Annotated in this window: 53 protein-coding genes, 1 pseudogene and 1 riboswitch (1 of these 55 cut by a window edge); of the genes and pseudogenes, 18 read left to right on the forward strand and 36 right to left on the reverse strand. The window is 67.8% G+C overall.

The features are described 5' to 3' along the window. Positions 1-104, forward strand: a pseudogene (locus JJB11_RS25950) (IS110 family transposase); the annotation flags it as partial. 138 nt (positions 105-242) lie between these two features. Here the strand turns inward: JJB11_RS25950 and JJB11_RS09475 are convergent. The 4 genes from JJB11_RS09475 to JJB11_RS09490 are packed head-to-tail and all read right to left on the reverse strand — an operon-like array spanning position 243 to position 4,259. Continuing rightward, a complete protein-coding gene (locus tag JJB11_RS09475; RefSeq protein WP_201169221.1) occupies positions 243-1,229 on the reverse strand; it encodes a tripartite tricarboxylate transporter substrate binding protein in 987 nt (328 codons plus the stop codon). Positions 1,230-1,269: 40 nt separating this feature from the next. After that, complete coding sequence (locus tag JJB11_RS09480) at positions 1,270-2,301, reverse strand: hydroxyacid dehydrogenase (protein ID WP_201169223.1); 1,032 nt, start codon at positions 2,299-2,301, stop codon at positions 1,270-1,272. Positions 2,302-2,303: 2 nt separating this feature from the next. Then, positions 2,304-2,981, reverse strand: a complete 678-nt coding sequence (locus JJB11_RS09485; protein ID WP_201169225.1) for an RraA family protein — start codon at positions 2,979-2,981, stop codon at positions 2,304-2,306. Positions 2,982-3,026: 45 nt separating this feature from the next. Continuing rightward, entirely contained in the window at positions 3,027-4,259 is a 1,233-nt protein-coding gene (locus tag JJB11_RS09490; RefSeq protein WP_201169227.1) for an alpha-hydroxy acid oxidase, read from the reverse strand. A gap of 87 nt (positions 4,260-4,346) precedes the next feature. Between JJB11_RS09490 and JJB11_RS09495 the strand changes: the two genes are divergently transcribed. Together JJB11_RS09495 and JJB11_RS09500 are read left to right on the forward strand one after the other, a co-directional pair. Continuing rightward, positions 4,347-5,243: a LysR family transcriptional regulator gene (locus JJB11_RS09495; protein WP_201169230.1), complete on the forward strand. Its 897-nt coding sequence runs from the start codon at positions 4,347-4,349 to the stop codon at positions 5,241-5,243. A gap of 59 nt (positions 5,244-5,302) precedes the next feature. Next, positions 5,303-6,199, forward strand: coding sequence for an NAD(P)-dependent oxidoreductase (locus JJB11_RS09500; RefSeq protein WP_201169232.1), 897 nt, complete (start codon positions 5,303-5,305; stop codon positions 6,197-6,199). Between the two features lie 238 nt (positions 6,200-6,437). Here the strand turns inward: JJB11_RS09500 and JJB11_RS09505 are convergent, their stop codons facing one another. Genes JJB11_RS09505 through JJB11_RS09535 form a run of 7 tightly spaced genes read right to left on the reverse strand, consistent with a single transcriptional unit; the run spans position 6,438 to position 15,448 of the window. After that, entirely contained in the window at positions 6,438-7,100 is a 663-nt protein-coding gene (locus JJB11_RS09505; protein WP_201169234.1) for a class II aldolase/adducin family protein, read from the reverse strand. Beyond that, a complete protein-coding gene (gene otnK, locus JJB11_RS09510; RefSeq protein WP_201169244.1) occupies positions 7,097-8,365 on the reverse strand; it encodes a 3-oxo-tetronate kinase in 1,269 nt (422 codons plus the stop codon). The genes JJB11_RS09505 and otnK overlap by 4 nt, the downstream gene beginning before the upstream one ends. Before the next feature lie 19 nt (positions 8,366-8,384). Beyond that, entirely contained in the window at positions 8,385-8,972 is a 588-nt protein-coding gene (locus JJB11_RS09515) for a lipocalin/fatty acid-binding family protein (protein WP_201964736.1), read from the reverse strand. 20 nt (positions 8,973-8,992) lie between these two features. Further along, positions 8,993-11,227 carry a hybrid sensor histidine kinase/response regulator gene (locus JJB11_RS09520; protein ID WP_201169258.1) on the reverse strand — a complete coding sequence of 745 codons (2,235 nt, stop codon included), beginning with the start codon at positions 11,225-11,227 and terminating at the stop codon, positions 8,993-8,995. Continuing rightward, complete coding sequence (locus JJB11_RS09525) at positions 11,224-11,679, reverse strand: GNAT family N-acetyltransferase (RefSeq protein ID WP_201964737.1); 456 nt, start codon at positions 11,677-11,679, stop codon at positions 11,224-11,226. The genes JJB11_RS09520 and JJB11_RS09525 overlap by 4 nt, the downstream gene beginning before the upstream one ends. A 26-nt stretch (positions 11,680-11,705) precedes the next feature. Then, positions 11,706-14,765, reverse strand: coding sequence for an FAD-binding and (Fe-S)-binding domain-containing protein (locus tag JJB11_RS09530; RefSeq protein ID WP_201169269.1), 3,060 nt, complete (start codon positions 14,763-14,765; stop codon positions 11,706-11,708). Beyond that, a complete protein-coding gene (locus tag JJB11_RS09535; protein ID WP_201169272.1) occupies positions 14,762-15,448 on the reverse strand; it encodes a GntR family transcriptional regulator in 687 nt (228 codons plus the stop codon). Before JJB11_RS09535 ends, JJB11_RS09530 begins: the two co-directional genes overlap by 4 nt. 115 nt (positions 15,449-15,563) lie before the next feature. On the opposite strand from JJB11_RS09535, the gene JJB11_RS09540 reads away from it, so the two are divergent. The 6 genes from JJB11_RS09540 (at position 15,564) to JJB11_RS09565 (ending at position 21,087) form a co-directional block, all read left to right on the forward strand. Beyond that, the gene (locus JJB11_RS09540) at positions 15,564-16,793 is read left to right on the forward strand and encodes a pyridoxal-phosphate-dependent aminotransferase family protein (RefSeq protein WP_201170539.1); all 1,230 of its coding nucleotides are present in this window, start codon (positions 15,564-15,566) and stop codon (positions 16,791-16,793) included. A gap of 60 nt (positions 16,794-16,853) precedes the next feature. Continuing rightward, positions 16,854-17,828 (forward strand): Bug family tripartite tricarboxylate transporter substrate binding protein, encoded by a 975-nt coding sequence (locus tag JJB11_RS09545; protein WP_201169275.1) that lies wholly within the window; start codon positions 16,854-16,856, stop codon positions 17,826-17,828. After that, the gene (locus JJB11_RS09550) at positions 17,825-19,036 is read left to right on the forward strand and encodes a CaiB/BaiF CoA transferase family protein (protein ID WP_201169278.1); all 1,212 of its coding nucleotides are present in this window, start codon (positions 17,825-17,827) and stop codon (positions 19,034-19,036) included. Before JJB11_RS09545 ends, JJB11_RS09550 begins: the two co-directional genes overlap by 4 nt. After that, positions 19,033-19,812 (forward strand): enoyl-CoA hydratase/isomerase family protein, encoded by a 780-nt coding sequence (locus JJB11_RS09555; protein ID WP_201169281.1) that lies wholly within the window; start codon positions 19,033-19,035, stop codon positions 19,810-19,812. Before JJB11_RS09550 ends, JJB11_RS09555 begins: the two co-directional genes overlap by 4 nt. 154 nt (positions 19,813-19,966) lie before the next feature. Beyond that, positions 19,967-20,314, forward strand: coding sequence for a hypothetical protein (locus JJB11_RS09560; protein WP_201964739.1), 348 nt, complete (start codon positions 19,967-19,969; stop codon positions 20,312-20,314). Next, positions 20,311-21,087, forward strand: a complete 777-nt coding sequence (locus JJB11_RS09565) for an alpha/beta fold hydrolase (protein ID WP_340643145.1) — start codon at positions 20,311-20,313, stop codon at positions 21,085-21,087. Before JJB11_RS09560 ends, JJB11_RS09565 begins: the two co-directional genes overlap by 4 nt. Positions 21,088-21,205: 118 nt before the next feature. Here JJB11_RS09565 and JJB11_RS09570 read toward each other — a convergent pair whose 3' ends face one another. Together JJB11_RS09570 and JJB11_RS09575 are read right to left on the reverse strand one after the other, a co-directional pair. Then, entirely contained in the window at positions 21,206-21,889 is a 684-nt protein-coding gene (locus tag JJB11_RS09570) for an ArsR/SmtB family transcription factor (RefSeq protein ID WP_201169283.1), read from the reverse strand. A 501-nt stretch (positions 21,890-22,390) separates the two neighbouring features. After that, positions 22,391-23,581 carry an MFS transporter gene (locus JJB11_RS09575; RefSeq protein WP_201169284.1) on the reverse strand — a complete coding sequence of 397 codons (1,191 nt, stop codon included), beginning with the start codon at positions 23,579-23,581 and terminating at the stop codon, positions 22,391-22,393. 214 nt (positions 23,582-23,795) lie between these two features. Here JJB11_RS09575 and JJB11_RS09580 point away from each other — a divergent pair, with 214 nt between their 5' ends. Continuing rightward, positions 23,796-24,815, forward strand: a complete 1,020-nt coding sequence (locus JJB11_RS09580; RefSeq protein WP_201169285.1) for a cytochrome P450 family protein — start codon at positions 23,796-23,798, stop codon at positions 24,813-24,815. Between the two features lie 57 nt (positions 24,816-24,872). Here the strand turns inward: JJB11_RS09580 and JJB11_RS09585 are convergent, their stop codons facing one another. The 17 genes from JJB11_RS09585 to oxc form a co-directional block, all read right to left on the reverse strand. After that, positions 24,873-25,457, reverse strand: coding sequence for a TMEM175 family protein (locus JJB11_RS09585; RefSeq protein ID WP_201169286.1), 585 nt, complete (start codon positions 25,455-25,457; stop codon positions 24,873-24,875). 123 nt (positions 25,458-25,580) lie between these two features. Beyond that, complete coding sequence (locus JJB11_RS09590; protein WP_201169287.1) at positions 25,581-25,973, reverse strand: MAPEG family protein; 393 nt, start codon at positions 25,971-25,973, stop codon at positions 25,581-25,583. A 230-nt stretch (positions 25,974-26,203) separates the two neighbouring features. Further along, on the reverse strand, positions 26,204-26,644 hold the full coding sequence (locus JJB11_RS09595) for a hypothetical protein (protein WP_201169290.1): 441 nt from the start codon (positions 26,642-26,644) through the stop codon (positions 26,204-26,206). 65 nt (positions 26,645-26,709) lie between these two features. Further along, positions 26,710-27,336, reverse strand: coding sequence for a hypothetical protein (locus JJB11_RS09600; protein WP_201169293.1), 627 nt, complete (start codon positions 27,334-27,336; stop codon positions 26,710-26,712). A gap of 337 nt (positions 27,337-27,673) precedes the next feature. After that, complete coding sequence (locus JJB11_RS09605; RefSeq protein WP_201169296.1) at positions 27,674-27,895, reverse strand: hypothetical protein; 222 nt, start codon at positions 27,893-27,895, stop codon at positions 27,674-27,676. Between the two features lie 420 nt (positions 27,896-28,315). Then, the gene (locus JJB11_RS09610; protein ID WP_201169299.1) at positions 28,316-28,804 is read right to left on the reverse strand and encodes a hypothetical protein; all 489 of its coding nucleotides are present in this window, start codon (positions 28,802-28,804) and stop codon (positions 28,316-28,318) included. 70 nt (positions 28,805-28,874) lie between these two features. After that, complete coding sequence (locus JJB11_RS09615; protein ID WP_201169301.1) at positions 28,875-29,552, reverse strand: hypothetical protein; 678 nt, start codon at positions 29,550-29,552, stop codon at positions 28,875-28,877. 131 nt (positions 29,553-29,683) lie between these two features. Next, positions 29,684-30,325, reverse strand: coding sequence for a hypothetical protein (locus JJB11_RS09620; protein WP_201169302.1), 642 nt, complete (start codon positions 30,323-30,325; stop codon positions 29,684-29,686). Positions 30,326-30,462: 137 nt separating this feature from the next. After that, positions 30,463-30,939 (reverse strand): DUF4275 family protein, encoded by a 477-nt coding sequence (locus JJB11_RS09625; protein WP_201169303.1) that lies wholly within the window; start codon positions 30,937-30,939, stop codon positions 30,463-30,465. A 122-nt stretch (positions 30,940-31,061) separates the two neighbouring features. Continuing rightward, positions 31,062-31,778, reverse strand: coding sequence for a hypothetical protein (locus tag JJB11_RS09630; RefSeq protein ID WP_201169304.1), 717 nt, complete (start codon positions 31,776-31,778; stop codon positions 31,062-31,064). Between the two features lie 70 nt (positions 31,779-31,848). After that, positions 31,849-32,256, reverse strand: coding sequence for a hypothetical protein (locus tag JJB11_RS09635; RefSeq protein ID WP_201169305.1), 408 nt, complete (start codon positions 32,254-32,256; stop codon positions 31,849-31,851). A gap of 116 nt (positions 32,257-32,372) precedes the next feature. After that, complete coding sequence (locus JJB11_RS09640) at positions 32,373-32,840, reverse strand: hypothetical protein (RefSeq protein WP_201169307.1); 468 nt, start codon at positions 32,838-32,840, stop codon at positions 32,373-32,375. Positions 32,841-33,322: 482 nt separating this feature from the next. Beyond that, entirely contained in the window at positions 33,323-36,160 is a 2,838-nt protein-coding gene (fdhF, locus tag JJB11_RS09645; protein ID WP_201169309.1) for a formate dehydrogenase subunit alpha, read from the reverse strand. 124 nt (positions 36,161-36,284) lie between these two features. Continuing rightward, the gene (locus tag JJB11_RS09650) at positions 36,285-37,991 is read right to left on the reverse strand and encodes an NAD(P)H-dependent oxidoreductase subunit E (RefSeq protein WP_201169319.1); all 1,707 of its coding nucleotides are present in this window, start codon (positions 37,989-37,991) and stop codon (positions 36,285-36,287) included. A 10-nt stretch (positions 37,992-38,001) separates the two neighbouring features. Next, a complete protein-coding gene (locus JJB11_RS09655; RefSeq protein WP_201169321.1) occupies positions 38,002-40,146 on the reverse strand; it encodes an acetate--CoA ligase family protein in 2,145 nt (714 codons plus the stop codon). Between the two features lie 52 nt (positions 40,147-40,198). Next, positions 40,199-41,446, reverse strand: a complete 1,248-nt coding sequence (frc, locus tag JJB11_RS09660; RefSeq protein ID WP_201169332.1) for a formyl-CoA transferase — start codon at positions 41,444-41,446, stop codon at positions 40,199-40,201. A 32-nt stretch (positions 41,447-41,478) separates the two neighbouring features. Next, positions 41,479-43,209 (reverse strand): oxalyl-CoA decarboxylase, encoded by a 1,731-nt coding sequence (gene oxc, locus JJB11_RS09665; protein WP_201169334.1) that lies wholly within the window; start codon positions 43,207-43,209, stop codon positions 41,479-41,481. A gap of 123 nt (positions 43,210-43,332) precedes the next feature. On the opposite strand from oxc, the gene JJB11_RS09670 reads away from it, so the two are divergent. Next, positions 43,333-43,941: a Crp/Fnr family transcriptional regulator gene (locus tag JJB11_RS09670; protein WP_201169336.1), complete on the forward strand. Its 609-nt coding sequence runs from the start codon at positions 43,333-43,335 to the stop codon at positions 43,939-43,941. An 84-nt stretch (positions 43,942-44,025) separates the two neighbouring features. On the opposite strand, the gene oxlT is transcribed toward JJB11_RS09670, so the two are convergent. Continuing rightward, complete coding sequence (oxlT, locus tag JJB11_RS09675; RefSeq protein WP_201170543.1) at positions 44,026-45,318, reverse strand: oxalate/formate MFS antiporter; 1,293 nt, start codon at positions 45,316-45,318, stop codon at positions 44,026-44,028. 368 nt (positions 45,319-45,686) lie between these two features. On the opposite strand from oxlT, the gene JJB11_RS26340 reads away from it, so the two are divergent. From JJB11_RS26340 to JJB11_RS09685, 3 genes are all read left to right on the forward strand, one after another. After that, on the forward strand, positions 45,687-45,809 hold the full coding sequence (locus tag JJB11_RS26340) for a hypothetical protein (RefSeq protein WP_277988805.1): 123 nt from the start codon (positions 45,687-45,689) through the stop codon (positions 45,807-45,809). A gap of 157 nt (positions 45,810-45,966) precedes the next feature. Continuing rightward, the gene (locus tag JJB11_RS09680) at positions 45,967-46,206 is read left to right on the forward strand and encodes a hypothetical protein (protein ID WP_201169337.1); all 240 of its coding nucleotides are present in this window, start codon (positions 45,967-45,969) and stop codon (positions 46,204-46,206) included. A 125-nt stretch (positions 46,207-46,331) separates the two neighbouring features. Next, positions 46,332-47,990 carry a phospholipase D family protein gene (locus tag JJB11_RS09685; protein WP_201964742.1) on the forward strand — a complete coding sequence of 553 codons (1,659 nt, stop codon included), beginning with the start codon at positions 46,332-46,334 and terminating at the stop codon, positions 47,988-47,990. 181 nt (positions 47,991-48,171) lie between these two features. Here the strand turns inward: JJB11_RS09685 and JJB11_RS09690 are convergent, their stop codons facing one another. Beyond that, on the reverse strand, positions 48,172-48,381 hold the full coding sequence (locus JJB11_RS09690) for a hypothetical protein (protein ID WP_201169341.1): 210 nt from the start codon (positions 48,379-48,381) through the stop codon (positions 48,172-48,174). Positions 48,382-48,488: 107 nt separating this feature from the next. Here JJB11_RS09690 and JJB11_RS09695 point away from each other — a divergent pair, with 107 nt between their 5' ends. Further along, on the forward strand, positions 48,489-49,457 hold the full coding sequence (locus tag JJB11_RS09695; RefSeq protein WP_201169349.1) for a LysR family transcriptional regulator: 969 nt from the start codon (positions 48,489-48,491) through the stop codon (positions 49,455-49,457). Here the strand turns inward: JJB11_RS09695 and JJB11_RS26530 are convergent. The 4 genes from JJB11_RS26530 to zapB all read right to left on the reverse strand — a co-directional run bounded on the left by JJB11_RS26530 (position 49,417) and on the right by zapB (position 52,818). After that, the gene (locus tag JJB11_RS26530) at positions 49,417-50,421 is read right to left on the reverse strand and encodes a methionyl-tRNA formyltransferase (protein ID WP_340643146.1); all 1,005 of its coding nucleotides are present in this window, start codon (positions 50,419-50,421) and stop codon (positions 49,417-49,419) included. The genes JJB11_RS09695 and JJB11_RS26530 overlap by 41 nt on opposite strands. Beyond that, the gene (locus tag JJB11_RS09705) at positions 50,403-51,209 is read right to left on the reverse strand and encodes a sulfite exporter TauE/SafE family protein (RefSeq protein WP_201169350.1); all 807 of its coding nucleotides are present in this window, start codon (positions 51,207-51,209) and stop codon (positions 50,403-50,405) included. The genes JJB11_RS26530 and JJB11_RS09705 overlap by 19 nt, the downstream gene beginning before the upstream one ends. Before the next feature lie 1,067 nt (positions 51,210-52,276). Continuing rightward, positions 52,277-52,609: a cell division protein ZapA gene (locus JJB11_RS09710; protein WP_201169352.1), complete on the reverse strand. Its 333-nt coding sequence runs from the start codon at positions 52,607-52,609 to the stop codon at positions 52,277-52,279. Then, complete coding sequence (gene zapB, locus JJB11_RS09715) at positions 52,606-52,818, reverse strand: cell division protein ZapB (RefSeq protein ID WP_201169354.1); 213 nt, start codon at positions 52,816-52,818, stop codon at positions 52,606-52,608. Before zapB ends, JJB11_RS09710 begins: the two co-directional genes overlap by 4 nt. Positions 52,819-52,851: 33 nt before the next feature. After that, positions 52,852-53,107, forward strand: a riboswitch (cobalamin riboswitch). An 81-nt stretch (positions 53,108-53,188) separates the two neighbouring features. Here zapB and JJB11_RS09720 point away from each other — a divergent pair. The 3 genes in view from JJB11_RS09720 to JJB11_RS09730 are tightly spaced (at most 10 nt apart) and all read left to right on the forward strand, a layout consistent with a single transcriptional unit that may run on beyond the window. Then, positions 53,189-55,111 carry a TonB-dependent receptor domain-containing protein gene (locus tag JJB11_RS09720; protein WP_201964744.1) on the forward strand — a complete coding sequence of 641 codons (1,923 nt, stop codon included), beginning with the start codon at positions 53,189-53,191 and terminating at the stop codon, positions 55,109-55,111. Positions 55,112-55,121: 10 nt separating this feature from the next. Then, a complete protein-coding gene (locus JJB11_RS09725; RefSeq protein WP_201169371.1) occupies positions 55,122-55,931 on the forward strand; it encodes a cobalamin-binding protein in 810 nt (269 codons plus the stop codon). Next, positions 55,924-56,008 carry the beginning of an ABC transporter substrate-binding protein gene (locus tag JJB11_RS09730; RefSeq protein ID WP_201169388.1) on the forward strand. It continues 788 nt past the right edge of the window, so the window shows 85 of its 873 coding nt (coding positions 1-85); its start codon is at positions 55,924-55,926; its stop codon lies beyond the right edge, outside the window. Before JJB11_RS09725 ends, JJB11_RS09730 begins: the two co-directional genes overlap by 8 nt.

Here is a 56,008-nt window from a genome sequence, read left to right on the forward strand (position 1 = left end):
CAAAGAAGCTCGTTCTCGGAGCTCTGATGCGCAAGCTGGTGGCGATCGCCTACGGAGTGTTGAAATCCGGACTTCCATTCAATCCGGCACTCCACTCCGCTTGACGGAGAACACAGTATCTACAGGGAGTCCGTAGGCCGGCGTTCAGCGCAACACGATGCGTAGGCTGGCGGTGAGCGCAGCGAACCCCAGCAGTTCGTCCACGCGATGGGTAGGCTGGCGGTGAGCGCAGCGAACCCCAGCTACTTCGCCCCGTTCTCTCCCCAGGGCATCTCCTTCCACAGCTGCTTGAACGAGGCCTCGGTGGTCTTCAGCTCCGCCTCGTACTTCGCCGGCGGCAGGTAGCGCAGCGGCGCGAACGCCGCCGCGGCTTTCGCCTGGAACTCCGGATCGTTCGCGGCCTTCTGCACCGCGCTGGCCAGCTGCTCCTTCACCGCAGCCGGCAGGCCCTTGGGCGCAGCGATGCCGCGCAGCGAAGCCATCACGATGTCGAAGCCCTGTTCCTTGAACGTGGGCAGGCCGGGCGCGAGGTTGGTGCGCGCCGCGCTCATCTGGCCGAGGTTGTGCATGGGCGAGCCGCCCTTCTCGTACTGCATCGCCTCGCCCACGTTCATGGATGCCATGAAGATCTGCTTGCCCACCACGCCCTGGTGCACTTCGGAGGCGCCCTTGAACGGCACGTGCGTGAGCTGCACGCCGGCGGCGCGCTCGAACAGCATCGCCGCCAGGTGGTCGTCCGAGCCGATGCCGGTGGTGCCGTAGGTCACCTTGCCCGGATTGGCCTTGGCGTACGCGACCAGCTCGCCGAGGTTCCTGATCGGCGTGTCGTTGTGGACGGAGAAGTTGCCCGGGTCGTCGATCACGTTGCCCAGCAGGTCGTAGCCGGTCCAATGGAAATTCGACTTGCGCTCGATCGGGATGGTCAGCACGTTGGGCGTGTTGATGAAGCCGATCGTGTAGCCGTCCGCCGGCGCGTTGGCCAGTTCGGCAAAGCCGATGCCGCCGCCGGCGCCGGACCGGTTCACCACGACGATGGACGCGTTGTTGCCCAGGTACCTGGCGATGTACGGAGCGATCAGTCGCGCGGTGAGGTCGGTGCCGCCGCCGGGCGCGTAGGCCACGATCATGCGGATCGGCTGCTCGGGATACGCAGCTTGCGCCGCGACGGCGACCGCCGTGAGCGCGAGCGCAGGCAGCAAGCGGCGCAGCAGGGTGGGCAGGTACTTCATCGACGTGTCTCCTCTTGGTTTCGGACTCTTGGCGGGGTGCTCAGGGCAGGATGCGCGCGCGCCGCTCCTGGTAGGCGGGCCACACCTCCGGGTTCACCAGGCGCGGCGGCCGGCCGCCGGCCAGCAGCAGTGCGATCTGGTCGGCCGACATCGCGGCGACGTCGCGCCGGCATTCGTGCGTGACGCCCGCGGTATGGAAGGTGGCGTACACGTTCTCCATGGCCAGAAGGGGATGGTCCAGCGGCGGCGGTTCGCGGTCCCACACGTCGACGCCCGCGCCGGCCAGGTGGCCCGAACGCAAGGCCTCGACCAGCGCCTGTTCGTCGTGGATGCCGCCGCGCGCCGTCGTGATGAACAGCGCCCCCTTCTTCATGCGGGCGAAGGCGCGCGCATCGATCATCTTCAGCGTGGTCGCGTCGCGCGGGCAATGGAGGGACACCACGTCCGCTTCGGCCAGCAGCTGGTCCAGCGTGACCGGACGGGCGCCGCGCCGCGTGATCTCCTCGGGTGCGAGATAGGGATCGGCGGCGATCACCTCTAGGCCGAAGGCGCGGGCCAGCGCCGCCACGCGCGTGCCCACGTGGCCGATGCCCACCAGGCCCAGCGTCTGGCCGCGCAGCTCGTGGCCCATGATCTGTTCGCGCGTGAAGCCGGTCTCGCGCCGCATGCGCTTGTCGCATTCGATCATGCGCCGCGACAGCGACAGCATCATCGCGAGCGTGTGTTCCGCGACCGAGGCGGCGTTGCCGCCCGCCTGGTTCACCACCGCGACGCCGGCGGCGGTGCAGGCGGGGACGTCCACGGTGTCGTAGCCTGCGCCGCTGGACGAGACGCACAGCAGTTGCGGGCAGCGTGCCAGCAGCTCGCCGGTGACGAACCATTCGCGCGGCAGTTCATCCTTCGCCGCCGAGACGTGGTACACGTGCGCTGCCGCGAGCAGGTCCCAGGCCACGGCGGGGTTGCCGCGGCTGGGGAACACCGCGAGCGCCACGCCCGCTTCCTGCTGCAGTCGGCGGTCGAAGGCAGGGTCGATCCACAGGTCCGTGCGGACCACGCGTCGCGAGGCAGCCATGGTCAGCGCGGCGTCGGGTCGCAACCCAGCGCCTTCAGGCGCGCATCGACCCACGCGGTGTCGTGCTTGCCGGCGCGGATGTTGGCGATGGTCTTCTGTTCCAGCGCCACCTTGTCGCGCGATGCCGCGAGCACCTGCTCCACATCGTCATAGGGCACGCACAGCAGGCCATCGGCGTCGCCGAGCATCAGGTCGCCCGGCTGGATCACCATGCCGTCGAGGGCGATCGGAACGTTGATCTCGCCGGGGCCGTCCTTGTAGGGACCGCGATGCGTCACGCCGGCCGCGTAGATCGGGAAGCTGCCCGCGGCGATCACGTCGATGTCGCGCACCGCGCCGTTCAGCACGATGCCCGCGATCTTGCGGGTCACCGCGTACGACAGCATCAGCTCGCCGAACAGCGAGTTGGTGAGGTCACCGCCGGCGTCCACCACGATGACGTCGCCGGGCTGCGCCAGGTCCAGCGCCTTGTGGATCATCAGGTTGTCGCCGGGGCGGCACTTGACCGTCAGGGCCGGCCCGCCGAGGCGGCCCCCCTTGTGCATCGGGCGCAGGCGCGGGCCGCCCGCGGTCAGGCGCGTCATGCAATCGCTGACGTTGGCCACGGGAATGTCCGCGAAGGCCTGCACGTAGCGGGCGTCCACCTGGCGGCGGCGCTGGAGGATCTGGAAACCGACCATGTTCTGTGTCCGGGAGTGGGAGGAAGAGGGTGACTGTACGCGGGGCTAGCGGCCGGCCGGGACGAGGTAGCTGGCGTCGAGCTCGTGCAGCTCGGTGACGCCCAGCATCGCCATGTTGCGCGAGACTTCGTCACGCAGCAGCCCGATGCCCTTGCGCACCCCGGCTTCGCCAGCGACCGAAGCGGCGTAGTTGAACGGGCGGCCGATGAAGACGAAGCTCGCGCCGAGCGCCAGTGCCTTGAGCACGTCGGTGCCGCGCCGGAAGCCGCTGTCGATCATCACGGGCGTGCCCCGGCAGACCGCGACGATGCCGGGCAGCACCTTCAGCGGCGGCACAGTGCCATCGAGCTGGCGGCCGCCGTGGTTGGAAACGATGATGCCGTCCGCGCCGACGCCGATGGCCAGGCGCGCATCGCGCACGTCGAGGATGCCCTTGACCACCAGCTGCCCCGGCCACAGGCGGCGCACCATGCGCAGGTGCTCCCACGTGAGATGGCCGCGATCGGAGAAATCGCGCTGCACCGTGGCGGACAGGATGGGCGCGCCGCGGCGTGCGAAGTTGTTCTCGAAGTGCGGCATCCCATGCTGCGCGATCGTGCGCAGGAAGGTGCCGAAGGTCCAGCGCGGATGCGTGAGGCCTTGCCAGGCCAGCGCCAGGCTGGGCCGCAGCGGCGTCGAGAAGCCGGCGCGGATGTTGTTCTCGCGATTGGAGGCGATCGACGAGTCCACCGTGATCACGAGCGTGCGGAAGCCCGCGATCCGCACGCGTGCGATCAGCGCCTGCATCTCGCTCTCCACGCCGGGCAGGTAGGCCTGGAACCAGGCATCGGGATTGGCCTGAACGACCTCCTCCATGCGGATCAGCGATGAGCCGCTCATGATCATCGGCACGTTCTCCGCGCGCGCGGCCTGCGCCAGCACGAGGTCCCCGCGGTACGCCGACAGGGCGCTGATGCCCATGGGCGCGATGCCGAACGGCGCCGACCAGCGCCGGCCCAGCAGCGAGGTCGCCGTCGTGCGGCGGGACATGTCGACCAGCATGCGAGGCAGGAATTCGTACTGCTCGAACGACGCCGCGTTGGCGCGCAGCGAGGCGTTGCGTTCGACCGCGCCGCTGACGTAGGCGAACACGGGCGCGGGCAGGTGGCGGCGCGCGGCGCGCTCGAAGTCGTCGAGCGAGAGCACGTGGCCCAGGCGGGCGGGCAGGCGCAGGGCGGGAACGACCGGGGTGTCGGGGAGCGCGGGAGCCGTCGCTGCGGCGGAGGGTTCGATCTGCATGGGAGCGCGCCAGTGTGGCGCGCCAGCGGCGCGCGCGTCCAATACATAATCGGGCTTCGATTGATGCCGCACGGGCATCGCCAAAGAATGATCGACCTGCGCCAGCTCCGCTACTTCCAGGCCGTGGCCGAAGATCTGCACTTCGGCCGCGCCGCCGCGCGCCTGGCGATCGCACAGCCTGCGCTCTCGCGGCAGATCCAGCAGATCGAACGGGAACTGGGCACGCCGCTGCTGCGGCGCACGCAGCGGCGGGTCGAACTGTTGCCGGCCGGCGCGCTGCTGCTGGAGCGCAGCCGGTCCATCCAGCAGGAACTCGCGCGGACGGTCGCGGACGTGCGCCGGACCGGCGCCGGCGAGCTCGGCAAGCTGACGCTGGGCTTCATCCACTCCTCCACCTACGGGCTGCTGCCCAGCGTGATCCGGCGCTTCCGCCAGCTCTATCCCGGCATCGAGCTGGAACTGCACGAGCTGCCGATCACGACGCAGCACGCGGCGCTGATGCGCGGGACCATCGACCTCGGGCTGCTGCGCGTGCAGGCCGTCCCCGCCGAACTGGAGCAAGTCCCCGTGCTCGCGGATCCCTTCGTGCTGGCGGTCCCGGCGCGCCATCCGCTCGCGGGGCGCGAGCGCGTGCGGCTGAAGCAGGTGGCGGGCGAGCCGTTCGTGCTGTTCAACCAGGCCGAGGCGCCGCTGCTGCACGATCGCGTGCAGGCCTTGTGCGAGCAGGCCGGCTTCCAGCCGCACGTGGTGCAGCGGGCGACCCAGTTGCACACGATGGTGGGCCTGGTCGGTGGCGGCCTCGGCGTCGCCGTGGTGCCGGCCTCGGCGCGCAACCTGCACCCGAAGCAGGTGCGCTTCCTGCAGATCGCCGACAAGGCCGAGCCGCTGCAGATCGCGCTGGCCTGGCGGCGCGCGCACGAGACGCCGGCGATCCGGTCCTTCCGCAAGGTCACGCAGGACGTGGCCGCCGCGCTGACGCCGTGAAGGCATGATGGGCGGTGCCGCGCCTCGACTCGCGCACAACAGCAATGACAGGAGACACCATGACGCAGCCATTCGGCAAGAACGATCCCATCGGCTTCATCGGCCTCGGGGTGATGGGCAAGGGCATGGCCTTGTGCCTGCGCCGCGCAGGCCATGCGCTGCACGTGTTCGCACGCAGCGATGCGCCCGCGCAGGCGCTCGTCGCTGCCGGTGCGCAACGCGCCGCCTCCCCGGCGGAGGTGGGCCGCGCGAGCCGGCTGGTGTTCCTGTGCGTGTCGGACGACGCCGCCGTCGAGGCCGTGCTGTTCGGGCCGCAGGGGCTGGCGCAGGGGTTGGCCGCCGGCAGCATCGTCGTCGACACCAGCACCATTGCCGCGGACGCGGCGCGGCGCTTCGCGCAGCGCCTGCATGCGCAGGGCGTGAGCTATCTCGACGCACCCATCAGCGGCGGCCAGCAAGGCGCCGAGGCAGGCACGCTGGCCTGCATGATCGGCGGTCCCGCCGAAGCGGTGGACGCCTGCCGCGAGGTGATGCAGTCCTTCTGCAAGACGATCACGCACGTCGGCGACGTCGGTGCCGGCCAGACCGTCAAGGCCTGCAACCAGGTGGCGGTGGCCGGCGCGATGCTGGGCGTGGCCGACGCGATCGCGCTCGCACTGGCACAGGGCGTCGATCCGAAGCTGATGCGCGAGGTGGTCCTGGGCGGCACCGGCCGCAGCTTCGCGCTGGAGCGCCATGGCCAGCGCATCATCGATGGCGACTTCCAGCCGGGCTTTCGCGCGCGGTTGATGCGCAAGGACCTGCGCATCGCGCTGGAGACCGCCCGCGCGGGCGGCGCGCAGTTGCAGGGCGCGGCACTCGCCGAGCAGCTCGTGGGCGAGCTGTGCGACAGCGGCCGCGGGGAGCTGGACTGGAACGTGCTGGGAAAGCTGGTGCAGGAGAAGGGCGGGCGGTGAGCGCACCCAGGCTGGCGTGAGCCACCGGGCCACTGTTCTCGTAGGCTGGCGGCGAGCGGCGCAGCCGCGAACCCCAGCGATGAGGAAGCCAGCAAAGCTGGGGTTCGCTGCGCTCACCTGCGGCGGCCGGCGGCCGCCCCAGCCTACATGCTGGCGTGAGCCTCCCAGCCACCGAGCCACTGTTCTCGTAGGCTGGCGGTGAGCGGCGCAGCCGCGAACCCCAGCACGATCCCCAACGCTACCAGCTCGCCCCGAAGCTGCGGCGCAGTTCCTCGATGGCGTCGTCCCCCAGCGGCGCGGGCGGCGCCGGGCTCAGTTGCCACAGCTTCGCGGTCTCTTCCAGCTCCTCCAGCACCGCCATCGCCTGCGCCGGCGAGCCGTGCCACACATTGGGCCCGAGCCGGCTCAGCATGACGGCGCGGATGGGCGTGCCCTGCTGGTGGTAGCGGGCGACCAGGGCCGCGACGAGATCGGCGACCCGCGGATCGCCGGGCCGGTGATAGGGTACGACCGGCACGTGGCCGACCTTCATCACGAAGTAGGGCGTGATCGGCGGCAGCAGCTCCGGTCCCGGGTCGCGCAGCGTGAGCGCCACGCAATGCGTGCTGTGCGTGTGGATCACGCAGGCGACCGGTGCGCCCAGCGCCGCCTGTGCCTCGTAGATGCGCCGGTGCAAGGCGAGCGTCTTGCTCGCCGGCGCGCCCGAGCGCTGCGTGCCTTGCAGGTCCACCCGTGCGAGCTGCGCCGGGTCGAGGAAGCCCAGGCAGGCATCGGTCGGAGTGATCAGGAAACCGTCGTCGAGCCGCACGCTGATGTTGCCCGCGGTGGCGTGCACGTAGCCGCGCTCGAACAGCGAGCGGCCGATGCGGCAGATCTCCTCGCGTGCGGCGTGCTCGTTCATGCGAGCGGGGCGAAGGCCTTGGTGAAGAAATCGGTCGCGCCGAAGTTGCCGGACTTCAGCGCGAGATGCACGCTGCGCCCGCACGCCTCGGCCTGCGCCTCGCACCAGGGCACGCCCGGATCGATCTGCGGGCCGATGCGCATCTGCCGCACGCCCAGTGCCTGCACGGCCGCGCCGGAAGTCTCACCTCCGGCGACGACGAGCCGTCCGACGCCGCGCTCCACCAGCCCGCGCGCGACGGCCGCCAGTGCCTTCTCCACCATCGCTCCGGCTTCGCCGACGCCGAGTCGCTGCTGCACGGCCTGCACCGACTCCGGTGGCGCGCTGGAATACACCAGTACGGGTTGCGCGCCCAGCCGCGGCGTGGCCCAGGCCAGCGCCTCGTTCACGACGTCGCGTCCGCCGGCGATCTGCAGCGGATCCAGCGCGAGCGCCGGCAGGCCGCGGGCGATGAAGTCGGCGACCTGCTGGTTGGTGGCGACCGAGCAGCTGCCCGACACGACGGCGGTCATGCCCTCCGCTGGTGGCAGGGCGGCTGCGCCGGCCGAAGGCGTGAGGCCGTGGTTCTGCGGCAGCCCGATGGCGACGCCGGAGCCTGCGACCACCAGCGGCATGTCCGCGATGGCGCGCCCGAGGTGCATCAGGTCCTCGTTGTCCAGCGCGTCCACGATGGCGAAACGCACGCCCTCGTCCTGCAGCTGGCGGATGCGCGCGTGAATGGGCGCCGCGCCGCCGCGCACGACGCGATGATCGATGAGCGCCACCTTGCCGCGCGCCTGCGCCTGCATGACGCGCACCAGGTTCGCATCGGTCATGGGCGTGAGCGGGTGGTTGCGCATGCCCGAGTCGCTCAGGAGCACGTCGCCCACGAACAGGTGGCCCTTGTACACGGTGCGCGCGTTCTCGGGGAAGGCCGGCGTCACGCAGCAGAAGGAGCAGCCCAGCGCGTCCAGCAGCGCCTCCGCGACCGGCCCGATGTTGCCCTGCGGGGTCGAGTCGAAGGTGGAGCAGACCTTGAAGTAGAACTGGCGCGCGCCCTGCGCCTGCAGCCAGCGCTGCGCGGCGAGCGACTGCGCGGCCGCCTCGGCCGCGGGAATGGTGCGCGACTTGAGCGCCACCACGACGGCGTCGGCGTCGGGCGCCGCACCTTCGGGCACGCCGATGGTCTGCACCACACGCATGCCCGCGCGCACGAGGTTGTTGGCGAGGTCGGTGGCGCCGGTGAAATCATCGGCGATGCAGCCCAGCTTGAGGGTGGAAGTCATCCTGCTCCGTTCACGAACGTCAGTACGGCGGCGCGAAGCCGTTGCGGCCCGCGCTGATGCGCGTGACCGTGGGTTGGCCGGCGATCTCCTGCGCCGTCAGCGAGACGGCGCTGCCCACCGTGAGCAGGCTGCGATCGCCGGGGTGGAAGCTCACGATCGGCGTGCCTGGCGCCACCACGATCAGCTGCTCGCCGCCGGGATAGCGCAGGCGCAGGTGCTCGCCGTCCGGGGTGGCGGCGACGTCAGCGACCGTGGCATTGGTCATCGTGCCTTGTGGCACGAAGTCGAAGGGCCGGTGCCCTTCGCCCGTGCCGCGCATGGACTCGGGGAACAGCGTGACGGCGATCGCCTTCTGCGAGCCATCGGCCTGCGGGATGGCGCCCACCCCCACGAAGCTGCCAGCCTGGATGTCGGCCAGCTGCACCGGATAGACCTCGGTCACGCCGAGGTTGGATGCAATGGCCAGTTCCACGCGGTCGCCATTGCGCTGGCGCAGCACCAGCGTCGTGGGCGACAGCGCCTCCACGGTGCCGCGCAGGCGCACGCCGGCGCGGGCCTGTGCGAGCGCGCTGCTGCCGGCCACGGCCAGCATCACGAAGGCAAGCATTCGACGTCGGTTCGGCATCTTCAGGCTTTCTGTCGTTCCAGTCCCAGTTGCACGGCGTTCAGCAGGGCGTCCGGCGAGGCCGGCTTGACCAGGTGCTGCGCGAAGCCCGCGGACCGCGCTTTCTCCACGTCCGCGGACGTGCCGTAACCCGTGAGCGCGACCATGTGGCAGTGGCTGCAATTGTGGTGCGCACGCACGCGCTGCGCCAGCTCGTAGCCACTCATGCCCGGCAGGCCGATGTCCAGCACCGCCACGTCGGGCCGGAAGGAGTCCAGCAAGGTGAGCGCGACGCCCGGATCGTAGGCCACCTTGACCTCGTAGCCGGAGAGCTCCAGCAGCGCCGCGGCGGTGTCGGCCGCATCGTGGTTGTCGTCCACCAGCAGGATGCGGCCCTTGCCGGCCGGCAAGGCGGCGGACCCGCGCGCCTGCGCGCTGGCCTCGGGCACAGCGATGGTGGGCAGGCGCACGACGAAGCAGCTGCCCCGGCCGGCGCCGCTGCTCGTGGCGGCCACGGTGCCGCCATGCATCTCCACCAGGCTGCGCACGATCGCCAGGCCCAGTCCCAGGCCGCCGCGCGCGCGGTCGCTCTCCTGCGGTGCCTGGTAGAACAGGTCGAAGATGTGCTCCAGCACGTCCGGCGGCATGCCGGTGCCGTCGTCCAGCACCGTGATCTCGGCCTGGTCGCCCTGGGCGCGCAGGCGCAGCGCGATGTGGCCTTCGGTGCCGGTGAACTTGATCGCGTTGCCCAGCAGGTTGTTCAGGACCTGCGCCAGCCGCACTTCGTCGCCCGACACCCACAGGTCCTCGGCATCGGGCGCGACGTCCACGTCCAGGCGGCGCAGTCCCAGCACCGGCTGCAGCGCCTCGGCCGCGTGCCGCACGAGGTTGGCCAGGCGCAGCGGCTGCACGCGCATGGCCAGCCGCTTGCCGGTGATGCGCGAGACGTCCAGCAGGTCGTCGACCAGCCGCTTCATGTGCGCGACCTGCCGCTCCATCACCTCGCGCTCGCCGCGCGTGGCGGGGTCGCCCTTGCGCGCCATGAGGTGCAGCGCGGTGGCCATGGGCGCGAGCGGGTTGCGCAACTCGTGCCCGAGCATGGCCAGGAATTCGTCCTTGCTGCGGCCCGCGTCCTCGGCGCGCCGCAGCGCCTCGGTCACGCGCGCCAGCAGCATCTCGCGTTCGGCTTCGGCCGCGCGCCGTTCGCGCGCGGCGCGTTCGCGGTCGGCCGAGGCGAGCTCCAGCGCTTCGCCCACGCGTTCCAGTTCCGCGATGCCCAGGGTGCCGACGTGCACGTGCTCGCCGTGGCCCAGCGTGCTCGCCGCCGCCTCCAGCCGCTCGATCGGCTCGCTGACGTCGCGCGCGAAGTGCCACGCGACGAAGGCAGCCAGCCCGAGCGATGCCAGCAGTCCCGCCGTGAAGGCTCCGACGACGCCGAGCATGCCCCGTTCGGCATCCTCCACCGACAGGCCGGTGGCGATCACCCACTGTGAATTCGCCAGGCGCACGTAGCCGGTGCGGCTGCGCACGCCTTCGAGCGTGGTCGTGGTGCTCACGCCTTCCGCGTGGCCCTGGCGCAGCACCGACTCCAGCGAAGGCGAGGGCCGGGGCGAGCTGTTCAGCCGCGAGCGCGCCACGCGCTGCAGCTTCTGGTCGAACACGGCCACCACCGAGGTGTTCGGCAGGTGCTGGCGCTCCACCACGGAATTGATGCGTTCCACCGGAACGATCGCGGACAGCACGTACTGCAGCTGCCCGTCGACGGTGACCGGCACGCGCACGGCGAACGCGGGGCCGCGCCGGAAGCTCCCTTCGGCGACCGGTCCCACCGCCGGCTGGCCGGTCACGATCACGCGCTGCAGGCTCTCTGGCTCTACCGCCTGGGGGGCGGCTTCGTGCACATCGAGCGCGGAGCTTTGCAGCACCCGCCCTTTGGCGTCCGCCAGCGTGATGGTGCGCCAGCCTTGCCGCTGCGCGATGCGGGCCGCGAGCGCGTGGAACTCGTCCAGGCGTTGCGGCACGAGCTCGCCGGAAGCCGCCAGGCTCTGCAGGATCCCCGTCGTGGCCTCCAGTTCGGCGTCGACCGCGGTCGCCAGCGCCCGCGACATGGCCAGCGCGGCCTGCTGCGTGTCGTGCTCGCGCTCGCGGGACAGATAGGCGAGCACCATGACGGCCACCAGCGCCAGCGGCAGCAGCCCGCTGGCAGCCAGCAGGAACAGCCGGAAGCGCAGCGTACGGCCTGCGCCCTGGGCTTTCATCGCTGCCGGATGACGTAGCGGACGAAGCCGTCCGCGGTGGCAAAGCGGTCGTAAAGGCGGCGCGCCGTCGCGTTGTCCCCATGCGTGACCCAGTACAGGCGTGCCCAGCCCTCGGCGCGCATCGCATTGCGCAGCCACTCCAGCAGGGCCGAGCCGATGCCGCGCCCGCGCGCCGCGGGCCGCACGAACAGGTCCTCCAGGTAGCACACCGGCTGCGTCTCCCAGGTGTTCTCGTGGACGACGCAATTGGCGAAGCCGTAGACCTGGCCTTCGACCTCGGCGACCACGCACATGATCTGCGAGTCGGGGTCGAGGATGCGCTTCCAGGTGCGGTCGGTGACCTCGGGGCCGACCTGCGCGTGGTAGAAGTCGCAGTAGCCCTTCCAGAGTTCGCGCCAGGCGGCTTCGTCGGAGGGCAGGGCGGCGCGGATCGTGCAGGGCGGGGTCGTCACCCGGTCATTGTGCCGCGCCGCCGGTTTCACAGCTGACGCGCAAGCAACACGGCGGCGTGCACGGCTTGGCGCTGCGCTCCGTCCTGGATCTGGTGCCGGCAGCTGGTGCCGTCGGCAACGACGATGGCGTCGGGCGCGGACCGCACCGCCGGCAGCAGGCTGAGCTCGGCCATCTGCAGGGAGATGGCGTGGTGGCTGGCCTCGTAGCCGAAGCTGCCCGCCATGCCGCAGCAGCTCGACTCGATCAGTTGCGGCTGCGCCCCCGGGATGAGCTTCAGCACCTCCAGCACCGGCGTGACGGCGCCGAAAGCCTTCTGGTGGCAGTGGCCGTGCACCAGCAGCGGGCCAGCCAGCGGCTTCAACCTCTGCTTCAGTGCGTCCAGCCGGCCGGCAGACGCTTCGCGGGCGAGGAACTCCTCCAGCAGCAAGGACTGCTGCGCGAGCACCTGCGCCCGGTCGCCGAAGCCCATCGTGACCAGTTCGTCGCGGAAGGACAGCAGGCAGGACGGCTCGAGGCCGACCACGGGAATGCCGCGCGCGGCGAGCGGATGCAGCGCATCCAGCAGCTCGGCGGCCTTGGCCTTCGCCTGGTCGACCATGCCGCTGGCGAGGTAGGTGCGGCCGCAGCACAGGTGCTTGCCGTCGGCGCCTTCCTTGCTCGCCACGTGCACGGTGTAGCCGGCGGCCTCCAGCACGGTGAGCGCGGCCTGCGCGTTCCCGGACTCGAAGAAGCCGTTGAAGGTGTCGACGAACAGGACCACGGGACGCGCGGCGGCGAGCAACTGCTCGCGCGTCGCGCCGCGTGCGCCGCCGTTGAAGAAGTGGCGGCTGTGCCAGGTGGGCAGGCTGCGCTGCGCGGACAAGCCCAGCAGCTTCTCGCCCAGCATGGCCAGCAGCGGGCTGCGATTGCGCAGGTTCAGCAGGCCGGCGAAGCGGCTGGCCATAGCGGCGTAGTCGGGCAGCTTGGCGATCAGCCGGTCCTGGAGCGACCAGCCGCGGAAGCGCCCGTGTTCGTGGCGCGCCTCGATCTTCATGCGCGCCATGTCCACGCCGGTGGGGCAGTCGCGCTTGCAGCCCTTGCAGCTCACGCAGAGGTCGAACGCCGCGCGCACTTCCTCGCTCGCGAGGCCATCCGCGCCGAGCTGCCCGCTCAGCGCCAGGCGCAGCGTGTTGGCGCGCCCGCGCGTGAGGTGCTGCTCGTCGCGCGTGACGCGGTAGCTGGGACACATGGTGCCGGCGTCGAACTTGCGGCAGTGGCCGTTGTTGTTGCACATCTCCACGGCCTTGGCCAGGCCGCGGGCGGGATCGCCGCCCGTGCCCGGCGCCGTGACGCGCTCGGTCGCCGGGTCGTTCTGCACGTCCCACGCGCTCCAGTCCAGCGCCGGCTGCAGCGGGATCACCCGGTAGCTGGGTGGAAAGCGCATGAGGCGCGTGTCGTCCATGCGCGGCGGATTGACGATGCGCTGCGGCGAGAGCAGGTCCAGCGGATCGAACATGCGCTTGATCTCGCCGAAGGCCGCGTCGATCGCCGGACCGAACTGCCAGCGGATCCACTCGCCGCGGCACAGGCCGTCGCCGTGCTCGCCGCTGTACGCGCCCTTGTACTTGCGCACCAGCGCGGAGGCTTCCTCGGCGATCGCCCGCATCGCGGGCGCGCCATTGCGCCGCATGTCCAGGATGGGCCGCACGTGCAGCGTGCCCACCGATGCGTGCGCGTACCAGGTGCCTTTGGTGCCGTGCTTGCGGAACACCTGCGTGAGCGCGTCGGTGTATTCGGCCAGCGACTCCAGCGGCACGGCGCAGTCCTCGATGAAGGAGACCGGTTTGCCGTCCCCCTTGAGGCTCATCATGATGTTGAGGCCGGCCTTGCGCACTTCCCACAAGGCCTTCTGCGGGCCTTCGTCGGGCATCAGCACCACCGAGCCGGGCAGGCCCAGGTCGCCCATCAGCTCCTCGAGCTGCGTGAGCTTGCGCAAGAGCGCGGCGCGGTCGCTGCCCGCGAACTCCACCAGCAGCACGGCGTCCGGCTGGCCGATGAGCGCGGAGCGTACCGTGGGCGCGAACGCCGGGTTCTGCAGCGACAGCTCGATCATCGTGCGGTCGACCAGTTCGACCGCGGTCAGCGTGCCGTCGCCCCCCAGCTTCACGATGTGCTGGGCCGAGTCCATCGCCTTGTAGAAGGTCGGGAAGTTCACCACGCCCAGCACCTTGGCGCGCGGCAGCTCCGACAGGCGCAGCTGCAGGCTGCGCGTGAGGGCCAGCGTGCCTTCGCTGCCCACCAGCAGGTGCGCCAGGTTGACGCTGCCGTCGGCGGTGTAGGGCCGCTCGTTCTGGTTGTGGAAGATGTCGAGGTTGTAGCCGGCCACGCGGCGCAGCACCTTGGGCCAGCGGGACTCGATCTCCGGGCGCAGCGTCCAGGCGAGTTCGCGCACGCGTTCGCCGAAAGCGCGCACCGCGCCGCTCGCCTCGTCGAAGCGGCCGAAGCGGTGCAGCTCGCCGTCGGAGGTCCACGCCTCGGCGCCCAGCACGTTGTGCACCATGTTGCCGTAGGCGATGCTGCGGCTGCCGCAGGAGTTGTTGCCCGCCATGCCGCCCAACGTGGCCTGCGCCGCGGTCGACACGTCGACGGGATACCACAGGCCGGTCTTCTTCAGCTGCGCGTTGAGGTGGTCCAGCACGATGCCGGGCTCCACCGTGGCGGTGCGCTTCTCGGCGTCCACCTCCAGCACCTGGCGCACGTGCTTGGAGAAATCGATCACGAGGCCCGCGCCCACCGTCTGGCCGCACTGGCTGGTGCCGCCGCCGCGCGGGACGACGGGCACGTGCAGGTCACGGCAGATGTCGAGGGCGATGCGAGCGTCTTCGGCCGTCTTGGGCACGAACACGCCGATCGGCGTCACCTGGTAGATCGACGCGTCGGTGGCATAGCGGCCGCGGTCGGCGGCCGAGAACAGCACCTCGCCGCGCGTTTCGCTCGCGAGCCGCTGCGCCAGCCGGCCGGCAACCTCGTTGCTGGCGCGCGCGACGCTGTCATAGGCGCTGCCGGATCGCGCGGGGCCGACAGCGATGGGGATGCGCGCGTTCATGCGGCGCCCTGCTTCTTCGCTTCCTCGCGCAGCTGCTCCAGCACCACGTCGCGCTTGTTGCGCAGGTGCGCCTGCAACACGTCGCGCATCGCCGCGCCGTCGTGCGCGGCCAGGGCCTCGATCATCTTTTCGTGTTCCTTCACGGCGCGCTTCCATTTCTCGCCGTCCTGGTTGGAGCGGAAGCGCAGGGCCTGCAGGCGGGCGTTGACCTGCTGGTAGACCTGCGAGAGCACCGGGTTCTTGGCGGCGGCGCTGATGGCGGCGTGGATGCGCGCGTTGAGCTGGTAATAGCCGGAGAGGTCGCGCCGCGTGTAGGTGGCCATCATCTCGAACTGCATGGCCTGGATCTCGGCCAGTTCCGCCGGCGTGATGCGTTGCGCGGCCAGCTCGCCGGTCATGCCTTCCAGCCCCGCCATCACCTCGAAGGTGTTCAGGATGTCGGCCTCGCCCAGGGACACGGCGATGGCGCCGCGGTGCGGCAGCAGTTCGACCAGGCCCTCGGCCGCGAGCATCTTGATGGCCTCGCGCAACGGGGTGCGCGACACGTGGAGGAGCTCGGAGAGCTCGCGCTCATTGAGCTTGGCGCCGGGGGCGATGCGGCCTTCGACCAGCATCTGGCGCAGGCGCTGCGCCACCTGCTCGTGCAGGGCGGCGCGCGGGATGGAGATCACTTCCGCTGTCATTCCGCCATTTTGTATGCAAACTTATCGCGCCACAAGGGAATTCCTTAGAGGTAAATGCTTGACATGGGAATTTTGTATGCAAAAAATGGGTGACTCTTCCAACTGCCTGCCTGCCATGGTCACGCTCGACTTCCATCCCACCGGCCGCCACTTCCTGCAGATCCCCGGGCCGTCGCCGGTGCCCGATCGCATCCTGCGGGCCATGAGCCTGCCCACCATCGACCATCGCGGCCCGGAGTTCGGCGTGCTGGGCCTGCGCGTGCTCAAGGGCATGCAGAAGATCTTCCAGACCAGGCACCCCGTGGTGATCTATCCCGCGTCCGGCACCGGCGCCTGGGAAGCGGCGCTCGCCAACACCATGAGTCCCGGCGACCACGTGCTGATGTACGAGACCGGCCACTTCGCCGCGCTGTGGCAGAAGATGGCCACGCGCCTGGGCGTGAAGACCGAGTTCCTGGGCCTGCCCGGTGTCGAGGGCTGGCGCAAGGGCGTGCAGGCGCAGCTGATCGAGGAGCGGCTGAAGGCCGACACGGCGCATGCGATCAAGGCCGTGTGCGTGGTCCACAACGAGACCTCCACCGGCGCGACCAGCAACATCCTGGCCGTGCGCCGCGCCATCGATGCCGCCAAGCATCCCGCGCTGCTGATGGTCGACTCGATCTCGGGCCTCGCCTCGGCCGAATACAAGCACGACGAGTGGGGCGTGGACGTCACCGTCAGCGGCTCGCAGAAGGGCCTGATGCTGCCGCCCGGCATCAGCTTCAATGCGCTCTCGCCCAAGGCGATCGAGGCGAGCAAGACCGCGAAGCTGCCCAAGTCCTTCTGGGCCTGGGACGAGATCCTCGAGATGAACAAGACGGGCTACTGGCCCTACACGCCCAACACCAACCTGCTGTATGGCCTGGCCGAAGCCATCGACATGCTGCTGGAGCCGGCCTTCGGCGGCCTGGATGGCGTGTTCGCGCGCCACCGCCGCTGGGGCGAAGGCGTGCGCAGCGCCGTGCGGGCCTGGGGCCTGGAGATCCAGTGCAGCGAGGCCGCGAGCCAGTCGCCCGTGCTGACCGGCGTGATCATGCCCGAGGGCGTGGACGCCGACGCCGTGCGCAAGCTGATCTACGAACGCTTCGACCTCTCGCTGGGCACCGGCCTGGGCAAGGTGAAGGGCCGCATGTTCCGCATCGGCCACCTCGGCGACTGCAACGACCTCACGCTGATGGCCGCGCTCTCGGGCTGCGAGATGGGCCTGAAGCTCTCCGGCGTCAAGCTCGCCGGCTCGGGCGTCGCGGCGGCCATGGAGTATTTCGCCGGCCACCCGGCGCCCGTCGCCCTGCGCAAGGCGGCCTGATCGTTCCCGGCGGGGTGGCCACATGCGATCCCGGTTTGTTTGACCAGCAGTAACCTCAACATGCAACGCAGAACCTTCATCAGCAGCATGGCCGCCGGCGCGGCCTCGGTCGCCGTTCCCATGGCGCGCGCGCAGAGCCTGCCCACGCAGACGGTGCGCATCATCGTCGGCTTCGCTCCCGGCGGCGGCACGGACCTGCTGGCCCGCGTCATCGGCCAGAAGCTCCAGGAGATGTGGAACACCACGGTGGTGGTGGAGAACAAGGCGGGTGCGTCCGGCGCCATCGCCGCCGACTACGTTGCGCGCCAGCCGGGGGACGGCACGGTGCTGCACATGGCGCACATCAACAGCCACGCGATCGTGCCGAACCTGCAGAAGGTCAACTACGACCCGATCAGGGACTTCCAGCCGATCGCGCTGGTGGGCGTGACGCCCAACCTGCTGATCTGCGGCCAGATGCAGCCGGCCAAGACCGTGCATGACCTGGTGGCGCTGTGCAAGGCCAACCCCGGCAAGATCTCGTTCGGTTCGGCGGGCACCGGCTCCGCGCAGCACCTGGCGCTGGAGATGTTCATGCTGCAGGCCGGCGTGAAGGCGATCCACGTGCCGTACAAGGGCTCCGGCCCCATGCTGACCGACCTGATCGGCGGGCAAGTGCAATACAGCTTCGACACGATGACGGCCGCGACGCCGCACGTGAAGAGCGGCAAGGCCGTCGCGATCGCGCAGACGCGCCTGAAGCGCGCGGCCGGGCACCCGAACGTGCCGACGATGGCCGAGTCGGGCTTCCCCGGCTTCGAGGCGACCACCTGGTACGGCCTGGTCGGCCCCGCGAAGATGAGCCCCGCGCTCGCCAAGCGCATGAACGAGGACGTGAACAAGGCGCTGGTCATGCCCGACGTGATCGAGAAGCTCGACGCTTCCGGCGCGGAAGACGGTGGCGGCTCGCCGGAGAAGTTCGCCGAGTTCATGCGCACCGAGCAGGTCAAGTGGGCCCGCGTGATCAAGCAGGCCGGCGTGAAGCCGGAGGCATGAGCCAGGACAAGCGGCCGCTGCCGCTTTCCGGCGTGCGGGTCCTCGACATCAGCCAGGTGATGGCGGGGCCCTACGCCTGCATGCTGCTGGGCGACCTGGGCGCCGACGTGATCAAGGTGGAGCCGCCCGGCACGGGCGACCAGACGCGCGGCTCCATGGGGTTCAAGATGAAGGGCGCCGACTCGCTCGGCTTCCTGAACATGAACCGCAACAAGCGCAGCATCACGCTGGACCTGAAGACCGAAGCCGGCAAGCAGGTGCTCAAGACGCTGGCGCAGGATGCGGACATCCTGGTCGAGAACTACCGGCCCGGTGCGCTGCGCCGGCTCGGCCTCGGCTACGACGTGCTGAAGGACATCAACCCGCGCCTCGTGTACACGAGCATCTCGGGCTTCGGCCAGACCGGCCCCTGGGCCGACCGTCCCGGCTTCGACCTGATGGCGCAGGCCATGTCCGGCGTGATGAGCGTGACGGGCTATCCCGACTCGCCGCCGGTGAAGGCCGGCGTGCCCGTAGCCGACATCGGCTGCGCGCTGTTCGCGATCTACGCGACGCTCGCCGCCTACATCGGCGCGAAGAACACGGGGCAGGGCCAGTACGTCGACGCGGCGCTGTTCGATACGGCGATGGCGTTCTCGGTGTGGGACACCTGCGACTGGTGGGGCACCGGCAAGCCGCCGCAGCCCCTGGGCACCTCCAACAAGATGACCGCGCCCTACCAGGCCATGGCCTGCGCGGACGGCCACTTCGTGATGGGTGCGAACAACCAGAAGCTGTGGGTGCAGCTGTGCAAGCTGATGAACCGCGAGGAACTGGTCGAGGACCCGCGCTTCACCACCATCTCGCAACGGCTCGCGCATCGCGCCGAACTGCAGGAGGAACTCGAGAAGAGCTTCCGCGCGCACGGCAAGGACTACTGGGTCGAGACGCTGCTGGCCAACGGCATTCCCGCCGGCCCCATCCTCTCGTATCCGGAGGCCTTCGGCAGCGAGCATGCCAAGGTGCGCGGCATGCGCATGGAGATCGATCATCCGGTGGAGGGCAAGGTGCCCAACATCGGTTTCGCGGTGAAGCTCTCGGGCACACCGCAGCAGGTGCGTCGCCACCCGCCGCTGCTGGGCGAGCACACCGAGGAAGTGCTGGCGGAAGCGGGCCTGGATGGCGCGCGGATCGCGCAACTGCGCGAAGAAGGAGCGTTCGGATCATGAGTGCACAAGGCGAAGTCCATCTCTCGATCGAGGGCGCCGTCGCCTCGGTCACCTTCGACCGGCCCGAGGCGCGCAACGCCATGACGTGGGCGATGTACCAGCAGCTGCGCGCGCACTGCGAGAAGCTGCGCGAGGACAAGTCCGTGCGCGTGGTGCGCTTCCAGGGCGCCGGCGGCGAGGCCTTCGTGGCCGGCACCGACATCGCGCAGTTCCAGGACTTCACCAGCGGCAAGGACGGCGTGGACTACGAGCACCGCATCGACGGCACCATGCAGCTGCTGGCCGGCCTGCCCATGCCGACGGTGGCCGTGGTGCAGGGCTGGTGCATCGGCGGCGGCCTCGCGATCGCGACCACCTGCGACTTCCGCATCGCCACGCCGGCCAGCAAGTTCGGCGTGCCGATCGCGCGCACGCTGGGCAACTGCCTGTCGATGGCCAACGTGGCCGCGCTGGTGGCGGCCTTCGGGCGCTCGCGCGTGCAGCGCCTGCTGCTGCTGGCCGACATGATCGGTGCCGAAGAGGCGCAGGCCTGCGGCTACCTGGTGGAAGTGGCCGCGCCGGACGCCATCGAAGCGTCGGCGCAGAAGCTCTGCTCGAAGCTAGCGAGCCTGGCGCCCGTGACGCAGGAGGTCAGCAAGGAGGCGCTGGCGCGCCTGCTGCGGCACAGCCTGCCCGATGCCGAGGACCTGATCCGCCGCACCTACGGCAGCGAGGACTTCCGCGAAGGCGTGCAGGCCTTCGTGGGCAAGCGCCCGCCCGTGTGGAAGGGCCGCTGAGCTCGCACGGCCGCGCGCCCGCGTAACGGGGCCGCGGCCGCGGACGCGGACGCGGATCCATCGACTGCGGCCGCGGCCGCAGACTCCGTCTACCGCGTCCTACGGCCGGCGGCCGCGCTGCTGCCTAGCATGGTCCTGAACATCGAGGACCACCATGGCCGCCAAAGAATCGAATGCGCCGGGCTCCGGCGCGCCCGCCCAGCCGGGCGAACCCATCGACCTGAGCACCTCCGTCGCCGGCGAGGAGGATCCGGGCGCAGCCATCGACATGGACAGCACGCGCGGCACCGAGGGACGCAACGACCAGCCGGCGGGCCAGGCGCCCAGGCAGCCATCGTTCCCGCAGGCGGAGATGGCGCCCGGTGACGAAGCGCCGCCCGGAACGCCCAGCACCGGCGAGAACCTGTGTCCGCAATGCGGCGGCACCGGGCGCCTCGGCGCGTCCGCGTGCCCCAACTGCCTGGGCACGGGCAAGGTGATCGTCGGCATCGGCGGCGCGTGAGCGCCGTGCTGCCCGGCATCCGCGCCTTGCAGACGCGCAGCGGCCGGCTTGGCTACATGCTGTCCGGCGCGGGCGATCCGCCCATCGTCCTGTTCAGCGGCGCGGGCATGAGCCTGCAGGGATGGGAGCCGCTTTATCCGCGCATCGAGCAGCTGTCCACCGTGCTGGGCTGGAACCGCTTCGGCATGCAGGGCAGCGATGCTCCCGGCGACCGGCAGACCGGCACCGTGGTGCTGGCGTCCTTGCGCGAGCTCCTGGGCTACAACGGGCTGCAGGCGCCCTACGTGCTGGTGGCGCACTCGCTGGGCGGCTTGTTCGCCAACCTGTATGCGCGCCTCTATCCGGAGCAGGTCGCCGCGGTCCTGCTGCTGGAGGCCACGCATCCCGCGGACCAGGAGGTGCTGAAGAAGCACGAGAGCGAACTGGTGAAGTCGCTGGGCCGCATGCTCACGCTGCCGGAAGCGTTCTTCGAGCCGAACGTGCATGCGGAGCTCGGCTGCGTGGACGAGATCGTGCGCGAGATCGCATCGGCGGGGCCGTTCCCGGACGTGCCGCTGCGCGTGGTCACGGGCGGGCTCACGCCGCGCGCTTCCCTCATGTCACCGGCAACGGTGGCGGCGCGGCGCGCCAACCAGCAGGAGCTGGCACGCCTGTCGCCGCGCGGCGAACAGGTGATTGCGCACAAGAGCGGGCACTTCCCGCAGCTCTCCGAGCCGGAGGTGGTGCTGGAGGTGCTGGAGCAGCTGCTCTCCGAAGTGAAGGCGAGCGTTTAGCTGTCCCTGCACGGGGCTTCGTAGGCTGGCGGTGAGCATCCCGAACCCCAGCGATCCAGCGACGCGAATGCGAGCTGGGTTTCGCTGCGGCTCTCCTGGCGCGCTCCATACGCCGCGGCTACAACTTCACCCCGAGCCCCGCCAAGCCTTCTTCTCCCGCAGGCGTTACGCGCACCTCGCGCGTGTGCTTGCGCCGCTCGATCCACTTGCGCGCCTGCAGTTCGTGCGCGAGTGCGGCGCCCAGCGCGCCGCCGAGATGGTCGCGCCGCTCGGACCAGTCGAGGCAGCGGCAGGCGAACTGCCTGCGCTGGCCCTGCGTGGCTTCGACATCCACGCCGAGGCGTTCCAGCGCCTTCACACCGCGAGGAGTCAGCGCGAGCTGCTTGGGCTCGGCATCGTCCTGCAGCCACTCCTTGCGCAGCATGAGCGCGAGCAGGCCCGTGCCCAGCGCGCCGGCCAGGTGGTCGTAGCAAAAGCGCGCATGGCGCAGCGGCACCGGCGTGGTCACGCGCACGGCGATCGGCTTCCGAGGCGCCACGCGCATGAGGCTCTCCACCATCTGCGCGACCTGCTCGGAGGCGAAGCGGAAGTACTTGTGCCGGCCTTGCGCGGTGGACTCGAGCAGGCCGTCGTCCAGCAGGCGCTTGAGGTGGGCACTGGCCGTGGCGGGCTCCACGCCCGCGCCCAGCGCGAGCTCCTTTGCCGTGAGCGCGCGGCCCTCCATCAGCAAGGCCAGCATCTGGATGCGGCGCGGGTCGCCCACCGTGGTGGCGATGCGCGCGAGGTCGGGTTCGGCTTCCATGCTTCGATCGTAGCCAAACTGTTGCCGTTGGCCAAGCCGCCAGGCACGAACCACACTGCAGGCATGGAAGAAGCGCAGCTGGCGTGCTGGGCGGCGCGCAGCGATGCCGACCCCCTGCCGGGTCCCCAGCTTGCTGCGCCACGCTGGATCGCTGGGGTTCGCGCTGCTCACCACCAGCCTACGAAATGCCCTTGCCGCGGCTGCTGCGCCACGCTGGATCGCTGCGGTTCGCGCTGCTCACCGCCAGCCTACGAAATGCCCTTGCCGCGGCTGCTGCGCCACGCTGGATCGCTGGGGTTCGCGCTGCTCACCGCCAGCCTACGAAATGCCCTTGCCGCGGCTGCTGCGCCACGCTGGATCGTTGGGGTTCGCGCTGCTCACCGCCAGCCTGCGAAATGCCTTTTGCCGCGGCTGCTGCGCAAAGGTAGGCTGGTGGTGAGCCGCAGGCGAACCCCAGCTTTGCGCGGCTTCGAAGCTCCAGCGCTGCACCGCGCCAGCTAGTCAGCGGCGTCGCGGCGCAGCCCGCCCGCGCAGCAGGACACCGGCACACAGCACCAGCGGCACCACCAGCGCCGCGAAGCCCGCCCGGTAACTGCCGAAGGCCCCGGCCATGCCGCCGAACACCGGCGGCCCCAGCACCACGCCCAGGAAGGTGATGGCCAGCGTGCCGCCCGTGGCCATGCCGGCCTGTCCTTCGGGCGCCTGGCGCGCCACTTCGGCCAGGTACACACCGTTCCAGCCGATGGCGGAGGCGCCGAACACGAAGAGCACGGCCATGACGACGAGAGTGGGCGCCTGTGGCTGCAGCAGCGCCGTCGCGCCGGACGACGCCGCCATCACCAGCGCCAGCAGCGCCAGCATGCGGCGCGCGCCGAACCAGCGATCGGACACATAGCCCCACAGCACCCGGCCGATCACCGCGCCCATCTGCGACGCCGACAGCAGGAAACCGGCGGCCACCAGGCCGTAAGTGAGGTTGTCGGTGAGGAAGGTCACGAGGTAGGTCGTGAGCGACAGTTGCACGATGGAGAACATGAACGAGCACGCGGCCAGCATGCGCAGCTGCGCGTGCGACAGCACCAGTCGCACCGGCTGCAGGAAGTGCCCCAGCGCGATGCGCCGGTGCGGGTCGCGGTCGGCGTCGAACTCCGCCCTCAGCGTCTGCGCGACGGCGGCGCACAGCACGCTGACGGCCGCCACGGCCAGCAGGGCCGCCTGCCAGCCCGCCAGCAGCTGCAGGCCCGGCACGATGGCGCCGGCCAGCGCCGCGCCCAGGGGCACGCCGGTCTGCTTGACGGAGAACACCAGCGACATGCGATGGGCGGGCGTCGTGCGCGCGAGCAGGTGCGAGCTGGCCGGCGTGATCGGCCCGTAGCCGACGCCCACCAGCACGGCGCCAATGGCCATGGCTGGCAGCGAGGGCAGGGCGCACAGCGCCAGCCCGGCCGCGCACACCAGCAGGCTGGCCTGGCTGGCGCGGATGGCGCCGTAGCGCGCCACCACCGCGCCCGACGCCAGGCTGGCCGCCATCGCGCCCGCGTAGGCGATCGCGATGTACAGGCCCACCCACGTGGCCGAGATGCCGACGGCCTGCGCCACGCGCGGCGCCATCGCGGGCAGGGTGAGCAGGGCCATCGCCACCATGGCCTGGATGGCGAGCGTGATCGCCAGGGGCATCCAGTTGTTCTTCATGGGCGGGCGATGGTGCCGCGGCGGCGGCGTGGGTGCACTTGCATCGCGCCATTGTCTCGCGCCGCGGCGCGGCGCCCGGTCGGCACCGCATCGCCGTGCGCGGTGCCCGCCGTCGCGTGCTGGTGCGCCCAAGGTCGGGTTCGGCATCCACCCTTCGATCGCAGCCAAACTGTTGTCGCTGGCAATCCGGCCCGTCACGGACCACACTGCAGGCATGGAAGAAGCACCGCTCCATGTGCTGGCCGCCCCCAGCCATCCCGACCCCTATGCCTGGTACGCGCGGCTGCGCGTGAGCCGGCCTCTGTTCTTCGACGAGCCGATGAAGCTGTGGGTGGTGAGCGGGCCTTATCTCGTGCAGCAGGCGCTGAACGATGTGCGCCTGCGCGTGCGGCCGCTTGAAGAGCCTGTTCCGCGCGCGTTGCAGGGGCGGCCCGCCGGCGAGGTGTTCGCGCTGCTGGTGCGCATGAACGACGGGGACTTCCATGCGCGGCATCGGCCACAGGTGGAGGCGGCGGCGTCCTCGTGGTCCGCCGCCGCAGTGGCGCAGGCCGCGGAGGCGGCCACGCGTGACCTCGCCGGCCGCTGCGATCCGAACGCGTTGCTCTCCGCCATTCCGGTGCAGGCGATGGCGCGCCTGCTCGGCGTGCCCCACGCGCAGCGCAATGCCACCGTGGACTGGGTGCACGCGTTCGTGCAGGGCATCGCCGCGGGCGCGAGCGCCGAAGCGCTGGACCGCGCCGACGTCGCGGCCGTCGCGCTGATGGAGCAGGGCGAGCGCGAGGGCCTCTCGCGCGTGGACGCCGCGAATCGCATCGCGCTGATGCAGCAGGCGCTGGATGCGACGGCGGGATTGCTGGGCAACGCCGTGCGCGCAGTGCTGGTCTCGGGGACGGACGAAGACGCAGGCGAAATCGCGGCGAGGACCGCGCACCAGGACCCGGCCGTGCACAACACGCGCCGCTTCGCCGCGACGCAGATCGAGCTGGGTGGGGAGCGCATCAGCGCAGGCGACGCGCTGGTCCTGGTGCTGGTGCCGGCGTGTCCCTTCGGCGCGGGGCCGCACGCCTGCCCGGGCGAACGCATCGCGCTGCAGATCGCGAGCAGCGCACTCCGTACGCTGCAATCGCTGGAGCCGCTCTCGCAAATCTTCGGGGCGGTGCGCGGCTATCGGCCCTTGCCCAACGCACGCATTCCCGTGTTCGGCGAACCGCACCTCGAGCAAGCGCCTCGCTAGAAGCGGCGCACGCCAGGCGCACTTCGGGGCTCTCGCGCCCTCGCGCGCGCAGCCGGCTCACTGGCCCTGGGCTTCCAGCGTGTGCTCGATGCGCTGGTCCGGCACGAGCCAGATCAGCGCAACGGCCACGTACAGGAGCTGCGCCACCCAGTGAGTCCAGAGGGTCGAGATGATCCCCGCCATGTAGAACAGGGGAGACAGCTTGCCTTTCCAGTCCCGGCCAACCGCTCGCTTCAGGACGGAGGCGGGTCCGCCGGACGCGATGATGGTTCGCTGCAGGATCCAGTAGGCGCAGGCGGCCATCAGGAGGACGACGCCGTACAGCGCGGAGGGCCGTGGCGCGAGGGGGTTCTCACCCATCCATCCCGTGGCGAAGGGGAACAGCGACAGCCAGAACAGCAGGTGCAGGTTGGCCCACAGCACCGCGCCGGAAACCTTGCCCGCCGCCAGGAGCATGTGGTGGTGATTGTTCCAGTAGATGCCCACGTACACGAAGCTGAGGACGTAGCTGAAGAACACGGGCACAAGGGGCAGCAGGGACTCGAGCGTCTCCCCGTGCGGCACCTTCATCTCCAGCACCATGATCGTGATGATGATGGCGATCACGCCATCGCTGAACGCTTCCAGCCTGCCCTTGCCCATGCAGTCCTCCATCGGTGGATGGGCGGGATTGTCAGGGAAGGGAGAAGCGCGCTGCAGCCTTTCGCCCGCCGGACGGAGGCGACTCAGCGAAGTCGGGGCACCGCGCCCCGGACCCGGGCCTCGCTAGCCGAAGAAGATCCGCCAGGCCACCGTGGCCTGTGCGAGGAAGCCGACGACGAAGGCCAGCGTGCGCACCCAGGGGATGGCAAAGGTGTACGCGACGACGTGCACGACCCGCGCCCAGAAGTACACGACGCTCGCGGTTGCGATCGTCCCGCCCGTCAGGCCCAGCGCGTTCGCGATGAGCACCAGCGTGGCGAACACGACGAGGTTCTCCACCGCGTTGCCGTGCGCGCGCATCATGCGCTGCGCCCACGGCGATTGCGCCGGCGGGTTGGCGGGGTAGCTGACCGCGGGCACGAGGCCCCAGACCATGATGCGGTCCAGGATGTAGGGCACCCACAGCAGGCCCGTGAGCGCGGCCGCGAGGGCCAGGTAGAACAGTTCCGTCTTCATCGTCTCTCCTCCAGGGGCTGGGAAAAGCGAAGCGGCGGATGCGTCGGCGCACGGCCGCGGGACTGCCGCGGATGCTAAGCCGAGTGCCGGGCTAGGGCAAGTTCGCCGGGCGGGTGAGGCGGGGCTTCAGTGGGGCAGGCCGTGCCCCGGTAGGCTGGTGGTGAGCGCAGCGAACCCCAGCAACACGATGGCGGAGGCCCGCCCATGATCGGCGCGCCTCCCAGACCGCCTCACGGGCACGGTGTCCTCGCCGACTCCGACGTCACTCGCACTGCGGCCGCTGGACTGCCGGTCGCCGAGGCTGGTGGCTTGGTCACGGTCACGAGTCGATCGCCATCGACGTGGTACTCGTACTCGCGCGTGGCGCCGATCAGGTCCGTCTTGAAGGTGCTGGCCGCCATCGTCGTCTCGTAGAAGTTCGGGCGGACTATTCGGTACTGGTAGGTCACTCTTGCCATTCCCCGGGCTGTCAGGCAGGCCGACTCGAGTTGATCTTCCTTGAACTGGAGCGCGCAACGCCGGGAGGTGTCCTCCATCTTGGAGCCGTCCTGGGCGTAGAGGACGATCTTCGCTGCGCGCCAGCAGCCGATGAGGGATGGGTCGAGGGGCGCTGCGTGGAGGCAGGGGGCGATGCACGCGAGGAAGAGGAGGGAAGGGCGAAGCAGATTCATGGGACGGAGGACGCCCGGAGTTAACCGGCACGCGGTGGCATTGTGCCGCGCCCCGCCAGCCGACGCTATTTCACCCGCTGCACCACCGCCTTGGCGATGGAGACCAGCGCACCTGTCGCGCCGCCAGTTTTCACATTGGCGGCGAGTTGCGCAAGTTCGACTGCCTTGGTCTTGAACAGCTCGATCATCTCGTCGTTCACCTGCTTTTGCCGTGTGGTCTCGACGACCACGGTGTGCGGCTCGAAGCAGGGCAGGCCCTGGATCAGCAGCTGGTACTTGTAGCCGATCTCGATGACGTTCTCGCTGCTGAAGAGGCCGCGCTCGCGTGCAGTGTTCACGAAAGGGTGCACGGTTACGGCGAGGGAGGCCTCCTTGCGCCGGCGCAGTTGCTGGGCGAAGCGCTCCTCCGCCTCGCGCACGGCCGCCTCGGCGCGCTCACGCTCTTCGCGCTGGATCTCGAACAGGGTGGCCTGGTGGCCGCTCTGGAGTTCCAGCAGCGTGCGCGCATGGTCCTCTTCAGCCTTTCGCACGACTTCCAGGGCCTCGGTCCTCCGCTGCGATTCGGCCAGCTGTAGCTGCAGGCTGCGCTCGGCCAGGCGCCTCGCCCACAGCAGGCGAACCATCAGCGCGCCTACCGCCGCACCGACGGCTCCGGCGAATGCCAGTGCGGCCAAGGCTTCCATGTTGGGCATGCTGCTCCTCCCTTTGGGTCATTATTGAGGGGGAGGCAGGCGGGACCAAGGGGGCGCGCGGCGGGGTGGCAACAACGGGGCAGCGAGTACCGCCGCCTGGGGGGAAATCGGTGCCGCCGGTCAGGCGGCGGGCTGGCTTGGGGCGGGAGGTCGTCGACAGACGGGGGAACGCCACCTGTACCTGGAGGTTCGGTGCGTCGATGCAGAGGCGAGGCGCATCGCGTCTTCAAGCCCGCCCGAAGTGATTGCAGGCAGCACCATGTGCGGCCTGACGTTTCACTTCAGTGGATCGCCGAAGGCGGGTCCGGTTGAAGAAAGTGTTCGGCGGAATTCAGCATTACCCTTTCTTGCCGCCCAGGACGAGCAGGAGTCCGCCGACCACAATGGCGCCGATGCCAGCCCACATAGGAACGTTCACGGTCTGTTTCTCCTTGGCGGAGAGCTCGATCGGCCCAAGTTTGACGACCGTCGTGTCTTTCGTATAGCTGAAGCCACCATAGGCCAGGGCGAGAACGCCTAGGACGATGAGAGCGATTGCGACAAGCTTGATCGGATTCATTTTCTCTGCCCCGTGGGTGGTGACGAATGGAGTCTGCGCGATGTCGAAGACATCGGCGTTTGATCGAGTGGGTGGATTCGTGGAAGAGATCGGCCAGATATTGGCACAACTCTGTCTTCCGCAAAGAACTTTGGAGCAGTGAATCCTGCGGGACGGGGCTTTCCGTCCGAGCCGAGCGCGTGTGCAGGAACCTCTGCGATGTTCAATTCCGCAGGGCCTGAGGTGTGCGGCTTAACGTCGGAGTTGAGCGGCGACCGGCGGAGAGGACCGGAGCGAAGCGAAGGTCCGCCGCCGGGAGTTCGTGTCGAACGACCTGTTAGAAGGCATAAAGAGGGCTTACCTACTGCCTTGGAAGCACTCGGCGGCACTCAGACGGTCACGGAAGCGATGCGGCGTCACGATCGACCGACGCTGCGACCATCAATGTACTTCGCGAAGACCATGCCGCGCCATGATGGAGTTGGCAGTGGATCCCACTTGAAGGGCCGATGCGGCCATCGCGCGGACGAACTGCTGTTGCATGGCGGGGCTTGCACTGGCAGCTTGGTATTTCTTGTACACGGGGTCGTCCAGCAAAGTTGCCAGCCGCGCGACTTCTGCATCGCTAAACCCCTCTAGGGTCTTGCGCACCAGAATATCCAACACGCCTTGTGGCGATGTGAACGTCTTCGAGAAGGCGGCGAGGAGCTCTTTCTTGATCGCCGCCCACTCTTCAGTCGAGACGCCTGGATTGGCCGATCTGTATGGCGCGACCATCATTTCCCCGAGTGGGGAGTTGTCGGCCAAGAGTTGAACGTCCGCCCAGGATGCGGAAATCTTCTCTAAGGCGACGCTCCGCGGCATTTCCTGGGCGATCGAACACGAAGAGAATACAAGCAACGCGCATACGAAGGCGAGAAGTTTGGCCATTTGGTTCTCTTGCGTCTAAACGTGAAGGTGACCGGCCCCTTGCCGCTGCGTGTCCGCGTCGAACGACGAGTTAGGCAGCAGCTGCCGCATTTGCTGCCTTGGCCGGCTCTTGAAACACGACCTCCACGAACTTCCTTTGGGGGAACAATGTCTGCAGGCCCGTTCTGAGCTCCGTGTACAAGGCTCGCAGCGACACTAGGTCTTCCCCGACAATTTGGTAAATGGCCGCGGTGATCTGTTTGAGTTGATGGCACACATCTTCGCCAAGCGCAGCCTCGACATCGTTTAGAGATTGGTCCTGGCCAACCTTAAAGCCGGCTGTTGCCATTTTGGGAAAGACAGCATTCAACACCAGCTCCGACCGACTCCGAATCAGGTCGACCGCGAGGTTGAAGCGCTGCTCTTCCAGCATCAGCGAAGCGAACACCGAGGCCTGACCGCGCTCGAGCAGGAATTGAAGATCAGAGGACTGGAAGCGATCCACCTTCGCCGGTGGCGCCGGATGAGCCGCCAAATTCAGCCAGGCATCCGGCTTCCCGCGGTATGGCTCCATGACTTCCTTTCGATACTGCTCCAGAACGTTCCAGAGAGCGAAGACTGTATAGATTGCACGGTTGCCAGCTCCGACGGCTTTCTGGTCTTCATCGTCCTTCTTCTGGAAAGTCTGGAACTTGAACGCCGCCCACGCGCCCGCGAACGACGCCACGAGGGAAGCTAGTGCTGCGAGTACGTCCTTCCATTCAGGCACGGTGTCTCCCTGCTGTCTAACGTGAAGGTGACCGGCACGTTGCGGCAAGGGGCCGCACGGTGCACGATTCCCATCGGCGCCGTGCGGCCCCTTGCCGCAACGTGTCCGCGTCGACCGACCTGTTAGACCGGCTACTTTGGCACATAGACCACCCGCAGCCACAAGGCCCCGTTGGGACTGTCGGGCCATTTCCCTTCGCTGACGTCCCGCACAATTAGCTCGGTTCCAGCTGGCAACCTGACACCCGTCTTGTCATATTCATCGATGATGCCCTTCGTAATCGGCGGAACGAGCTTCTGTGCGGCGCCTTGGCGCTTGTAGTCAACTATGTGAACGTCACGTGCCACCTTCAGAGCCACCGTATCCCCGACTTCCACAAACCTGCGATGCCCACGGGTTACCGTCGACTGCACAGACACATACGGACCTTCGATGAAGACCTCCTTCGCGATGTCAAAGTAGCCGGCGAATATCCAACCGGTATCACCCGGCAAGGGAGGCAAATTCGACTTGCTTTCTCGCGAGTCTTCACCAGCCCTTCCTTGGTGCGTAGAGACATAGGTCCAGGCTCCTATGCCCGCCAATGCCACGGTCCACGCCATGAACGCAAGCGCAATGATCACGTGGTAGGCGTGTTGGCGCGTAAGGGTCGGAAATATGTTTCGCGCGACGATGTCCCTTCCCAGGTAGAGAAAGGCGCCAATGGCAATCCCCGCGGGGGCAGCAATCTGGCCGAAGGCCTTTAGCATGTCGAGATCGATGACCGAAGACATGTGCGTCCCCTCGAAGGTCTAACGTTGGAGGTGACCGGCACGCACCGGCAGCGCGCCGCAAGGTGCACGATCGCCGGCGCGCCTTGCGGCGCGCTGCCGGTGCGTGTCCGTGTCGACCGACCTGTTAGGCCGAAGGCTCATGCCCACCCTTTCGCCTTGGCTGCCGCTATCTCACGAGACTTCTGAAGCCGCTTCTGGTTCTCTTCTTCCAGTACCGCGTGCCGCTGGTGCACCGCGAAGTAGGGCCCAAGCCAACCGTCTTCATGCGTGAACGCCATCGTCCACGCAAGGTTGCGCGGAAACACCAGGAAGTCGTACAGAGAGCATCCTACGGGCAGAGCATCGGTTTCGAAAGCTTGGTCCCGGTCGTTCGAGAGCACAACGTATTCGGGAGCCAACTGCTTTCCATACTCTGCGAGCGCTTGCTGCCCAGAGAGCGCAGGATACCTCTCGGCACTGAAGATGTGCCAAAGAAAATCCTTGGCGTTCACTCCGTGCCGGTTCGCACCGTATGCCTTCAGCCAGGCGTCCAGGTATTGCTCCGTCTCCGAGGCGTCGAGTTCGCGGAGGATGGTTCCCGGGGTGACGGTCAAAGGACGCTTGGGGCGAGCCATTCTTGCGGCCTAACGTAAAGGTGACCGGCACGTTGCGGCAAGGGGCCGCACGGTGCACGATTTGCAACGGCGCCGTGCGGCCCCTTGCCGCAACGTATCCGAGTCGACCGACCTGTTAGAGCTCACTTGCCGCGCCCCAAAATCGAGACGTTCCTCTTAAGAAATGCGACAACAAACTCGTCCACGCTGCGCACGTCGACCCCCTTGGGTGAGAGGTAGGTGACCTCTATGTCTTCCATGTATCGACGACTAACGCTGTTCTTCACGAATGGAGGATAGGCGATTTGTACACCGACGAGAGATCCGTCGCTTCCGGTGAACACATGCGTCTCAGGTTCCTCGCCGTGGCGAGTTCGGTACGCGTAAACACGCACGCCACGCTCTTCTCTCGCCAGCCACTCTCGGGCACTGGGATTCGCTGGTCGCTGCGGCAACGCGTGACTCACCATCCACTCAGTCCGCGTGTTATGGCCGCCGCGGGGCTCAAGAGTGATATTCAGAACTGAGGGGGATGGGGCCGCCAAAGGGCTCACTGAGACCGATTTTCCCGAGGGGTACTCCACGTGAAAAATGAGGAAGCCCGTGTTACGAGGTTGAGTCGTCTGAACGCTGGGGGCGAGTGCAAGGGTGACCTCACCACGAGATGAGGGTGAACGGAGGGTGACGATCTGCTCGCCCGCGTTGACTGAAACCGCACCACAAAAAAGCAGCGTTGCAGCTGCGCATCGCGCAACAAGCACAGGGAACTCCCAATTTCTTAAACAATGCACTTCGGTGCGCTCTAACGTGAAGGTGACCGGCACGTTGCGGCAAGGGGCCGCGCGGTGCACGATTTCCAACGGCACTGTGCGGCCCCTTGCCGCAACGTGTCCGAGTCGACCGACAAGTTAGACGGCAACGCGCCCATGTTTAGTTCTTGGGAAGGATCAGCAAGAGTAGCGCCGCCCCGACTGATAGCGCCCAGATGGTTATAGCGCCCGCGAGACCAGCTGCGGCAAATGGATTCGGGTGCCGAACTTCCGAGGGGCACAAGACTGCGAAAGCTGTTGCGAAAACACCGAACACGAACGCGAGCTTGAAAAGCAGCAGACTCATTGTTCCGCCGGCCAAAAAGCTACCGAACCCAACGGCCGCGGCGAGCAAAAGGGATCCTACGATGAGCATCCACAAATGCCAAATGCGCCCTTCGGCGACATAAGGAACACCGAAGCGCCGTAGCGCGAAGGCCGTCGCCTTCAGTAACAAGGCTAAGACCAGACAGGCACCGACCAGCGCAAGAAGTACTTCGCCCGGATGTGGGAGACCAATGCCAAGCATGACTTGCCGTCTAACGTGAAGGTGAGCCGCACCTGGTGGCAAGGCGCCGCGAGGTGCAGGATATCCAACGGCGCCTCGCGGCGCCTTGCCGCCAGGTGTCGGTCTCGACCGACCAGTTAGACCTCAACGTACCGAACATACTGAGTTTCAAGGAGGGCGTGCTTGCCCGCCAGATCCGGCTGCGACGGCCACTCAAGCACTTGTACCCGCACGTAGCGATGATCCCGATATCCAAGCGAGTCGAAGTCGAAGAAGCACATGAACCCGAGGCTCGCGTCTCGGAGCACTTCCTTCACTGGGTGATCCCAATACCCCGAGTCAACGTCGCGATTCAGCATGATGGGCGCGAATTGCCCGTCAATCAATTCGACGCGAACTCTTGGATTCAGCTCGCCATAGCGGACGTAGGGAAGGCCCGCCGGCTCGAGCACCAGCTTCTCGAAGAGAAGGTACTCGACTTCCGCATGGCGCTCCTCCAGCGCCCAAGCCTCTTCACTCCCCCAGGGTCCTTCGACACGGAAGTACTGGTTGAAGAGCTCGCGGCTTGCGACGCGGAACTGGTTGATCCGGGCGGTGAGTTCCACTTGAGGTCTAACGTAATTTCGAGCGCATCTCAAAACCCTCTTATGCCGCAGCGGCGGCATAAGACCTGGGTTTGCGCAACGGAAACTCGTTCCGGTTCAAGCGCTTGCGCCGAAAGCTGCGCCATAAGAGGTCCGGAATGCGCGGACCTCTTATCCCTTGAATCTGCCCCCGACTGGCTCGCGGGATAAGACCGCCGCGCCACCCTGCCGCTACCATTCATCTGCTTCCCCCTGTGGCGCGTAAGTCCGCGCCGCCATCGTTCTGTCGGGGAATGCTAGTCGCGCTGGTCCGATAAGTACACGAGCCAAAAGGCGCCTGTGGCGAAATCAACGCGGCGCCCTCGGAGCAAATGGGCAGGGTGTGGTCGCGTCCTGCTCCCGAGCCATCCGCAAATGAAAAGGCGCCGCATCGCGGCGCCTTCTCGTTCCTTCGTGGCCCCGCCGCCGCAGGCGCGACGGAGAAGCGGCGCAAGCCTACAGCCTCACACCAGCGTCTTCTCCTCCATCTTCCGCAGGATCTGCCCGCCACCGAAGCTCACTTGCTCCGGCGGCGTGCCGCCCGCGGTGATGCGGATCGCGCAGTACTTCAGCTCGGGGATCTTCGCGACCGGGTCGAACGCGTCGTTGGTCACGCGGTTGATCGCGGCCTCGTAGTAGCAGAAGGGCACGAACACCGCGCCGCGCGGCGAGGTTTCGTCGGCGCGGCCGTACAGCGTGACCTTGCCGCGGCGCGACTCGATCGTGAGCAGTTCGCCCGGCTTCACGCCCAGCCGCTCCAGGTCCAGCGGATGCACCAGCGCCACCGGATCCGGCTCGATCGCATCGAGCACCGTTGCACGACGCGTCATGCTGCCGGTGTGCCAGTGTTCGAGCTGGCGGCCGGTGATCAGCACCATCGGGTACTCGGTGTCGGGGCGCTCGGCCGCGGGGATGATGTCCGCCGGCACGAACTGCGCCCGGCCGCCTTCGCGCGGGAAGTCGTCGATGAACACCACCGGCTCGCCCGGGTCGCCCTCGTGCGTGCAGGGGTAGGTGACGGCGCTCTCGCGTTCCAGCCGGTCCCAGGTGATGCCGGAGATGCTGGGCATGCCGTGGCGCATCTCGTCGAACACTTCGGACACGTGGCCGTAGTTCCAGTCCAGCCCGACGCGGCGCGCGATCTCCTGGATGATCCAGAGGTCCTGCTTCGCGTCGCCCGGCGGGTTGACGGCCTGGCGACCCAGCTGCACCAGCCGGTCGGTGTTGGTGAAGGTGCCGGTCTTCTCGGGGAAGGCGCTGGCGGGCAGCACCACGTCCGCGAGGCAGGCCGTTTCCGTGAGGAAGATGTCCTGCACCACCAGGTGCTCCAGCTTCGCGAGCGCTTCGCGGGCGTGGTTGGCGTCGGGGTCGGACATCGCGGGGTTCTCGCCCATGATGTACATGCCGTGCACCTTGCCGGCCGCGATGGCGTGCATCACTTCGACCACGGTCAGGCCAGGCTGCGCGTCCAGCGTGCCGGGCTTGAGCTTCCAGTGCTTCTCGAAGCGCGCACGCGCCTCGGGATCGGCCACCTTCTGGTAGTCGGGGAACATCATCGGGATCAGGCCCGCGTCGGACGCACCCTGCACGTTGTTCTGGCCGCGCAGCGGATGCAGGCCGGTGCCGGGACGGCCGATCTGGCCCGTCATCAGCGACAGCGCGATCAGGCAGCGTGCGTTGTCCGTGCCGTGCACGTGCTGCGACACGCCCATGCCCCACAGGATCATCGAGCCCTTGGAGGTCGCGTACAGGCGCGCAGTCTCGCGCAGCGTCTCGGCGTCGATGCCGCAGATGGGCGCCATCTCCTCGGGGCTGTAGCCCACCAGGTTCTTCTTCAGGTCCTCGTAGCCGGTCGTGCGGTCCTCGATGAACTCCTTCGCGACCAAGCCCTCGTGCACGATCACGTGCATCAGGGCGTTGAGCATGGCCACGTCGGTGTCGGGCTTGAACTGCAGGTGGCGGTAGGCCAGGCGCGTGAGGTCCGACTTGCGCGGGTCCATCACGATCAGCTTGGTGCCGTTCTTGGCCGCGTTCTTCATCCAGGTGGCGGCCACCGGATGGTTCACGGTCGGATTGGCGCCGATCACGATGATCACTTCGGCCTTGGTCACGTCCATCACCGGGTTCGACACGGCGCCGGAGCCGATGCCTTCCAGCAGCGCCGAGACCGACGATGCGTGGCACAGGCGCGTGCAGTGGTCGACGTTGTTGGTGCGGAAGCCGGTTCGCACCAGTTTCTGGAACAGGTACGCCTCTTCGTTGCTGCCCTTGGCGGAGCCGAAGCCCACCAGCGCGTTCGGGCCCTTGGTGTCGCGGATGCCGCGCAGCTTGCTGCCGGCGAGCTCCAGCGCCTCTTCCCAGCTCGCTTCGCGGAAGTAGTCGAGCACGCGATCGGGGTCGATGGTCTGGTGCGGGACCTTGGGCGCGTCGGCGCGGCGGATCAGGGGCTTGGTCAGGCGCTGCGGGTGGTGCGCGTAGTCGAAGCCGTAGCGGCCCTTCACGCACAGGCGCCCGTGGTTCGCGGGACCGTCGCGGCCCTCGACGAACAGGATCTTGTCGTCCTTGACGTTGTAGGTGAGCTGGCAGCCGACGCCGCAGTACGGGCAGACCGAATCCACCTGCTTGTCGGGGACGGGCAGGGCGACGCCGCGTGCCGGCATCAGCGCGCCGGTGGGGCAGGCCTGCACGCATTCGCCGCAGGCGACGCAGGTGGACACGCCCATCGGGTCGTCCATGTCGAACACGATCTTGGCGTGCTCGCCGCGGAAGGCGAGGCCGATCACGTCGTTCACCTGCTCGTCACGGCAGGCGCGCAGGCAGCGTGTGCACTGGATGCAGGCGTCGAGGTTCACCGCGATGGCGGGATGCGACAGGTCGGCGGCGACCTGGCCGCGCGCGGGGAAGCGCGGCTTGCCGACGCCCAGCTTGGCCGACCACTCGTCCACTTCGTTGTGGCGGGTGTAGTCGGTCTCGGGCATGTCGGACTGCAGCAGCTCCAGCACCATCTTCTGCGCGGCGACGGCGCGCGGCGTGTCGCTCTTGACGTCCATGCCGGGCGTCGCGGTGCGGCAGCAGCTGGGCGCCAGCACGCGCTCGCCCTTGATCTCCACCATGCACGCGCGGCAGTTGCCGGCGGTGTCCAGGCCCGGCTTGTAGCAAAGCCGCGGAATCTCCACGCCTTCGCGGTCGGCGACCTGGATCACGGTCTCGTTCGCACGCGCCACGACCTCCTTGCCGTTCAGCGTGAACTTGACGACAGGGCTTTCGATTTCGGCCATCTCGGCGCGGGTGACTGCGTTCATTGTTTGCTCCCAAAGCCCTTCGGGCATCGCTGGGGTTCGCGTTGCTCACCGCCAGCCTACGAAGCCACCCGCGAACGGCGGTCTTCGTAGGCTGGCGGTGAGCGCAGCGAACCCCAGCAGTTTCTCACCCCAACTCGTGCGGGAAATACTTGATCACGGTGTCGAACGGGTTCGGCGCCGCCTGGCCCAGGCCGCAGATGGACGCATCGCGCATCACCTGCGACAGCTCGGCCAGCAACTGCAAATCCCACTTCGGCGCCTGCATGAGCGCATACGCCTTCGCGGTGCCGGAGCGGCAGGGCGTGCACTGGCCGCACGACTCGTCGCGGAAGAACTTCAGCGTGTTGCGCGCGGCCGCCGTGGCCGTGTCCTTGTCCGACAGCACCACCACCGCGGCCGACCCGATGAAGGAGCCGTAGGGCTGCAGCGTGTCGAAGTCCAGCGGGATGTCGTTCATCTTCGCCGGCAGGATGCCGCCCGAGGCGCCACCCGGCAGGTAGCCGTAGAACTTGTGCCCGTCGGCCATGCCGCCGCAGTACTCGTCGATCAGTTCCTGGATCGTGATGCCCGCGGGCGCGACCTTCACGCCCGGGTTCTTCACGCGGCCCGAGACCGAGAACGAACGCAGGCCCTTGCGGCCGTTCGCGCCTTGCGACGTGAACCACTCCGGACCGCGCTCCAGCAGCTCGCGCACCCAGAACAGCGTCTCGAAGTTGTGCTCCAGCGTCGGTCGCCCGAACAGGCCCACCTGCGCCACGTAGGGCGGCCGCAGGCGCGGCATGCCGCGCTTGCCTTCGATGGACTCGATCATCGCGGACTCTTCGCCGCAGATGTAGGCACCGGCCCCGCGGCGCAGCTCGATGTGGGGCAGGCCCTTGGACGGCGGGTCGGCCTTCAGCCGCGCCAGTTCCTGCTCCAGCATCGCGCGGCAGCCGTGGTACTCGTCGCGCAGGTAGATGTAGATGCCGGAGATGCCCACGGCCCACGCGGCGATCAGCATGCCTTCGAGGAAGCGGTGCGGGTCGCGCTCCAGGAACACGCGGTCCTTGAAGGTGCCGGGCTCGCCCTCGTCGATGTTCACCGCCATCAGGCGCGGCGCGGGCTCGTTGCGCACGATGCGCCACTTGCGCCCGGTCGGGAAGCCGGCGCCGCCCAGGCCGCGCAGGCCGGTGGCCTCGAGCGTGGTGATCACGGTGTCGGCATCGCGCTCGCCGGACAGGCATTGCTCCAGCAGCTTGTAGCCGCCCGCCGCACGGTACTGCGACAGGCCCATGTAGCCTTCGGGCTCGTGCTTCGTCGCGCCTTCCTTGACGCACTCGACCACCTTCTGGGCGGTCGCGCGCGGCACCGGCTTCTGGCCGACGACGGCGGCGGGCGCCTGTTCGCAGCGGCCGATGCACGGGGCAGGGATGACGCGCACTTCGCGTCCGAGCAGGGCGGGCAGCTTCTGCAGCAGCTGCTGCGCGCCCGCCATCTCGCAGGAGAGGCCGTCGCACACCCGCACGGTGAGTGCGGGCGGTGCGTCCTCGCCTTCCTTGACGATGTCGAAGTGGTGATAGAAGGAAGCCACTTCGTACACCTCGGCCTGGGCCAGGCGCATCTCCTGCGCCAGCGCGCTCAGGTGAGCGGCCGAGAGGTGGCCGAAGTGGTCCTGCAGCTTGTGCAGGTGCTCGATCAGCAAGTCGCTTTGGCGCGACGCGTCACCGAGCAGCTGCCGCACCTCGGCCAGCGCCTGGTCCGAGGGCTTGCGCCCCTTCGGACCCTGGCGCTTGCGCTCCCGGATGAGGGGAGACGCCGAGGCGATCGGGATGACGCGCTTGCCTGCGGACATCTTGCCCCGCTTACTTCAGCAGCCCCGCAGCGCGGGCCCACTTGTACTTGGCGCCGAGCACTTCCACCGGCAGTTCGGTGGAGTAGGCGTACGCCGGGATGCCGTTCTCGTACAGGTACTGGGCGGCTTCCTCGACTTCCACGTCGCCGGCGAGGGACGCCACGACCGGCTTGCTCTTGCCCTTGGCCTTCATCTCGTTGACGATCTGGACCATGTTCTTCGCGAACACCATGGGCGGCGTCACGATGGTGTGCCAGTAGCCCAGGATCAGCGCGTGGATGCGGTCGTCTTCCAGGCCCAGCTTCACCGTGTTCACGTACGTGATCGGGGGCTCGCCGCCGGTGATGTCCACCGGGTTGCCGGCCGCGCCGAACGGCGGGATGAACTTGCGGAAGGCCGCGTCCAGGTCGTCGGGCATCGGCTTGAGCAGCTTCAGGCCGTTGTCGACGCAGGCGTCGGACAGCAGCACGCCGGAGCCGCCCGCGCCGGTGATGATCACGACGTTCTCGCCCTTGGGCGTCGGCAGGATCGGCACGCCGCGCGACAGTTCCAGCATCTGGCGCAGGCTGTTGGCGCGGATCACGCCAGCGGAGCGCAGGATGTCGTCATAGATCTTGTCGGTGCCGGCGACGGCGCCGGTGTGCGACGCGGCAGCGGCGGCGCCCATCTCGGTGCGGCCGGCCTTCAGCACGATCACGGGCTTCTTCTTGGAGACGCGCTTGGCGACTTCCGCGAATGCACGGCCGTCCTTCAGGTCTTCGCAGTGCTGCGCGATCACCTTGGTGTTGTCGTCCTGTTCGAAGAAGAGGAGCAGGTCGTCTTCGTCGATGTCCGACTTGTTGCCCAGGCCCACGATCGCGGACACGCCCATCTTGGCGGAACGCGAGAAGCCGATGATGGCCATGCCGATGCCGCCGGACTGCGAGGACAGGGCCGTGGAGCCCTTGACGTCGTAGGCCGTGCAGAACGTCGCGCACAGGTTGGCGGGCGTGTAGTAGAAGCCGTAGATGTTCGGCCCCATCAGGCGGATGTTGTACTCGCGGCCGATGCGCTGCAGTTCTTCCTGGCCTTCGACGTTGCCGGTCTCGCCGAAGCCCGAGGGGATCAGCACCGCGCCGGCGATCTTCTTCTCGCCGCATTCCTTCAGCGCGCCGGCGACCAGCGCCGCGGGGATCGCGAACACCGCGGTGTCCACTTCGCCCGGGATGTCCTTGACGCTCTTGTACGCCTGCAGGCCCATCACCTCGCCGCCCTTGGGGGTGACGGGATAGATCTTGCCCTGGTAGCCGCCGTTGATGAGGTTCTTCATCACCGAGTTGCCGATCTTGCCGGCCTCGTTCGACGCACCGATCACCGCCACCGCCTTGGGCTTCATGATGCGGTTCATCGACGCCACGACGCTCTTCTCGTCGGGACGGAAGCGCGCTTCCTTCGGCTTGAAGTTCAGCACGATGCGCACGTCGGCAGCGATGGCGCCTTCGTCGGACGCGAACACGGGGTTCAGGTCCATCTCGGAGATCTCGGGGAAGTCGGAGACCAGCTGCGACACGCGCACGATCGTGTTCTGCAGGGCTTCACGGTTCACCGGCTTGGCGCCGCGCACGCCTTTGAGGATCTCGGCAGCCTGGATGCCATCGAGCATCGAGGCGGCGTCGTCCTGCGTGGCGGGGGCCAGGCGGAAGGTCACGTCCTTCAGCACTTCGACCAGCACGCCGCCCATGCCGAACGCGACCAGCTTGCCGAAGCTGTCATCGGTCATCGCGCCGATGATGGTTTCCTGGCCGCCCTTGATCATCTGCTGGATCTGCACGCCGACGATCTTCGCGTCCGCCTTGTACTTCTTGGCGTTCTTGATGATCTGCTCGTACGCGGTGGTGGCCTCGTCGGCGTTCTTCACGCCCACGATCACGCCGCCGGCTTCCGTCTTGTGCAGGATGTCCGGGGACACGATCTTCATCACGACCGGGAAGCCCATGGACGACGCCATCTTGGAAGCGTCCGCAGCGCTGGAGGCGACGCCTTCCTTGGGCACGTTGATGCCGTACGCGTCGCAGATCAGCTTGCCTTCGGGAGCGGTCAGCGAGTCGCGACCTTCCTTCTTCACCGCGTCGAGAATCTGGCGGACCTTCTGCTTGTCACCTTGGAAATTGGCCATGTGTGGCTCCTAAAAATTGATTCGTCTCTCTCGGGTCGGGGACTGCAGGCTCTCAGCAGACCTTGGCGGCTTTCAGTTCGGCGATCTGGTCCTTCGTGTAGCCCAGTTGCGCCAGCACTTCTTCCGTGTGCTCGCCCAGCAGCGGGGAGCGGGTGACTTCGGTGGGGCTGTCCGACAGCTTGATCGGGTTGCCCACGGACAGGTACTTGCCGCGCTTCGGGTGGTCGACCTCGACGACGGTGCCGGTGGCACGCAGCGCGGGCTCCTCGGCGATTTCCTTCATCGACAGGATCGGGCCGCAGGGAATGTCGTACTTGTTCAGGATGTCCATCGCCTCGAACTTCGTCTTGGTCTTGGTCCACTCCTCGATGCGCGCGAAGATCGACTTCAGGTGCGGCAGGCGGGCCTTCGGCGTGGCGTAGTTCGGGTCGGTGATCCAGTGCTCCTCGCCGATCACCTTGCAGATGGCCTCCCACACGGGCGCCTGCGTGATGAAGTAGATGTACGCGTTGGGGTCGGTCTGCCAGCCCTTGCACTTCAGGATCCAGCCCGGCTGGCCGCCGCCCGAGGCGTTGCCGGCGCGCGGCACGGCGTCGCCGAATTCGGTGTCGGGGTACTGCGGGTACTCCTCCAGCACGTGGCGGCGGTCCAGGCGCTGCTGGTCGCGCAGCTTCACGCGGCACAGGTTCAGCACGGCGTCCTGCATGGCGGCCAGGACCTTCTGGCCCTTGCCCGTCTTCTCGCGCTGGAACAGGGCGGTCACGATGCCCAGGGCCAGGTGCAAGCCGGTGCCGGAGTCGCCGATCTGCGCGCCGGTCACCAGCGGCGGGCCGTCGTCGAAGCCCGTCGTGGACGCGGCGCCGCCGGCGCACTGCGCGACGTTCTCGTAGACCTTGCAGTCCTCGTACGGGCCGGGGCCGAAGCCCTTGACCGACGCCATGATCATGCGCGGGTTGATCTGCTGGATGCGTTCCCAGCTGAAGCCCATGCGATCGAGCGCGCCGGGAGCGAAGTTCTCCACCAGCACGTCGCACTGCTTGATCAGCTCGATCAGCACTTCCTTGCCCTTGGGGTTCTTCGTGTCCAGGGTGATGGAGCGCTTGTTGTGGTTCAGCATGGTGAAGTACAGGCTGTCCACGTCGGGGATGTCGCGCAGCTGGCCGCGCGTCGCGTCGCCTTCACCGGCCTTTTCCACCTTGATCACGTCCGCGCCGAACCACGCCAGCAGTTGGGTGCAGGTCGGTCCCGATTGCACGTGCGTGAAGTCCAGGATCTTGACGCCGTCGAGTGCTTTTCCCATGTCTTTTCCTCTCGAGTCTTTGATTGCGGTGCTTACGCGGTCTTCTTCTTGGCCGCGGCGGGGTTCAGGCTGGTGATGCGGCCGGACTCGGTGCCGGCGCTCTCGTCGATCAGCGCGTTGATCAGCGTCGGCTTGCGGGAAGCGATGGCCTCCTTCAACGCGCGATCGAGTTCCTCGGGGTTCTTCGCCGTGACGCCGACGCCGCCGAAGGCTTGCATCATCAGGTCGTAGCGCGCGTTCTTCACGAACTGCGTGGGCGCCATCGCGTCACCGCGCGGGTTGACGTCCGTGCCCTTGTAGATGCCGTTGTTGTTCATCACGACGACGCACACGGGCAGGTTGTAACGGCAGATGGTTTCCACTTCCATGCCGCTGAAGCCGAAGGCGCTGTCGCCTTCCACGGCGATCACCTGTTCACCGGTGACCACGGCGGCGGCGACGGCGAAGCCCATGCCGATGCCCATGATGCCCCACGTGCCGACGTCGAGGCGGCGGCGCGGTTCGTACATGTCGACGATGGAGCGCGTGAAGTCGAGCGCGTTGGCGCCTTCGTTCACCAGGTAGGCCTTGGGGTTGGCCTTGACGGTGTTGCGGATGACGTTGAGCGCGCTGTGGAAGTTCATCACCGGCGGGTTCTTCGCCAGCGTCTCGGCCATCTTGGTGAGGTTCTTGTCCTTGCGCTCGGCGATCGCGCCGGTCCAGTCGGACGGCGGCTTGCTCCAGCCGGAGCCCATGGCCTGGTTGAACGCGGAGATGCACGAACCGATGTCGCCGATCACCGGGGCGGCGATCGCGACGTTGCTGTCAGCCTCGGTCGGCGAGATGTCGACCTGGATGAACTGCTGCTTGCCTGCGGCCTTGGAGCCTTCGGCGCCCCAGGTCTTGCCCTTGCCGTGCGACAGCAGCCAGTTCAGGCGCGCGCCCACCAGCATCACCACGTCGGCTTCGGCCAGCACGTACGAGCGCGCGGCGGAAGCGGACTGCGCGTGGTTGTCCGGCAGCAGGCCCTTGGCCATCGACATCGGCAGGTAGGGAATGCCGCTCTTCTCGATGAAGTTCTTGATCTCGGCGTCGGCTTGCGCGTAAGCCGCGCCCTTGCCCAGGATCACCAGCGGCTTCTTCGCGTTCTTCAGCAGGTCCACGGCGCGCTTGATGGCGTCGGGGGCGGGGATCTGCTTCGGCGCGGGGTCCACGACCTTGATCAGGGACTTCTTGCCCGCTTCCTTGTCCATGGTCTGCGCGAACAGCTTGGCCGGCAGGTCCAGGTACACGCCACCGGGGCGGCCCGACACGGCGGCGCGGATCGCACGCGCGATGCCCACGCCGATGTCTTCGGCGTGCAGCACGCGGAACGCAGCCTTGCACAACGGCTTGGCGATCGCGAGCTGGTCCATCTCCTCGTAGTCGCCCTGCTGCAGGTCGACGACCTCGCGCTCGCTGGAGCCGGAGATCAGGATCATCGGGAAGCAGTTCGTGGTGGCGTTCGCCACCGCGGTGAGCCCGTTCAGGAAGCCGGGGGCGGACACCGTGAAGCAGATGCCGGGCTTGCCCGTGATGAAGCCCGCGGCAGCAGCGGCGTTGCCGGCGTGCTGCTCGTGGCGAAAGGAGATCACCTTGAGACCGTCGGCTTGCGCCATGCGCAGGAAGTCGGTGATCGGGATGCCCGGAAGGGCAAAGATCGTGTCGATGTCGTTCAGCTTCAGTGCGTCGATGACGAGATGGAAGCCATCGGTCGTGTCGCGATCTTGCGTTTCGGTGCTCATGGTGCGTGGGTCCTCGATTGGAGTGGGAGAATGGTAGGAGTGACCTCCTGGAAACCTGCTTGACCGCAGTCAATTTTCAAAAAATTGCATGCGTACCAAGAGGAATCCCCTGATCCCCGCACCATGTCCTCGATCGAAAAGCATCCCGAACGCAACGTCATCCGCGTGCAGCTTGCCCACAACGTGGCGCTGAAGGCCATGACACCGGCCCAGATGGCGGAGCTGGAGCCCATGCTGGTGGTGGTGGATTGCCAGAAGGGCGAGGCGCTGCTGAACCAGGGCGTGCACGAGATGGAGCAGTACTTCATCCTCGAGGGCATCCTGAAGCGCGTGGTGAGCAACCAGGAGGCGAAGGAAATGATCCTGCGCTTCGCCGACGAGGGGCAGATGGAGACCAGCTATGCGGCGTGGCGGCTCGGCACGCCGGCGCCGTACAGCATCGTGTGCGTGACGCGCGCGCGCGTCGCCAAGCTGCCGCTGCGGGACTGGGTCCACTTCCTCGACCGCTACCCGAACATCAAGCAGGCGTTCGAGTACGAGGTGATGCACCACATGAGCGACATCATGGCGCACACCATCACGCTGCACCTGCTGGATGCGCCGGGCCGCGTGCGGCGTTTCCTGCGCAAGCATCCCGAGCTGGAAGAGCGCTTGCCGAAGAAGGAGCTCGCCTCGTACCTCAATCTCTCGGCCGAGACGCTCAGCCGGCTGAAGCAGCGCGGCAAGATCTGAGCCGCAGGGCGGGCAAAGGAAAAGGGACGCTTGCGCGTCCCTTCTGCTTTCCGGGGACGCTCGCGCGTCCCTTTCTCCAGGGGATCAGATGTTCGGGCTGCCGGCCGCGTTGGTGTGCTCGATCTGGCGCTTGCGCATCGGAGACAGCACCACCTTGGCCAGGATGCCGGCGACGATGGAGATCGCCGCAGCGAACAGGAACACGTTGTCCCAGTTGCCGCCCTTGGACAGCACCGCAGACAGCGGCACCAGCAGCGAGGCCGTGCCCTTGGCCGTGTACATCGTGCCGGCGTTCGCGGCCGCGTTCTTCACGCCGAAGGTGTCGGCGACCAGGGCCGGGAAGATCGAGTAGATCTCGCCCCAGAACAGGAACACCAGGGCTGCGAAGGTCATGAACAGCACGGGGTCGTGGCCCCACTTCATCAGGCCCAGCATGGCGAGGCCTTCACCGCAGAACACCAGCAGCATCGTGTTCTCGCGGCCGATGCGGTCGGAGATGAAGCCGCACAGCGGGCGGGTGAAGCCGTTGGCCAGGTTGTCGATCGTGAGCGTCAGCGTCAGCAGAGGCAGCGTGAAGCCCAGCATGGACATCGGCATCTTGGCGAAGCCGTAGTCCTTGGCAATCGGGCCGATCTGCGCGGTAGCCATCAGGCCGCCGGCGGCCACGGCCACGAACAGGATGTACGTCAGCCAGAAGGTCGGCGTCTTCATCATCTGGCCGACGTTGTAGTCGACCTTCGTGGTGACGATGCGCGGAGCGGGCATCACGCCCTTGAGCAGCGTCGGCTTCGTCAGGAACAGGGCGCACGCGAAGATCACCACGCCTTGCAGGATGCCGAAGAAGAAGAAGGTCTGCTGGTAGCCCGAGCTCGCGATCATGCTGGCAATCGGGATCACCGTCAGGGCCGAGCCGGCGCCGAAGCCGGCGGCCGTGATGCCGGCGGCGAGGCCGCGCTTGTCCGGGAACCACTTCAGCGCGTTGCCGACGCAAGTGCCGTACACGGCGCCTGCGCCCAGGCCGGCGATCACGGCTGCAGCGTACAGCTCGGGGAGAGTGGTTGCGTACGAGTTCATCACCCAGGCCAGGCCGGCCAGGATGGCGCCGCCTGCGACGACCGGGCGCGGGCCGAACTTGTCGACCAGCCAGCCTTCGACGGGCACCAGCCAGGTCTCGACCACGACGAAGATGGAGAAGGCCAGCTGCACCGAGGTCAGCCCCCAGTGGTTCTTCTGCTCCATGGGGCTGACGAACAGCGTCCAGCCGTACTGCAGGTTGGCGATCATCGCCATGCACACGATGCCCAGGACCAGTTGGCCCCAACGATAGGCATTCGAGCGTTCGGTGGTGCCTGCCGCACTCCCGATGGGGGCGCCCATTGGCGCCATTGCGTCCACTGACTTGTTCATCCGGTCTGTCTCCTGTTCCTGGTCTGGCGCCGTACTACAACATCCCGACGCCTCGGTGCGGTGAAGTGAAGTGTTTGCACGAATATGTCGGGTGGATCATTCTGAGACGCCGGGGTTTCGCGCAAACTTGACCGCGGTCATGAAATCGGGTTTCCCCTAGGGACGCTGCCGTCGAGGAGAAAGGGCTCGAATGACGCTCGCGGATGGGCCACTTCACTGCAGAATCTGCCCGATCGCAGAGCCTCGCTTATGGTCACGATAAGAAAACGGAATGGTGTCACCTAGGGATAACCCGTAGAATTGCTGCAGTCGCACAATTTTGAAACCCGGAGAAAACCATGACCGAAATGACCCTGCGCCGCACCGGCGCCGCCACCGAAACCGGCCTCGCGCAACTGCTGAAGGAACTCTTCAGCGCCACGCCGTTGGGCCTCGTGCTCGCCGCGCTGCGCGCGCGCTGAGTTGACTCAGCACGAAGAAGGGGCCGCGCAAGCGGCCCTTTCGTTTTGTGCGCGGCATGCGGACGGAGTTCGAACCAGACCGGTGTAGTCACGGCTTTTCGGCATGTCCCGATGTTTCCACCAGGATCATCTTCTGGGCATCGACGCTGACGCGGACATGGACGCTGTGGTGGATGGCGTGATGACCTGGTTCATCAGAGACGAAGCCGACAAGCATGCGACGATCGCACTGCATGCAGCCGGGGGCGTTACGCACGTGTACTTCGAGGGCGAGTATCCCTTGATGGTCATGAAGTCGGCGAGCGACCAGCCTGACGCACCGAAAGGAAGATTCCTCAAGTCGGCCAGCTACCAGGACACGGTGTTCCCGCCGCTGGATCCGGCAGCCAAGACCTGAGCGAACCTATGGAGCCCCAAGGCTCGTTGTCTGTCCAATAGCGTACATCCTGTCTCTTTATGGAGCAGCCGGATTGACGCCATCCAGCTCTGCTAAGCTGATTCCAGTCAATGCAAGCTCTTTCCATGATTCATCGTCTGACGTTCTCCGTGGTTTTTGCGGCGCTAGTTGTCTGTGGCCTGGCAAGCGGTTGTACCGACATGCCAAATCAGGGCCCCCGCACAGCGTCATACGCATTGGCGGCGCCCGGTGAAACGCAGATGGGTCGTCTGGTGCAATCACGACGTGTTGCGGCACGAACCCACAACGACTCCGGCTTCCGATTGCTTGACACCGCCGACGGTGCGTTCGCAGCTCGTGTCGCCCTGGCCGAAGCGGCACAGAGCACCCTGGACCTGCAGTATTACGCGATCCACGCGGATGGCAGCACCGAGGTGCTGCTTGAAACGGTGCGTAGGGCTGCGCGTAGGGGCGTGCGCGTGCGCATCCTGCTGGACGACTTCAACACGACGGGCGCCAACGCTCAGGTTCTGCGCCTGGCCTTCGAGCCTGGCGTCGAAATGCGTCTGTTCAACCCCTTGGCCGGCTCGCGAGCCTCGCTGGCCGGGCGAATCTTCACCTCCTTGTACGATGTGGAGCGGATCCAGAAGCGCATGCACAACAAGCTGTTCATCGCTGACGACACATGGGGCATCGCCGGCGGCCGCAACCTCGGTGACGCGTACTTCGGCGCAGGCGAGGCCAGCAACTTTGTCGACATGGACGTACTGGCCGCCGGCCGCGTCGTGCAGGACATGTCCGCCAGCTTCGACCGCTACTGGAACGATCCACTGGCCTATCAGGTCCAGACCCTGCTGTCGAAAGAGGACATCGAACACCTGCGCAAGAAGCCCGCTGAGCAGGCAAGATCAAGCGACGCTCCACCCATGGCGGCCGTGGCCCCTGCAGGCTCTCCCGGCAATGCCATGGTGCTTCCCGCGGTCACCGAGGCCGAATTCGCTTCCGCCGAGCGGAGCCCCACGGACCTCAATGGCGTGAGCCTGGCGTGGGCGCCGTCGCTGTTGCTGGTTGATGCACCTGGCAAAATCGGTCCGGGCGACGACGAAGCCGACGCCGGTGAAACGGTGGTGGACGGATTGCTGGGCCTCATGCAAAAAGCGTCTGGCGATGTCCTCATCGTCTCTCCTTACTTCGTGCCCGGCGCCCCGATGATGAAGGTGTTCGCCGATCTGCGTGCGCGCGGTGTGAAAGTCCGTGTGCTGACGAATTCGCTGGCCTCCAATGACGCCCCGGCCGCCCATGCGGGCTACCGCCGTTATCGCCACGCCCTGCTCGCCATGGGTGTGGAACTGCACGAGATGCGATCGGCCGGTCGTTCCAACAGCGGGGACCGCAGGCGGGGCATCCGACCCTGGTTGGGCAGCGGAATCGGGGGCTCCGCCGGCGGCGCATCCCTTGCCAGCCTGCACTCCAAGATGGTGATCATCGACCGCAAGCTGTCGGCCATCGGGTCCATGAACCTCGACCTGCGCTCGGAGCGCAAGAACAGCGAAGTCGCCTTGCTGATTCGCAGCCCGGCGCTCGCCGCTGAAGCGACCATGCTGATCGAGGGCACGTTCGTCCACAACGCGTACACACTCGAGCAGGACGCGCACGGCACCTTGCTGTGGCGCGCGCCACCCGGCGCAACCTACGGCGATGAAACCAGCGAACCCGCAGCCAGCATGATGCTCAAGTTGCTGGTGGACGCGCTGTCACCCTTCGCGCCGGACGCAATGCTCTGAGCGCCTTTCGAGAACCTCCTGAGACCCGTCGGTTCTGACCGATGGAACTCAAGCAGCGAAGCTGGAGCCGCACCCGCAGGTGTGAACCGCATTGGGGTTCTGGAGGATGCGGTGTTTTCGATGCAACAGCTCGAGAATGCCGTGCGTGCGTGCGCTATGTTGCGCGCGCGCTTTCGAATGCTCAGCGCTGCGTCGCAGCGCGCGGGCGCGTCGCCTCGACCGCGGCGATCAGGAAGTCCGCATCGTAGGCGCGCAGCAGGTGCGGACGCTCCTTCTCGAGCCAGGCGCGCAGGCCTTCGCGGCCGCTGCCGATGGCCGCCGCGTCCCAGTCGCGGCAGAAGTCGAGTTGCTCGTCCGCCGTGTAGGTGGGGGTGGTGTATTGCTGCGCCATGGCCGTCTCCTTCGTGTGCTGTGGACGGACTCTAGGCGCCGGGAACGATCAATGATAGTGAAAGTATTTGATCGTCCTCATTAGGTGCAGATTATGATCGCTGCCTCATGAAGAACGCCACCCTGCGCCAGCTGAAGGTCTTCGAGGCCGTCGCGCGGCACCGCAGCTTCTCGCGCGCGGCCGAGGAGCTGCACCTCACCCAGCCCGCCGTGTCGACCCAGGTCAGCAAGCTCGAGGACCACGCGGGACTGCCGCTGTTCGAGCAACTGGGCAAGAAGATTCACCTCACGGCCGCCGGCGAGCAGATGCTGCAGTCCAGCCGCGAGATCATCCAGAAGTTCCAGGAAGCCGAAGAGGCGATGGCGCAGTTCAAGGGCGTGTCGGGCGGACGCCTGAACGTCTCCGTGATCAGCGCCGGCGACTACTTCTTTCCGCGGCTGCTCGTCGAGTTCGCACAGCGCCACGAAGGCGTGACGCTCAACTTCGACGTGGTCAATCGCGAGGAGCTGCTCGCCCAGATGCGCGAGAACCGCACCGACCTCGCGGTCATGGTGCGGCCGCCGGAGGACGAGGACACCATGGCCGAGCCCTTCGCGCCGCACCCCTACGTGATCGTGTCCGCGCCCAGCCACCCGCTCGCCGGCACGCCGCGCATTCCGGTCACGCGCATCGTGCGCGAGCCCTTCGTCGTGCGCGAAAAGGGCTCCGACACCTGGCACTCGCTGGTGCAGGGCTTCGGCAAGAACCTGCAGGACCTGAACATCGCGATGGAGATCCGCAGCACCGAGACCATCAAGCAGGCGGTGATCGCCGGCATGGGCGTGAGCTTCCTGTCCGCGCACACCGTGAGCCGCGAGCTCCAGGCGGGCAGCCTCACCGTGCTCGACGTGCAGGGCTTTCCGCTGATGCTGAACTGGTACGTGGTGCATCGGCGCGCGAAGCGGCTGCCGCCGGTGGCGCAGGCGTTCAAGAATTTCCTGATGGCCGACGGCGCCGACCTGATCGACCAGGCCCTCGGCGTGAAGAAGAAGCCCGCTACGCGGGCCGCACCCACGAGCGCCAGGCGTCCGAAATAGGCCACCCGCGCTGGCGCGCGAAGTCGCCGGCGCCCATCTTGCCGCCGCCTTCGGGCCGCAGCTTGAGGAGCTCGATCAGTCCGCCCTGCGCCCAGACCACGATGGAGTTTTCGCTCACGCCGGCGACGTCGCCGGGCTTGTGACCGCGGGAGACGAAGCGGCCCACCACGTGCTTGCGGCAGTCGTACACGCGCACCTTCACGCCATCGAGCATCATCCACGCGCCCGGCGCCGGATTGCACGCGCGGATCAGGTTGTAGATCGTGTCGACGTGCCCGGGCCAGTGGATCTCCGCCTCTTCGTCGTGCAGCCAGCCTTCGTAGGTCGCGAGCGTTTCGTCCTGCGGCTGCTCGCGATGCCGACCCGCGAGCACCGAGTCGGTGGCTTCCAGCAGGGCCTCGACACCGAGCGGGAAGAGCTTCTTGAAGTAGACGTCGCCGAGCGTGTCGTCGGGCGCGATGGTGCACTTCTTCTGCAGGACCACAGGGCCTTCGTCGAGGCCGTCGGTGGGCCGGAAGATCGTCACGCCGGTCTCGCGCGCGCCGAGCGCGATCGGCCAGCTGATCGACGACGGGCCGCGGTGCCGCGGCAGCAGGGAAGGGTGGTACTGGATTGTGCCGTGCTTCGGGATGTTCACGAAGGACTGCGGCGCGAACTGCAGCACGTACGCCATGATGCCGATGTCGGCCTGCAGCGAGCGCATGGCGGCTTCGGCCTCGGCGCTGCGCAGGCTCGGGAAGCTGAACACCCGCAGGCCGCGCTCCTGCGCGTCGGCCTTGAGCACATCGGGCTTCGCGCCGGGTTTGTCGGGGCTGCAGAACACGCCGGCGACCGTGTCGCCGCGGGCGAGGAAGGCCTCGAGGACGGCTTTGCCGAAGTCCTGCTGGCCGATGAAGGCGATGCGCGCGATCTCAGTTCTCCTTGGGCGTTGGTCCGCGGTGAAGCCTAGCGGAGGAGGAAGTATGCCGCGAGCCCGTAGAGGAGCAGGGCAAACAGCTTGCGCATCGGCGCCAGCGGCAGCCGGTGCGCCGTGCGCGCGCCGACCGGGGCCATGAGCATGCTGGCCAGCGAGATCACGACGAGGCCCGGCAGGTACAGGTAGCCGATGGAGCCCGGAGGCATCTGCGGCAGCGCGCGCCCGGCCCAGATGTAGCCGATGGTGCCGGCCAGCGCGATGGGAAAGCCCAGCGCGGCCGACGTGCCGACGGCGTCGTGGATGCGCACGTTGCACCAGGTCATGAACGGCACGGACACGAAGGCGCCGCCGGCGCCCACCAGCGCGGACAGGCCGCCGATCACGCCGCCCACGCTGAAGGTCGCGAGCGGGCCCGGCAGCGAGCGGCTCGGCTTGGGCTTGCGACCGAGCAGCATCTGCGTCGCCGAGAACGCCACGAAGATACCGAAGAACATGCCCAGCCACTTCGCCGGCAGGGCATGCGCCACCTGCGCGCCCAGCAGCGAGCCGACCAGGATGCCGGGCGCGAGCACCTTGACCACCGGCCACAGCACGGCATCGCGCTGGTGATGCGCACGCACCGACGACAGCGACGTGAACGCGATGGTCGCGAGCGAAGTCGCCACCGCCATCTTCACGGTGTACTGCGCGGGGTAGTTGCGGTGCGCGAGGATCAGCGTGAGGAACGGCACCATGATCATGCCGCCGCCGATCCCGAGCAGGCCGGCGAGGAAGCCGGTGCAGGTGCCGATCAGGGCGAGTTCGAAGACGAGCTGCGGGTCCAGGACGGACATCATTGTTCTTGTGGAATCCGACGCGCGGTGCGCACGCACGCATTGTCGCCGGAACAAGCGCACAGTTCAGCTACGTGCGCGAATGTCAAGTCCGGAATCCTTGCATGGCTTCACACCTGATTTGCGCCACGCGCCGTTTTTGCGTCCTAGAATGGTCTCCGTCTGCAGTGTGTATCGGGCTTTATATTTCCTTGAACCAATGCTCATTGAGCAAGGGCTTGGAACATCGCCCGGTGAGCGTGAACATCTCGCGTCAGATGATCCCAACGCCGGTGCTGACCTCGCCCACCTGAACCCCGGTTCAGGATGCGGTCCGGTGCCACTCGCAGACGCCTATTGCGACGGGCTGCCTTCGGGCAGCCCGTTTTCTTTTTTGTGTCGGGTTCGCAGGCTGGTCCTCGTACGCTGGTCTTCGTAGGCTGGCGGGCGCACAGCGCCTGGAAGGTGAGCGACAGCGAACCCCAGCAAAGCGGCGCGTCGTGATCGCTCTCTGCTGCGGGAACGCACCATGCAGTGCGCACCGCGAACGCCGGTGCCCGTCGCGCCAAGTGGCGTGCGGTGCAGACCCGCTGGGCATCGGTCGGCGGCTGCGCGCGCCGACGCCCCTGGAAGCCGGTCCGGGCGGCGTCGCGCGGCACAACTCGCAGAGAGTTTGCCCGCTGGTCGCGGACAAACTCTCTGCTCGAACAAGTGCCGCGGTAGCATGAAACGTACGCGCGGCTCGATACGCTGCGCTCTCGTAGCCGTGCTCCGCCGCCCGGACCGGCTTCCAGGCGATGCCCCTGATGCGGGCCTGCACCGCACGCCACCTGCCGCGACGATGGGCAGTGGGGCCCCTGCGGGCAAGAAGCCATGGACGCCGATGCCGCAACGGGATGGCGTTTGTAGGCTGGTGGTGAGCGAAGCGAACCCCAGCGATCCAGCGTGGCGCAGCAAGCTGGGGTTCGCCTGCGGCTCACCGCCAGCCTACGAATGCCGGCGGCATCAGCGCGAGATTCGAAGGAAGGACGTTCGCCGAGCCGGCCGCCTCGCGCCAGAGGCCGAGGGCCCACCGGCCCATTCACCCCCGCTCAAATCAAGCGGCCGTCATCCCCGAGTGCCTTGTCGAGCCGCACCATCAGCTGTGCAAGCCGCACGTCGTCGCCGAGGTTCCGGATGCCGGTGAGCGTTGCATCTGCCTTGGCGGCCTGCACCTGCTGCGTCGCCTGGCGCTCGGTGTCGAACGCGAGGTTCAGCGCGGCGAGCACGGCGATGCGATCGCGGGCCTTCACCTTGCCCGCGTCGCGGATGCGGCACATGGCGGTGTCGACCTTCTCGACGGCCTCGAGCAGGCGCTGCTCACCGCCGGGCGGGCAGCCGAGCAGGTAGCTCTGGCCCATGATCTGGACTTCGAGCTGCTTCATGCGGGCGTGTTGAGGTCAGGCAGTCGTTCGAGCAGGGCGTCGACGCGCGCACGCGCCGCCGACAGGCGCGACTTCAGCGAGTCGCGCTCCTGCGTGAGCAGCTCCACCTGCTGCGAGAGCAGCGCGTTCGTGCGCTGCAGCTCCTCGTAGCGAACGAGCAGGCGCTCGACGCGTTCGACGAGGGGGTCGATGGGAGAGCCGCTGGCCATGCGCGAATTGTAGGGAGTTGTACAAGCCCCCGGCTTTAGAATGCGCACGTTGGTGCTCGCGGTGTGGTTCGCATGCCGCAGTTCAACGGGAAGCAGGGAGCCGATGCACGACGTGCAGAGGCCAACCTGCGCTGCCCCCGCAACGGTAAGCGGAGGCGCGCGCGGCGCGAGCCGGGCGTGCCACGTCCACCCTCGACAGGCCACTGGGACGCTCGACACAAGCGCACCTGGGAAGGCCGGTGGACGTCCTTCCGCCAGCCCGGATACCGGCCAACAAGGGGGTCGTGCGCCCTGCGCGCGACCGGATGGCCCAATGCTGGCGGGGAAGCCGGCGCGGGTACTTCGCTTCTCGAGTTCCATGAAAAGAAACGTGCAAACCCCGCGAGCGCGCGCCTGCCTGCTGGCCGCCATCGCATCGCTTTCCACCACCCCGCTGCTCGCACAGCAGACCTTGCCGGAGACGCACGTCACGGCGACGCGCTTTTCCGAGCCCGCCTCGACGCTGCCGCTGGGCGTGAGCGTCATCACCGCCGACCAGATCCGCGCCTCGGGCGCCACGACGGTGAACGACGCCATCGTGCGGCTGCTGGGCGTGCCCGGCCGGCAGGACCTGTTCAACGGCGGCGACACCGGCATCGACCTGCGCGGCTTCGGCACCACCGCCGACCAGAACCAGGTGGTGGTCCTCGACGGCATCCGCCTGAGCGAAAGCGACCTGAGTTCGCCGCGCCTCGCAGGCATTCCGATCGAGTCGATCGAAAGCATCGAGGTGCTGCGCGGCAGCGGCGCCGTGCTGTACGGCGAGGGGGCCACCGGCGGGGTGATCGTCATCACCACCAAGGCCGGTGCGGGCAAGCAGCGCGCGAGCGGCGCGACTGTGTACGCCGCGGGCGGCAGCGACGGCCTGGCCGACGTGCGCGCGAGCGGCACGGCGGCGACGGCCAATGGCTTCGTGCTCGACGCAAACGCGCAGCAGCGCCGCACCGACGGCTGGCGCCACAACTCGGCCTCGAAGAGCGACGGCGGCTCCTTGACCGGCCAGTGGTCCAACGGCTGGTTGCGCCTGGGCGCAAGCGCCGCGCAGGACCATCTAGCCGCCCGCCTGCCCGGTGCGCTCACGGCCGACCAGTACGCGGCGGATCCGAAGCAGACGACCACGCCCAACGACCACGTGAGCATCCGCAATGACCGCGCGGCGCTGTTCGCGCAGGCGGACGTGGGCCAGTGGCAGCTCGCCTTCGACGCGGCGCAGCGCCAGAAGGAGCTGCGCAGCATCAACTTCGGTGTCTTTCCGTTCGACTACGACGTCGATGCGCACAACTACGCGCTGCGCGCGCGCCAGCAGCAGAAGATCGGTCGCGTCGACAACATCCTGGTGCTGGGGGCGGACCGCAACGAATGGGCGCGCACCAGCGTCACCAACAGCTCGGACGCGAGCCAGGACGCGGATGCGCTGTACGTGAAGGACGATGTCGTCTACGCCACCGGCACGCGCCTGTCGCTCGGCGCGCGCACGGAGAAGATCCACAAGGAGGGCGGCGGCCTCACCTTGAACGACCGGCAGGACGCCTGGGAGCTGGGCCTGAGCCACCCCGTCGCCACGGACTGGACGGCGTGGTTCCGCGTCGGCCGCAGCTACCGCTTGCCCACCGCCGACGAGTTCAACTTCACCCGCGACGGCGAGATGCTGCGGCCGCAGACCTCCAACGATGCCGAAGTCGGCGCCCGCTGGACCTACGCGGCCGGCAAGCTCGAGGCGCGCCTGTACGAGAGCCACCTCACCGACGAGATCGGCTTCGATCCGGACGTGCCGACGACCTTCGGACAGGGCGCCAACGTCAACTTCGACCCGACCCGCCGCGAAGGCGTGGAGGTCGACTGGAACCACGCGCTCACCAGCAGCCTCGGGCTGGCCGTGCACGGCGCCGTCCGGCGCGCGACCTTCCGCTCCGGCCCCCACGAGGGCAAGGACGTGCCGCTCGTGCCGCGCGAGACGCTGGCCGTGCGCGCCGACTGGGTGCCCGCGGCGGGCCATCGCATCAACGCGGGCGTGAACTGGGTATCGTCGCAGCATCCCGACTTCGACAATGCCTGCCGGATGCCCTCGTACGTCACCGCCGATGCGCGCTATGCCTGGCAGTTCCTGCGCAACGCGGAGCTGGCCCTGGGCGTGACCAACCTGTTCGACCAGAGGTTCTACACGCAGGCCTTCGGCTGCGTCGGCGGGCAGACCACGTCCATCTACCCGGAGCCGCGGCGCCAGTTCACGGCCTCGGTGCGCGTGCAGTTCTAGGAGCCGCCGCATGATCGCCATTCCGCGCGGACCCCGCCGCATCGTGTGCCTCACTGAGGAAACGACGGAATGGCTGTACCTGCTGGGCGAGCAGGACCGCATCGTCGGCATCTCCGGCTACACCGTGCGGCCGCGCCGCGCCCGCGAGGAGAAGCCGAAGGTGAGCGCCTTCCTCAGCGCGAAGATAGACAAGATCCTCGCGCTGCGGCCGGACTGCGTGTTCGGCTTCTCCGACCTGCAGGCGGACATCGCGGCGCAGCTGGTGAAGCAGGGCGTGCAGGTCACCATCTTCAACCAGCGCAGCGTGGAAGAGATCTTCTCCATGCTGTACCAGGTGGCCGCGATGGTCGGGCGCGCCGAGGCGGGCCTCCAGCTGCTCGAAGGCATGCGCGCGCGCCTGCTCGCGATCGAGGCCGCCGGCCGCGCGCTGCCGCGCCGGCCGCGCGTGTTCTTCGAGGAGTGGGACGAGCCGCACATCAGCGCGATCCGCTGGGTCTCCGAGCTGGTGGGCATCGCCGGAGGCGACGACATCTTCCCCGAGCTCGCGCTGCAGTCGCTGGGCAAGGACCGCATCGTCGCCGACGGCGCGGAGATCGTGCGCCGAAACCCCGACATCGTGATCGGCTCCTGGTGCGGCAAGAAGTTCCGCCCCGAGAAGGTCGCCGCGCGCGCCGGCTGGGACCAGGTGAACGCGGTGCGCGAGGGCCAGCTCTTCGAGATCAAGTCGGCCGACATCCTGCAGCCCGGACCCGCGGCCCTCACCGACGGCGTCGAGCAACTGCACCGGATCGTGCTGGACTGGAGCCGCACCCATGCGTGAGCTGCTGGCGGCGCTGCTGTGCGCGTTGCTGCTGCCGGCGCACGCCGTGACCGTGCGCGACGACCTGGGCAAGTCGG

It is taken from the genome of Ramlibacter ginsenosidimutans, assembly GCF_016654015.1.
Taxonomy (GTDB): domain Bacteria; phylum Pseudomonadota; class Gammaproteobacteria; order Burkholderiales; family Burkholderiaceae_C; genus Ramlibacter; species Ramlibacter ginsenosidimutans.

Coding starts and splice junctions, on each gene's coding strand:
- JJB11_RS09710 (WP_201169352.1), bottom strand. CDS start 52,609: ATGAAGCAGCTCGAAGTCCAGATCATGGGCCAGAGCTACCTGCTCGGC.
- JJB11_RS09605 (WP_201169296.1), bottom strand. CDS start 27,895: ATGAATCCGATCAAGCTTGTCGCAATCGCTCTCATCGTCCTAGGCGTT.
- JJB11_RS09540 (WP_201170539.1), top strand. CDS start 15,564: ATGGTCACGCTCGACTTCCATCCCACCGGCCGCCACTTCCTGCAGATC.
- zapB (WP_201169354.1), bottom strand. CDS start 52,818: ATGGCCAGCGGCTCTCCCATCGACCCCCTCGTCGAACGCGTCGAGCGC.
- JJB11_RS09535 (WP_201169272.1), bottom strand. CDS start 15,448: ATGACAGCGGAAGTGATCTCCATCCCGCGCGCCGCCCTGCACGAGCAG.
- JJB11_RS09580 (WP_201169285.1), top strand. CDS start 23,796: ATGGAAGAAGCACCGCTCCATGTGCTGGCCGCCCCCAGCCATCCCGAC.
- JJB11_RS09475 (WP_201169221.1), bottom strand. CDS start 1,229: ATGAAGTACCTGCCCACCCTGCTGCGCCGCTTGCTGCCTGCGCTCGCG.
- JJB11_RS09610 (WP_201169299.1), bottom strand. CDS start 28,804: ATGGCCAAACTTCTCGCCTTCGTATGCGCGTTGCTTGTATTCTCTTCG.
- JJB11_RS09490 (WP_201169227.1), bottom strand. CDS start 4,259: ATGCAGATCGAACCCTCCGCCGCAGCGACGGCTCCCGCGCTCCCCGAC.
- JJB11_RS09550 (WP_201169278.1), top strand. CDS start 17,825: ATGAGCCAGGACAAGCGGCCGCTGCCGCTTTCCGGCGTGCGGGTCCTC.
- frc (WP_201169332.1), bottom strand. CDS start 41,446: ATGGGAAAAGCACTCGACGGCGTCAAGATCCTGGACTTCACGCACGTG.
- JJB11_RS09600 (WP_201169293.1), bottom strand. CDS start 27,336: ATGCCCAACATGGAAGCCTTGGCCGCACTGGCATTCGCCGGAGCCGTC.
- JJB11_RS09515 (WP_201964736.1), bottom strand. CDS start 8,972: ATGCTTGCCTTCGTGATGCTGGCCGTGGCCGGCAGCAGCGCGCTCGCA.
- JJB11_RS09555 (WP_201169281.1), top strand. CDS start 19,033: ATGAGTGCACAAGGCGAAGTCCATCTCTCGATCGAGGGCGCCGTCGCC.
- otnK (WP_201169244.1), bottom strand. CDS start 8,365: ATGACTTCCACCCTCAAGCTGGGCTGCATCGCCGATGATTTCACCGGC.
- JJB11_RS09625 (WP_201169303.1), bottom strand. CDS start 30,939: ATGGCTCGCCCCAAGCGTCCTTTGACCGTCACCCCGGGAACCATCCTC.
- JJB11_RS09560 (WP_201964739.1), top strand. CDS start 19,967: ATGGCCGCCAAAGAATCGAATGCGCCGGGCTCCGGCGCGCCCGCCCAG.
- JJB11_RS09680 (WP_201169337.1), top strand. CDS start 45,967: ATGGACGCTGTGGTGGATGGCGTGATGACCTGGTTCATCAGAGACGAA.
- JJB11_RS09650 (WP_201169319.1), bottom strand. CDS start 37,991: ATGTCCGCAGGCAAGCGCGTCATCCCGATCGCCTCGGCGTCTCCCCTC.
- JJB11_RS09670 (WP_201169336.1), top strand. CDS start 43,333: ATGTCCTCGATCGAAAAGCATCCCGAACGCAACGTCATCCGCGTGCAG.
- JJB11_RS09500 (WP_201169232.1), top strand. CDS start 5,303: ATGACGCAGCCATTCGGCAAGAACGATCCCATCGGCTTCATCGGCCTC.
- JJB11_RS09705 (WP_201169350.1), bottom strand. CDS start 51,209: ATGATGTCCGTCCTGGACCCGCAGCTCGTCTTCGAACTCGCCCTGATC.
- JJB11_RS09575 (WP_201169284.1), bottom strand. CDS start 23,581: ATGAAGAACAACTGGATGCCCCTGGCGATCACGCTCGCCATCCAGGCC.
- JJB11_RS09685 (WP_201964742.1), top strand. CDS start 46,332: ATGATTCATCGTCTGACGTTCTCCGTGGTTTTTGCGGCGCTAGTTGTC.
- JJB11_RS09585 (WP_201169286.1), bottom strand. CDS start 25,457: ATGGGCAAGGGCAGGCTGGAAGCGTTCAGCGATGGCGTGATCGCCATC.
- JJB11_RS09505 (WP_201169234.1), bottom strand. CDS start 7,100: ATGAACGAGCACGCCGCACGCGAGGAGATCTGCCGCATCGGCCGCTCG.
- JJB11_RS09590 (WP_201169287.1), bottom strand. CDS start 25,973: ATGAAGACGGAACTGTTCTACCTGGCCCTCGCGGCCGCGCTCACGGGC.
- JJB11_RS09725 (WP_201169371.1), top strand. CDS start 55,122: ATGATCGCCATTCCGCGCGGACCCCGCCGCATCGTGTGCCTCACTGAG.
- JJB11_RS26340 (WP_277988805.1), top strand. CDS start 45,687: ATGACCGAAATGACCCTGCGCCGCACCGGCGCCGCCACCGAAACCGGC.
- JJB11_RS09480 (WP_201169223.1), bottom strand. CDS start 2,301: ATGGCTGCCTCGCGACGCGTGGTCCGCACGGACCTGTGGATCGACCCT.
- JJB11_RS09545 (WP_201169275.1), top strand. CDS start 16,854: ATGCAACGCAGAACCTTCATCAGCAGCATGGCCGCCGGCGCGGCCTCG.
- fdhF (WP_201169309.1), bottom strand. CDS start 36,160: ATGAACGCAGTCACCCGCGCCGAGATGGCCGAAATCGAAAGCCCTGTC.
- JJB11_RS09635 (WP_201169305.1), bottom strand. CDS start 32,256: ATGCTTGGCATTGGTCTCCCACATCCGGGCGAAGTACTTCTTGCGCTG.
- JJB11_RS09695 (WP_201169349.1), top strand. CDS start 48,489: ATGAAGAACGCCACCCTGCGCCAGCTGAAGGTCTTCGAGGCCGTCGCG.
- JJB11_RS09530 (WP_201169269.1), bottom strand. CDS start 14,765: ATGAACGCGCGCATCCCCATCGCTGTCGGCCCCGCGCGATCCGGCAGC.
- oxlT (WP_201170543.1), bottom strand. CDS start 45,318: ATGGGCGCCCCCATCGGGAGTGCGGCAGGCACCACCGAACGCTCGAAT.
- JJB11_RS09655 (WP_201169321.1), bottom strand. CDS start 40,146: ATGGCCAATTTCCAAGGTGACAAGCAGAAGGTCCGCCAGATTCTCGAC.
- JJB11_RS09690 (WP_201169341.1), bottom strand. CDS start 48,381: ATGGCGCAGCAATACACCACCCCCACCTACACGGCGGACGAGCAACTC.
- oxc (WP_201169334.1), bottom strand. CDS start 43,209: ATGAGCACCGAAACGCAAGATCGCGACACGACCGATGGCTTCCATCTC.
- JJB11_RS09595 (WP_201169290.1), bottom strand. CDS start 26,644: ATGAATCTGCTTCGCCCTTCCCTCCTCTTCCTCGCGTGCATCGCCCCC.
- JJB11_RS09495 (WP_201169230.1), top strand. CDS start 4,347: ATGATCGACCTGCGCCAGCTCCGCTACTTCCAGGCCGTGGCCGAAGAT.
- JJB11_RS09485 (WP_201169225.1), bottom strand. CDS start 2,981: ATGGTCGGTTTCCAGATCCTCCAGCGCCGCCGCCAGGTGGACGCCCGC.
- JJB11_RS09520 (WP_201169258.1), bottom strand. CDS start 11,227: ATGAAAGCCCAGGGCGCAGGCCGTACGCTGCGCTTCCGGCTGTTCCTG.
- JJB11_RS09620 (WP_201169302.1), bottom strand. CDS start 30,325: ATGTCTTCGGTCATCGATCTCGACATGCTAAAGGCCTTCGGCCAGATT.
- JJB11_RS09570 (WP_201169283.1), bottom strand. CDS start 21,889: ATGGAAGCCGAACCCGACCTCGCGCGCATCGCCACCACGGTGGGCGAC.